Annotated in this window: 51 protein-coding genes (2 of these 51 running past the window's edge); 32 read left to right on the top strand and 19 right to left on the bottom strand. The window is 56.6% G+C overall.

Going from position 1 to position 57,671, the window contains the following annotated elements; genetic code table 11:
• From soxR to NR195_RS09160, 4 genes are all read left to right on the top strand, one after another.
• A protein-coding gene (soxR, locus tag NR195_RS09175; protein ID WP_256844436.1) for a redox-sensitive transcriptional activator SoxR crosses the window boundary here: on the top strand, window positions 1–410 show its 3' portion. It extends 76 nt beyond the left edge of the window; only the last 410 of its 486 coding nucleotides appear in the window; the start codon falls outside the window, past its left edge; the stop codon is at window positions 408–410.
• 39 nt (window positions 411–449) lie between these two features.
• Entirely contained in the window at window positions 450–1,115 is a 666-nt protein-coding gene (locus NR195_RS09170; RefSeq protein ID WP_010252159.1) for a glutathione S-transferase family protein, read from the top strand.
• 358 nt (window positions 1,116–1,473) lie between these two features.
• Window positions 1,474–2,823 (top strand): NCS2 family permease, encoded by a 1,350-nt coding sequence (locus tag NR195_RS09165; protein WP_022625223.1) that lies wholly within the window; start codon window positions 1,474–1,476, stop codon window positions 2,821–2,823.
• 145 nt (window positions 2,824–2,968) lie between these two features.
• Window positions 2,969–4,618, top strand: coding sequence for a Na+/H+ antiporter (locus NR195_RS09160; RefSeq protein ID WP_256844435.1), 1,650 nt, complete (start codon window positions 2,969–2,971; stop codon window positions 4,616–4,618).
• A 44-nt stretch (window positions 4,619–4,662) separates the two neighbouring features.
• On the opposite strand, the gene NR195_RS09155 is transcribed toward NR195_RS09160, so the two are convergent.
• Window positions 4,663–5,565, bottom strand: coding sequence for a LysR family transcriptional regulator (locus NR195_RS09155; RefSeq protein WP_010252153.1), 903 nt, complete (start codon window positions 5,563–5,565; stop codon window positions 4,663–4,665).
• 103 nt (window positions 5,566–5,668) lie between these two features.
• On the opposite strand from NR195_RS09155, the gene NR195_RS09150 reads away from it, so the two are divergent.
• From NR195_RS09150 to NR195_RS09140, 3 genes are all read left to right on the top strand, one after another.
• Window positions 5,669–6,094, top strand: a complete 426-nt coding sequence (locus NR195_RS09150) for a CidA/LrgA family protein (protein WP_061901852.1) — start codon at window positions 5,669–5,671, stop codon at window positions 6,092–6,094.
• The gene (locus NR195_RS09145; RefSeq protein ID WP_010252149.1) at window positions 6,087–6,782 is read left to right on the top strand and encodes an LrgB family protein; all 696 of its coding nucleotides are present in this window, start codon (window positions 6,087–6,089) and stop codon (window positions 6,780–6,782) included. Before NR195_RS09150 ends, NR195_RS09145 begins: the two co-directional genes overlap by 8 nt.
• A 136-nt stretch (window positions 6,783–6,918) precedes the next feature.
• Complete coding sequence (locus NR195_RS09140) at window positions 6,919–7,464, top strand: YfaZ family outer membrane protein (RefSeq protein ID WP_010252147.1); 546 nt, start codon at window positions 6,919–6,921, stop codon at window positions 7,462–7,464.
• A gap of 82 nt (window positions 7,465–7,546) precedes the next feature.
• Here the strand turns inward: NR195_RS09140 and NR195_RS09135 are convergent, their stop codons facing one another.
• The 3 genes from NR195_RS09135 to acs form a co-directional block, all read right to left on the bottom strand.
• The gene (locus tag NR195_RS09135) at window positions 7,547–9,202 is read right to left on the bottom strand and encodes a cation acetate symporter (RefSeq protein WP_033769450.1); all 1,656 of its coding nucleotides are present in this window, start codon (window positions 9,200–9,202) and stop codon (window positions 7,547–7,549) included.
• Window positions 9,199–9,528: a DUF485 domain-containing protein gene (locus tag NR195_RS09130; protein ID WP_256844434.1), complete on the bottom strand. Its 330-nt coding sequence runs from the start codon at window positions 9,526–9,528 to the stop codon at window positions 9,199–9,201. The genes NR195_RS09135 and NR195_RS09130 overlap by 4 nt, the downstream gene beginning before the upstream one ends.
• Window positions 9,529–9,668: 140 nt before the next feature.
• Window positions 9,669–11,624, bottom strand: a complete 1,956-nt coding sequence (gene acs, locus NR195_RS09125) for an acetate--CoA ligase (protein ID WP_250488979.1) — start codon at window positions 11,622–11,624, stop codon at window positions 9,669–9,671.
• A 583-nt stretch (window positions 11,625–12,207) separates the two neighbouring features.
• On the opposite strand from acs, the gene gltP reads away from it, so the two are divergent.
• The 6 genes from gltP (at window position 12,208) to NR195_RS09095 (ending at window position 19,497) form a co-directional block, all read left to right on the top strand.
• A complete protein-coding gene (gene gltP / locus NR195_RS09120) occupies window positions 12,208–13,509 on the top strand; it encodes a glutamate/aspartate:proton symporter GltP (RefSeq protein WP_010252141.1) in 1,302 nt (433 codons plus the stop codon).
• A 215-nt stretch (window positions 13,510–13,724) separates the two neighbouring features.
• Window positions 13,725–14,000: a type II toxin-antitoxin system RelE/ParE family toxin gene (locus tag NR195_RS09115; protein ID WP_010252139.1), complete on the top strand. Its 276-nt coding sequence runs from the start codon at window positions 13,725–13,727 to the stop codon at window positions 13,998–14,000.
• Between the two features lie 119 nt (window positions 14,001–14,119).
• On the top strand, window positions 14,120–14,494 hold the full coding sequence (locus NR195_RS09110; protein WP_033770844.1) for a helix-turn-helix domain-containing protein: 375 nt from the start codon (window positions 14,120–14,122) through the stop codon (window positions 14,492–14,494).
• Between the two features lie 864 nt (window positions 14,495–15,358).
• Window positions 15,359–16,270, top strand: coding sequence for an N-acetylmuramic acid 6-phosphate etherase (gene murQ, locus NR195_RS09105; protein WP_010252133.1), 912 nt, complete (start codon window positions 15,359–15,361; stop codon window positions 16,268–16,270).
• On the top strand, window positions 16,270–17,724 hold the full coding sequence (gene murP, locus NR195_RS09100; RefSeq protein WP_163637655.1) for a PTS N-acetylmuramic acid transporter subunit IIBC: 1,455 nt from the start codon (window positions 16,270–16,272) through the stop codon (window positions 17,722–17,724). The genes murQ and murP overlap by 1 nt, the downstream gene beginning before the upstream one ends.
• Before the next feature lie 228 nt (window positions 17,725–17,952).
• A complete protein-coding gene (locus NR195_RS09095; protein WP_010252127.1) occupies window positions 17,953–19,497 on the top strand; it encodes a PAS domain-containing methyl-accepting chemotaxis protein in 1,545 nt (514 codons plus the stop codon).
• A gap of 22 nt (window positions 19,498–19,519) precedes the next feature.
• Here NR195_RS09095 and NR195_RS09090 read toward each other — a convergent pair whose 3' ends face one another.
• The gene (locus NR195_RS09090) at window positions 19,520–20,485 is read right to left on the bottom strand and encodes an AraC family transcriptional regulator (RefSeq protein WP_256844433.1); all 966 of its coding nucleotides are present in this window, start codon (window positions 20,483–20,485) and stop codon (window positions 19,520–19,522) included.
• Between the two features lie 105 nt (window positions 20,486–20,590).
• On the opposite strand from NR195_RS09090, the gene NR195_RS09085 reads away from it, so the two are divergent.
• The 5 genes from NR195_RS09085 (at window position 20,591) to NR195_RS09065 (ending at window position 24,311) form a co-directional block, all read left to right on the top strand.
• Window positions 20,591–21,778: an MFS transporter gene (locus NR195_RS09085; RefSeq protein ID WP_010252123.1), complete on the top strand. Its 1,188-nt coding sequence runs from the start codon at window positions 20,591–20,593 to the stop codon at window positions 21,776–21,778.
• A 212-nt stretch (window positions 21,779–21,990) separates the two neighbouring features.
• Window positions 21,991–22,200, top strand: a complete 210-nt coding sequence (locus tag NR195_RS09080; protein WP_009092571.1) for a DUF1471 domain-containing protein — start codon at window positions 21,991–21,993, stop codon at window positions 22,198–22,200.
• A gap of 202 nt (window positions 22,201–22,402) precedes the next feature.
• Window positions 22,403–23,455, top strand: a complete 1,053-nt coding sequence (locus NR195_RS09075) for a YncE family protein (RefSeq protein WP_061901847.1) — start codon at window positions 22,403–22,405, stop codon at window positions 23,453–23,455.
• Window positions 23,456–23,665: 210 nt separating this feature from the next.
• Window positions 23,666–24,019 carry a type II toxin-antitoxin system RelE/ParE family toxin gene (locus tag NR195_RS09070; protein ID WP_022625232.1) on the top strand — a complete coding sequence of 118 codons (354 nt, stop codon included), beginning with the start codon at window positions 23,666–23,668 and terminating at the stop codon, window positions 24,017–24,019.
• Window positions 24,012–24,311, top strand: coding sequence for a helix-turn-helix domain-containing protein (locus tag NR195_RS09065; RefSeq protein ID WP_022625233.1), 300 nt, complete (start codon window positions 24,012–24,014; stop codon window positions 24,309–24,311). Before NR195_RS09070 ends, NR195_RS09065 begins: the two co-directional genes overlap by 8 nt.
• Window positions 24,312–24,358: 47 nt before the next feature.
• Here the strand turns inward: NR195_RS09065 and sbmA are convergent, their stop codons facing one another.
• Window positions 24,359–25,600: a peptide antibiotic transporter SbmA gene (gene sbmA / locus NR195_RS09060; RefSeq protein WP_010672044.1), complete on the bottom strand. Its 1,242-nt coding sequence runs from the start codon at window positions 25,598–25,600 to the stop codon at window positions 24,359–24,361.
• Window positions 25,601–25,876: 276 nt separating this feature from the next.
• On the opposite strand from sbmA, the gene NR195_RS09055 reads away from it, so the two are divergent.
• The 3 genes from NR195_RS09055 to NR195_RS09045 are packed head-to-tail and all read left to right on the top strand — an operon-like array spanning window position 25,877 to window position 29,719.
• The gene (locus NR195_RS09055) at window positions 25,877–26,611 is read left to right on the top strand and encodes a gluconate 2-dehydrogenase subunit 3 family protein (protein WP_010672043.1); all 735 of its coding nucleotides are present in this window, start codon (window positions 25,877–25,879) and stop codon (window positions 26,609–26,611) included.
• Window positions 26,612–26,613: 2 nt separating this feature from the next.
• Window positions 26,614–28,398, top strand: coding sequence for a GMC family oxidoreductase (locus NR195_RS09050; protein ID WP_010252112.1), 1,785 nt, complete (start codon window positions 26,614–26,616; stop codon window positions 28,396–28,398).
• Between the two features lie 10 nt (window positions 28,399–28,408).
• Window positions 28,409–29,719 (top strand): cytochrome c, encoded by a 1,311-nt coding sequence (locus tag NR195_RS09045; RefSeq protein ID WP_033780611.1) that lies wholly within the window; start codon window positions 28,409–28,411, stop codon window positions 29,717–29,719.
• Between the two features lie 46 nt (window positions 29,720–29,765).
• Here the strand turns inward: NR195_RS09045 and NR195_RS09040 are convergent, their stop codons facing one another.
• The 4 genes from NR195_RS09040 to NR195_RS09025 form a co-directional block, all read right to left on the bottom strand.
• Window positions 29,766–31,175, bottom strand: coding sequence for an MFS transporter (locus tag NR195_RS09040; protein WP_256844432.1), 1,410 nt, complete (start codon window positions 31,173–31,175; stop codon window positions 29,766–29,768).
• A gap of 182 nt (window positions 31,176–31,357) precedes the next feature.
• On the bottom strand, window positions 31,358–32,875 hold the full coding sequence (gene abgT, locus NR195_RS09035) for a p-aminobenzoyl-glutamate transporter (protein ID WP_256844431.1): 1,518 nt from the start codon (window positions 32,873–32,875) through the stop codon (window positions 31,358–31,360).
• Between the two features lie 161 nt (window positions 32,876–33,036).
• Window positions 33,037–34,479, bottom strand: coding sequence for a M20 family metallopeptidase (locus NR195_RS09030; protein WP_256844430.1), 1,443 nt, complete (start codon window positions 34,477–34,479; stop codon window positions 33,037–33,039).
• Window positions 34,476–35,789: a M20 family metallo-hydrolase gene (locus tag NR195_RS09025; protein WP_187495797.1), complete on the bottom strand. Its 1,314-nt coding sequence runs from the start codon at window positions 35,787–35,789 to the stop codon at window positions 34,476–34,478. Before NR195_RS09025 ends, NR195_RS09030 begins: the two co-directional genes overlap by 4 nt.
• A gap of 114 nt (window positions 35,790–35,903) precedes the next feature.
• Here NR195_RS09025 and NR195_RS09020 point away from each other — a divergent pair, with 114 nt between their 5' ends.
• The gene (locus NR195_RS09020; RefSeq protein ID WP_010252093.1) at window positions 35,904–36,800 is read left to right on the top strand and encodes a LysR family transcriptional regulator; all 897 of its coding nucleotides are present in this window, start codon (window positions 35,904–35,906) and stop codon (window positions 36,798–36,800) included.
• A 75-nt stretch (window positions 36,801–36,875) separates the two neighbouring features.
• The gene (gene yjdN, locus NR195_RS09015; RefSeq protein WP_010252091.1) at window positions 36,876–37,313 is read left to right on the top strand and encodes a VOC family metalloprotein YjdN; all 438 of its coding nucleotides are present in this window, start codon (window positions 36,876–36,878) and stop codon (window positions 37,311–37,313) included.
• Window positions 37,314–37,409: 96 nt separating this feature from the next.
• Here yjdN and NR195_RS09010 read toward each other — a convergent pair whose 3' ends face one another.
• The 3 genes from NR195_RS09010 to NR195_RS09000 all read right to left on the bottom strand — a co-directional run bounded on the left by NR195_RS09010 (window position 37,410) and on the right by NR195_RS09000 (window position 40,567).
• The gene (locus NR195_RS09010) at window positions 37,410–38,276 is read right to left on the bottom strand and encodes a nucleoside-specific channel-forming protein Tsx (protein ID WP_256844429.1); all 867 of its coding nucleotides are present in this window, start codon (window positions 38,274–38,276) and stop codon (window positions 37,410–37,412) included.
• Between the two features lie 279 nt (window positions 38,277–38,555).
• Window positions 38,556–39,911, bottom strand: coding sequence for a HAMP domain-containing sensor histidine kinase (locus NR195_RS09005; protein WP_022625242.1), 1,356 nt, complete (start codon window positions 39,909–39,911; stop codon window positions 38,556–38,558).
• Window positions 39,908–40,567, bottom strand: a complete 660-nt coding sequence (locus NR195_RS09000; RefSeq protein WP_010252086.1) for a response regulator — start codon at window positions 40,565–40,567, stop codon at window positions 39,908–39,910. Before NR195_RS09000 ends, NR195_RS09005 begins: the two co-directional genes overlap by 4 nt.
• 544 nt (window positions 40,568–41,111) lie before the next feature.
• Here NR195_RS09000 and NR195_RS08995 point away from each other — a divergent pair.
• The 4 genes from NR195_RS08995 (at window position 41,112) to NR195_RS08980 (ending at window position 44,371) form a co-directional block, all read left to right on the top strand.
• Entirely contained in the window at window positions 41,112–41,378 is a 267-nt protein-coding gene (locus NR195_RS08995) for a hypothetical protein (RefSeq protein ID WP_010252074.1), read from the top strand.
• A gap of 241 nt (window positions 41,379–41,619) precedes the next feature.
• Window positions 41,620–41,988 (top strand): helix-turn-helix domain-containing protein, encoded by a 369-nt coding sequence (locus NR195_RS08990; RefSeq protein WP_009092546.1) that lies wholly within the window; start codon window positions 41,620–41,622, stop codon window positions 41,986–41,988.
• 170 nt (window positions 41,989–42,158) lie between these two features.
• Window positions 42,159–43,055, top strand: coding sequence for a LysR family transcriptional regulator (locus NR195_RS08985; protein WP_256844428.1), 897 nt, complete (start codon window positions 42,159–42,161; stop codon window positions 43,053–43,055).
• Between the two features lie 110 nt (window positions 43,056–43,165).
• Window positions 43,166–44,371, top strand: coding sequence for an MFS transporter (locus NR195_RS08980; RefSeq protein WP_010252067.1), 1,206 nt, complete (start codon window positions 43,166–43,168; stop codon window positions 44,369–44,371).
• A 55-nt stretch (window positions 44,372–44,426) separates the two neighbouring features.
• Here NR195_RS08980 and NR195_RS08975 read toward each other — a convergent pair whose 3' ends face one another.
• Together NR195_RS08975 and NR195_RS08970 are read right to left on the bottom strand one after the other, a co-directional pair.
• The gene (locus tag NR195_RS08975) at window positions 44,427–46,817 is read right to left on the bottom strand and encodes a glucose/quinate/shikimate family membrane-bound PQQ-dependent dehydrogenase (RefSeq protein ID WP_010252065.1); all 2,391 of its coding nucleotides are present in this window, start codon (window positions 46,815–46,817) and stop codon (window positions 44,427–44,429) included.
• A gap of 275 nt (window positions 46,818–47,092) precedes the next feature.
• On the bottom strand, window positions 47,093–47,692 hold the full coding sequence (locus NR195_RS08970; protein WP_029519503.1) for a hypothetical protein: 600 nt from the start codon (window positions 47,690–47,692) through the stop codon (window positions 47,093–47,095).
• 400 nt (window positions 47,693–48,092) lie between these two features.
• On the opposite strand from NR195_RS08970, the gene NR195_RS08965 reads away from it, so the two are divergent.
• Complete coding sequence (locus NR195_RS08965) at window positions 48,093–49,334, top strand: MFS transporter (RefSeq protein ID WP_010252060.1); 1,242 nt, start codon at window positions 48,093–48,095, stop codon at window positions 49,332–49,334.
• A 512-nt stretch (window positions 49,335–49,846) separates the two neighbouring features.
• On the top strand, window positions 49,847–50,488 hold the full coding sequence (locus NR195_RS08960) for a hypothetical protein (protein WP_052271188.1): 642 nt from the start codon (window positions 49,847–49,849) through the stop codon (window positions 50,486–50,488).
• A gap of 623 nt (window positions 50,489–51,111) precedes the next feature.
• On the opposite strand, the gene NR195_RS08955 is transcribed toward NR195_RS08960, so the two are convergent.
• A complete protein-coding gene (locus tag NR195_RS08955; RefSeq protein ID WP_124889615.1) occupies window positions 51,112–51,321 on the bottom strand; it encodes a hypothetical protein in 210 nt (69 codons plus the stop codon).
• A 205-nt stretch (window positions 51,322–51,526) separates the two neighbouring features.
• Window positions 51,527–52,684 (bottom strand): Gfo/Idh/MocA family protein, encoded by a 1,158-nt coding sequence (locus NR195_RS08950; protein ID WP_256844427.1) that lies wholly within the window; start codon window positions 52,682–52,684, stop codon window positions 51,527–51,529.
• Window positions 52,685–52,954: 270 nt separating this feature from the next.
• Between NR195_RS08950 and NR195_RS08945 the strand changes: the two genes are divergently transcribed.
• Window positions 52,955–53,839 (top strand): BadF/BadG/BcrA/BcrD ATPase family protein, encoded by an 885-nt coding sequence (locus NR195_RS08945; protein ID WP_256844426.1) that lies wholly within the window; start codon window positions 52,955–52,957, stop codon window positions 53,837–53,839.
• A gap of 40 nt (window positions 53,840–53,879) precedes the next feature.
• Window positions 53,880–54,998 (top strand): ROK family transcriptional regulator, encoded by a 1,119-nt coding sequence (locus tag NR195_RS08940; RefSeq protein WP_010252050.1) that lies wholly within the window; start codon window positions 53,880–53,882, stop codon window positions 54,996–54,998.
• Window positions 54,999–55,054: 56 nt separating this feature from the next.
• Here NR195_RS08940 and NR195_RS08935 read toward each other — a convergent pair whose 3' ends face one another.
• Both NR195_RS08935 and NR195_RS08930 read right to left on the bottom strand, forming a co-directional pair.
• Window positions 55,055–56,146: an ABC transporter ATP-binding protein gene (locus tag NR195_RS08935; RefSeq protein ID WP_010252048.1), complete on the bottom strand. Its 1,092-nt coding sequence runs from the start codon at window positions 56,144–56,146 to the stop codon at window positions 55,055–55,057.
• Between the two features lie 12 nt (window positions 56,147–56,158).
• A complete protein-coding gene (locus tag NR195_RS08930; protein ID WP_033759591.1) occupies window positions 56,159–56,758 on the bottom strand; it encodes a GNAT family N-acetyltransferase in 600 nt (199 codons plus the stop codon).
• Between the two features lie 550 nt (window positions 56,759–57,308).
• On the opposite strand from NR195_RS08930, the gene NR195_RS08925 reads away from it, so the two are divergent.
• Window positions 57,309–57,671: the 5' end (the start) of an extracellular solute-binding protein gene (locus NR195_RS08925; protein ID WP_010252044.1), read on the top strand. It continues 969 nt past the right edge of the window; 363 of the gene's 1,332 nt are visible here — the first part of the coding sequence; the start codon lies at window positions 57,309–57,311; its stop codon lies off the right edge, out of view.

Genomic DNA, 57,671 nt, shown 5'->3' with positions numbered 1-57,671 from the left:
CGGCGCTGCACTTTTATGAGACAAAAGGACTTATTTTCAGCACCCGCAACAGCGGCAATCAGCGGCGATACAGCCGTGACGTGCTGCGACGCGTCGCGATTATCAAGATTGCGCAGCGTATCGGCATTCCGCTGGCAACAGTCAGTGACAGCCTGGATGACATTCCGCCTGACAAGCGCATGTCGACACCGGAGTGGGATGCGCTGACGCAGCACTGGCGCGAAGAGCTGGATAAGCGCATTGAAACCCTGACCCGCCTGCGTAATGACCTGGATGGCTGTATCGGCTGCGGCTGTTTGTCGATGCGCGACTGCCCGCTGCGCAATCCCGGCGACCGGCTGGGTCAGCAGGGCTCGGGTGCGGTGCTGCTTGACCCGGAACAGGATGATAAACATCCGGATGTGGAGTGACGTCTATACTTGGTGAAGGTCAAAACACAGGGAATCATGATGATCACCGTTCACCATCTTGAGAAATCGCGCTCGCATCGGGTGCTGTGGCTGCTGGAAGAGCTGGAAGTGCCGTACCAGATTAAACGCTATCAACGCGAACCGACCATGCTGGCCCCGGAGGCGCTGAAAAAAGTGCATCCACTGGGAAAATCACCGGTGATTACCGACGGGAACCAGGTAGTGGCAGAGTCAGGTGCCATTCTCGAATACCTTGAAGAGAAATATGATCACGAGTTCCGGCTCAAAGTGAGTGATGAGGCATCACGACTGCAGTGCCGCTACTGGCTGCACTATGCCGAAGGCTCGCTGATGCCGCTGCTGGTGATGAAGCTGATCTTCGGTCAAATGGGTAAAGCACCGGTGCCGTGGCTGCTGCGTCCGGTCGGGGCGGCATTCGGTAAAGGCGTGCAGAAGGCGTTCCTGGATAAACAGCTTAAGCCACACATGCAGATGATCGAACAGCATCTGGCTGCAAATCCCTGGTTCGCCGGTCAGCGCTTCAGTATCGCTGATATCCAGATGAGCTTTCCGCTGCTGGCGCTTGCGCGACGTGCCGGACTGGAGCAGATGCCCGCCAGCCAGAAATGGCTGCAGACTGTGCAACAGCGTGCCGCCTGGCAGCGCGCGATCGATCAGGGCGGCGAGCTTTCGCTGCCAGGTTAATTCCCCTCTTCCACTGGCGGGTCGTGTCTCATCACTGCTGCGCCGGTGCGCATCCCCCTGAAAATCGCGTTAACTTCAGGGCGTCAGCGTTTGACGTCGGCCTGGGCCACGTGGCTGCTGGCCACTTAAGCCTGATCTTTATGCTGAAGAATCTCCCTCTGACAGTTGAAAATGTGCCGCTAAACGCCGGATAATCGCATGCCTTTTTATCTGGCCGCTTCTGGCGGCCAACTATCTGCGGCAAGGTAAACGTTTGCCTGTCGGATAAAACCCGACAGTGACACCGTCTACCCGCTTATTCCAGGGACAGCGATGGTCGCAGAGCGATCCACACAACAAAAATTTTTGAGGCTCAACTATGTCAACTGAATCACGCCCGGCCAGTGGAAAACTGGACGCCTGGTTCTCGATCTCGGCGCGCGGCAGCAGCGTGCGCCAGGAAATTCTGGCCGGACTTACCACCTTCCTGGCGATGGTCTACTCCGTCATCGTGGTGCCGGGGATGCTGGGCAAGGCCGGTTTTCCCCCCACTGCCGTGTTTGTCGCCACCTGCCTGGTTGCCAGCTTTGGTTCCATCATCATGGGACTGTGGGCCAATCTGCCGATGGCAATTGGCTGTGCAATCTCCTTAACCGCCTTTACCGCTTTCAGCCTCGTGCTGGGCCAGCACATCAGCGTGCCGGTTGCGCTGGGCGCGGTGTTCCTGATGGGCCTGCTGTTTACCCTGATCTCAGTGACCGGCATTCGTGCCTGGATCCTGCGTAATCTGCCGATGGGCGTGGCGCACGGCACTGGCGTCGGAATTGGCCTGTTTTTGCTGCTGATTGCGGCTGACGGTGTAGGCCTGGTAGTGAAAAACCCGGCACCGGGCCTGCCGGTGGCGCTGGGGCACTTCACCACTTTTCCGGTAATGATGACGCTGCTGGGACTGGCAGCAATTATTGGACTGGAGAAGCGCCGGATGCCCGGCGGTATTCTCATGACAATTATCGCCATTTCGCTGTTGGGGCTGATTTTCGATCCGGCGGTGAGCTACAAAGGATTGTTTGCGCTGCCGAGCCTGCGTGATGCCAGCGGTGAGTCGCTGCTGTTCAGCCTCGACATTATGGGCGCGATGCAGCCGGTCGTGCTGCCAAGCGTGCTGGCACTGGTGATGACGGCGGTCTTTGACGCGACCGGCACCATTCGCGCGGTCGCGGGTCAGGCAAATCTGCTGGATAAACAGGGCCAGATTATCAATGGTGGCCGTGCGCTGACTAGCGACTCCGTCAGCAGCCTGTTCGCGGGTCTGGTGGGCGCGTCACCGGCTGCGGTTTATATCGAATCGGCGGCAGGAACGGCGGCGGGGGGTAAAACCGGTCTTACCGCGATTGTGGTCGGCCTGCTGTTCCTTGCCATTCTGTTTATGTCACCGCTGGCGTATCTGGTGCCGGCTTACGCCACCGCGCCTGCATTAATGTATGTGGGTCTGCTGATGCTCAGTAATGTGGCGAAAGTCGACTTTAATGATTTTGTCGATGCGATGTCGGGCCTGTTAACGGCGGTGATTATCGTGCTCACCTGTAACATCGTCACGGGCATTATGATCGGTTTCGCCAGCCTGGTCGTGGGGCGTCTCTTCGCGGGGGAATGGCGCAAGCTCAACGTCGGCACCGTCATTATTGCTATCGCGCTGGTGGCGTTTTACGCCGGTGGCTGGGCGATCTGACTGTACAACCGGGCGTGCGGCTGCACGTCCGGAATTTTCCACTATTTTCCCGCCCGGCGCACGCGTAGCTGACAATCTTCACCGCAGTTTGTTTTACACTTTAGCGCTTAACCAATGATTGAAAGAAACGACGCCTAAGGAAAGCATGGAAATCTTTTTTACAATTCTCATCATGACGCTGGTCGTGTCGCTCTCTGGCGTTGCGGCTCGTATCCTCCCTTTTCAGATCCCGTTGCCGCTGGTTCAGATCGCCGTGGGTGCGATGCTGGCCTGGCCAACTTTTGGTCTGCATGTCGACTTTGACCCGGAGCTGTTTCTGGTGCTCTTTATTCCGCCGCTGCTGTTCGCGGATGGCTGGAAGACGCCGATCAGTGAGTTCCTGCATCATGGTCGCGAGATAATTGGCTTAGCACTGGCGCTGGTCCTGATTACCGTGATCGGCATCGGCTATCTGATCTACTGGCTGGTACCAGGTATCCCGCTGATCCCTGCCTTTGCGCTGGCGGCGGTGCTGTCACCGACCGATGCCGTGGCGCTCTCAGGCATTGTCGGTGAAGGCCGTATTCCCAAGAAGATTATGTCGATCGTGCAGGGCGAAGCCCTGATGAATGACGCTTCGGGCCTGGTATCGCTGAAATTTGCCGTGGCAGTCGCCATGGGTACCATGGTGTTTACCTGGGGTGGTGCCAGCGTTGAGTTCCTGAAAGTGGCGGTGGGTGGTCTGATTGCGGGTGTCGCGATCTGCTGGCTCTACGGTAAGTCACTGCGCCTGCTCAGCCGCTGGAGCGGTGACGATCCGGCTACCCAGACCGTACTGCTGCTGCTGCTGCCGTTCGCTTCTTACCTGATTGCTGAACATCTGGGTGTCTCAGGCATCCTGGCGGCCGTGGCGGCCGGTATGACCATCACCCGTTCCGGTATTATTCGTCAGGCACCGCTGGCGATGCGCCTGCGTGCCAACAGCGTCTGGCAGATGCTGGAATTCGTCTTTAACGGCATGGTCTTCCTGATGCTGGGCCTGCAGTTGCCGGATATTCTGCAGACCTCTGTCGATCAGGCGCAGGCCGATCCGAACGTCGAGCTCTGGATGCTGTTTGCCGATATCGGGCTGGTCTATGCCGCGCTGATGATCGTGCGTTTTGGCTGGCTGTGGATTATGCAGCGCTTCAGCAAACGCCTGCTGAAGAAGAAGCCGCTGGAGTTCTCCAACTACTCGTTGCGTGAACTGCTGATCGCCTCCTTTGCGGGTGTGCGCGGCGCGATTACCCTGGCCGGTGTCCTGTCGATTCCGCTGTTCCTGACCAGCGGCGAGCCTTTCCCGGCGCGTTATGAACTGGTCTTTATCGCCACCGGCGTGATTCTCTTCTCGCTGTTGGTAGGGGTAGTGATTCTGCCGATTCTGCTGCGCGGCATTGATACTATTGATAAAGGCGCACACCGTCGCGAGTTGCAGAATGCGCGTGCGGTAATGGCAGGTGCAGCCATTGAGAGCCTGCACAAGATGGAAGAGCGGCTGGAGAATGAGTCGGAAGAGAACATCGATCCGGAGCTGCTTAAAGAGGTGAGTCTGCGGGTGATTGGCAACTTACGTCGTCGCGCTGAAGGGAAGAATGACCTTGAACACGCGCTGTTCGCCGAGAACCTGGAGCGTCGCTTCCGCCTGACCGGACTGCGTGCCGAACGTGCTGAGGTCTATCATCTGCGCGCCACCCAGCAAATCTCCAATGAGACGATGCAGAAGTTACTGCACGACCTGGATCTGCTGGAAGCGCTGCTGATCGAAAAAGAGGAGTAAGTCCTGACTGGCACGCCTGCGCGTTAATGCGGCGTGCCAGCCTTTCACACCGACAGGCGCGGCGGCTCATCCGGCCAATGCTCGCGACAACAGGCTATCCACGCCTGCGCACTGCGCGACAGATAACTCCCTTCCCGCCAGATCAATCCCAGACTCCACTTCAGCTCCGATTCCAGCGGCAGCCACAGCAGCGACTGCTTATCCAGCCGCTGACAGATCGGCTCCGGCAGAATCGCCAGCCCCATCTCCGCCTGCACCATCGCCGCCAGAAAATCCCACTGTCCGCTGCGAACCGCCACCGTTGGCGTCAGGTTGAGCCGCTGAAATGCCTGCATCAGCTGACGATTCAGCGAGAACTCCTCATTAAAAATCAGTAGTGGATGCTCTGCCAGTTCTGCCAGTCCAATCTGCTGGCGGCTGAGCCACTCCGGGCGACGCGGCAGCAGTACGCAGAGCGGATGATGCATCAGGGGCAGGGTGTTCAGCGGCAGCTCGGCATCGACCGGTAGCGCGGTCAGGGCGATATCCAGACTGCCCGCCAGCACCGCCTGCTGGACGGTCAGACCGCCGAATTCAGAGATTTTCAGCTTCACACCGGGATAGCGGCGGCGAAACGCGGAAATCGAACCGGCGATCTGCATACCGACCATCGGCGGAATACCCAGTCGCAGCTCACCGGTTTTGAGCTGGTTGATGTCACCAATCTCCGCTTCCAGCTGATGAAACTCCTGCAGGATCGCCAGGCCGCGCTGATAGACCGCCTGGCCGCTGTCGGTGAGGTGCAGACGACGACCATCGCGCAGGATCAGCGTGCAGCCCAGCTCCTCCTCCAGCTGGCGCAGCATTTTGCTGATGGTCGGTTGTGTCACAAACAGCTTCTGCGCCGCACGGGTAAAGCTTTGCTGGCGTACGACTTCAGTAAAGTAACGCAGGGCGCGGACATCCATAACTATTCCTTTCAGGCATGATTTCGATAATTTTAATTCATTTTTTTCACCTTCTGTTGACGATTTATACTGGTGACATCAATTTAATCGGGGAGACAAGGTGATGGCGTTAGCGCTCACTTTACGCAGCAACCGCGCAGTGCAATGGCTCAGCCTGCCGCTCCAGCTGGGTTTCTATATCGTCCTGTTTATCGCCTGCGACCGGCTGGTAAGCTGGCTGCATCTGCCGCTGCCCGCCAATATCGTCGGGATGCTGCTGCTGCTGGCGTTAATCGTGACGCGGATTGTGCCGCTGAACTGGGTGAAAGCCGGATCACGCTGGCTGCTGGCCGAGATGCTGCTGTTCTTTATTCCGGCGGTGGTGGCGGTGGTGAACTATGGCGATCTGCTGCGGGTTGATGGCTGGCGCATCTGTGTGGTGATCGGCGTCAGTACGCTGCTGGTGCTGGCCTCGACTGCCTGGGTGGTGGACCGGCTTTATCAGTATGAAGTCGCGCGTGCCGCGCGTAAGCAGGATCCGCATGCGTGATTTTCTGCTCAGCCTGCTGTGTGTAGCCGTTACGCTGCTGGTTTATGCACTGAATAAACGGCTTTACCGCCGCTGGCGGACGCTGCTGCTGATGCCACTGGTGATGACGCCGCTGGTGCTGGTGGCATTGCTGCTGTTGACGCATATCAGCTGGCAGGATTACATCGCCGAAAACCACTGGCTGCTCTGGCTGCTGGGGCCAGCGACGCTGGCGTTTGCGGTGCCGGTCTATGAGAACGTGGAGATTATTAAGCGCCACTGGCTGTCGCTGAGCGCGGGCGTAGTGACCGCGACGCTGGTCGCCGTCTGCAGTTCCGTCTGGCTGGCGCGACTGTTAACCCTGCCAGAGTCGATTCAGCGCAGCCTGGCCGTGCGCTCTATCACCACGCCGTTTGCGCTGGCTGCGGCGGGTCCGATTGGCGGGCAGCCCGATCTGGTGGCGCTGTTCGTGGTAATTACAGGCGTGTTTGGCATGGCAATCGGCGACGTGCTGTTTCTGCGGCTCGCCATTAAGCAGGGCGTGGCGAAAGGCGCGGGATTCGGTGCGGCGTCACACGGTGCCGGCACGGCACGCGCCTATCAGATTGGCGAGCAGGAGGGCGTGGTCGCCAGCCTGGTGATGATGCTCTCTGGCGTGGTGACCGTGGTGCTGGCCCCGCTGATTGGGCACCTGATGTGGACAATATAGGCTACACTCCGTCGCACAGACGCTGGTCTGCGCTGAGACACGTATTTTTACGTAAAGTTTTCCAGATTTTGTTGTCTCCCCATTTCAGGCTGTTAACCTTGCGGCCGAATTAATTGTCCTTTCACGGAGTGGAATCATGTTTAAGCAACTTGTTGCCGGGAGCGCCCTCGGGCTGGTTTTAATGAGCGGTGCCGCTCAGGCGATTGAAGGCAGTGTTGATGTCAGCGAACACAACACCAACCTGAATGTGGGTCTGGGCACCACAACACCCGGTCTGTTTCTGAAAGGTAACTGGCTGCGTAGCGATCATGACGGCAGCACCTACGGTGCCGGTCTGGGTTACAACGTTGATTTCGGGCCGCTGCGTCTGGCGCCGACCGCAAAAGCGATCTTCACCCATCCTGAAGATGGAAAAGATGGATTTGCGGTGGCGCTGGGTGGTGCAGCACACTACAGCTTCAACAGCATGTGGGGCCTGTATGGCGAATATTATTACGCGCCAGAGTCTTTCACCGATCAGCTCGACAGCTATCAGGAAGCCGGTGGCGGCCTGAGCTTCACGCCGGTTTCACTGCTTAACCTGCGTGTGGGTTATCAGTACATCGAACTGAACAACAAAGATGGACGCAAAGATAACGTGCTGGTCGATGGCCCGTACGTGGGTGCATCGCTGCGCTTCTGATTCTGCTGCGCAAAAGAAGAGGGCGACTACTTCGGTAGCCGCCCTTTTTTATTGCCTGCTCGTTATGAACGAAAAGCCACGATCAGTGCGCTTTGCCCTGTTCGATGCCGGTGCCGGTCTGCGAGCGGATAAACTGTGCACGGAAGCGTGAACGTTCTTCTGCGCCCTGCTGCGAATGGTCGGTAATGGAGAAGAGCCAGATGCCCACGAAGGCCACCGCCATGGAGAACAGCGCCGGATACTCATAGGGGAAAATCGCCTTCGCGTTGCCCAGCACCTGTACCCACACCGTCGGGCCGAGGATCATCAGGATGACGGCGGTCAGCAGACCGAGCCAGCCGCCTACCATCGCGCCGCGCGTTGTGAGTTTTGACCAGTACATCGACAGCAGGATGATCGGGAAGTTACAGCTGGCCGCAATCGAGAAGGCCAGCCCGACCATAAAGGCGATGTTCTGTTTCTCAAACAGAATACCCAGCGCAATCGCCACCACGCCCAGCGCCAGCACGGTAATTTTTGAAACCCGCAGCTCATCTCTCTCGCTCGCCTGACCTTTACGATACACGCTGGCGTAGAGGTCGTGAGACACCGCCGACGCACCTGCCAGGGTTAAGCCTGCGACAACGGCCAGAATCGTGGCGAAGGCAACCGCAGAGATAAAGCCCAGGAAGGTGCTGCCGCCCACGGCGTTCGCCAGATGCACCGCCGCCATATTGGTGCCGCCAATCAGCGCGCCGCTGGCATCTTTAAAGGCCGGATTAGCGCCCACCAGCAGGATGGCACCGAAGCCGATAATAAAGGTCAGGAAGTAGAAGTAACCCATAAAGCCGGTGGCCCAGAAGACGCTTTTACGTGCCTCTTTAGCATCCGCTACGGTGAAGAAGCGCATCAGGATATGCGGTAATCCGGCTGTACCAAACATCAGCCCCAGCCCCAGCGACAGCGCCGAGATAGGATCTTTAACCAGTCCGCCAGGCTGCATAATCGCGATGCCTTTTGGATGGACCGCCATCGCTTCGGTGAACAGCGTATTAAAACTGAAACCGGTCGCCTTCATTACCATGACCGCCATGAAGGTGGCACCAAACAGCAGCAGCACGGCTTTGATGATCTGCACCCAGGTGGTGGCCAGCATGCCGCCAAACAGCACATACATCACCATCAGAATGCCGACCAGGACTACCGCAACATGGTAGTTAAGGCCAAACAGCAGCTGGATCAGTTTACCGGCCCCGACCATCTGCGCGATCAGGTAGAGCGCCACGACCACCAGCGAGCCGCAGGCTGACAGCGTGCGGATCGGCATCTGCTTCAGACGATATGAGGCGACATCGGCAAACGTGTAGCGACCCAGGTTGCGCAGTCGCTCGGCGATTAAAAACAGAATCATCGGCCAGCCAACCAGGAAGCCGAGCGAGTAGATCAGCCCGTCATAACCGGAGGTGTAAACCAGCGCCGAAATGCCCAGGAACGAGGCGGCCGACATGAAGTCACCCGCCATCGCCAGGCCATTCTGGAAGCCAGTGATATTGCCGCCCGCGGTGTAGTAGTCATTACGTGATCGGGTGCGCTTTGAGGCCCAGTAAGTAATTCCCAGCGTGGCCCCGACGAAAATCGTAAACATGATGATCGCCTGGTAGTTGGTCGCCTGGCGCTGCACGGCACCGGTTATCGCATCGGCAGCCAGCGCTGAAAACGGCAGCATTAAGGCCAGCAGCCATAAGGTGAGACGAGTCATGATTTCACCTCGCTGAGGATCGCTTTCGTTAAACGGTCAAACTCACCGTTGGCACGCCAGACATAGACGCCGGTCAGCACAAACGACATCACAATCAGCCCGACCCCAATCGGGATACCGCGCGTGACGTTGGTGCCGGCATGCAGCGGCGTACCGAGCCAGCCGGGGGCAAACGCGATCAGCAGGATAAAGCCGACATAGAGCACCAGCATGATCAGCGACAGCAGCATCGCGAACGCCTGGCGCTTACGGATTAATTCATGAAAAAGGGGATTACGCTCAATCTGTTGATTGATGGCATCCTGATTCGAAAGGGCGTCATTCATCACATTTTCTCCAGAGGGCTTGCAGGCGAGAACCTCGCGACAGGGCGCGGATTCAGCTGGTTATAATATTTGTGACTACCGAAACAGACTGCGTAGGGCGGGTGTGGCGGGAAGCGATCTTCCCGCCGGACAGCGTGCGCTTAAGGCATTTTGATCGACTGTTTCTCCTCAAGCAGTTTTTCTACTACGCCAGGATCGGCGAGCGTAGAAGTATCACCAAGATTACTGGTATCCCCGGTGGCAATTTTGCGCAGAATACGCCGCATGATTTTGCCGGAGCGGGTTTTCGGCAGTGAGTCGGTCCAGTGCAGTACATCCGGTGTGGCTATCGGGCCAATCTCTTTACGGACCCACTGGCGCACTTCGGTGTACAACTCCGGCGACGGCTCTTCGCCATGATTCAGCGTGATATAGGCATAAATCGCCTGGCCTTTGATGCTGTGCGGAATCCCCACTACCGCCGCTTCGGCAATTTTAGGGTGCGAGACCAGCGCCGATTCAATTTCGGCGGTGCCGAGTCGGTGACCGGAAACATTGAGTACGTCATCGACGCGTCCGGTGATCCAGTAGTAGCCATCTTCATCACGACGGGCACCATCACCACTGAAGTAGACATTTTTAAAGGTAGAGAAGTAAGTCTGCTCGAAACGGTCGTGATCGCCATAGAGGGTACGTGCCTGACCCGGCCACGACTCGGTGATCACCAGATTGCCTTCACAGGCGCCTTCCTGTGGCTGGCCTTCGTTATCCACCAGCGCGGGCTGCACGCCAAAGAACGGTCGGGTGGCGGAACCCGCTTTCAGCTCGGTCGCACCCGGCAGCGGCGTGATCATGAAGCCGCCGGTTTCGGTCTGCCACCAGGTATCAACAATCGGGCAGCGGCTGTTGCCGATTTTCTTGTAGTACCACTCCCAGGCTTCCGGGTTAATTGGCTCACCGACCGATCCCATAATGCGCAGGCTGCTGCGGTCGGTGCCGGCAATCGCCTTATCACCTTCCGCCATCAGCGCACGGATGGCAGTGGGCGCGGTGTAGAGCAGCGTGACTTTATGTTTATCGACCACTTCCGCCATACGGCTCGGCGTTGGCCAGTTTGGCACCCCTTCAAACATCAGTGTGGTGGCGCCACAGGCCAGCGGGCCATAAACCAGATAGCTGTGGCCCGTCACCCAGCCAACATCGGCGGTGCACCAGTAGATATCATCCTGATGGTAATCAAAGACGAACTTAAAGGTGGTCGCGGCATAGACCAGATACCCGCCGGTGGAGTGCAACACGCCTTTGGGTTTGCCGGTTGAACCGGAGGTATAAAGGATAAACAGCGGATCTTCCGCGCCGACTTCTGCGGCAGCATGGTTGGTGCTCGCGTTCAGCATCAGGTCGTGCCACCACTGATCGCGGCCTTCAACCCAGCCCACATCTTTACCAGTGCGCTGGAACACCACCACGTTTTTCACGCTGGTGACATTAGGATTTTTTAACGCGTCATCGACATTTTTCTTCAGCGGAATGCTGCGACCGGCGCGGATCCCTTCATCGGCCGTGATTACCAGCGAGGCGCTGGAATCGACGATGCGGCCCGCGACCGCCTCCGGTGAGAAACCGCCAAAGATCACCGAGTGAACGGCACCGATACGCGCACAGGCCAGCATCGCTACTGCGGCTTCCGGCACCATCGGCATATAGATCGCCACCACGTCGCCTTTTTTCACTTCCAGCAGTTCCAGCACGTTGGCGAAGCGACAGACTTCTGCATGCAGCTGGCGGAAAGTCAGGGTTTTGCTTTCGCTGGCGTCGTCGCCCTCCCAGATAATCGCCGGGTGATCGCCGCGCGTGGCTAAATGACGGTCAAGGCAGTTTGACGCCAGGTTGAGCGTGCCATCTTCGTACCAGCGAATGTTAATGTTACCTGGTGCAAACGAGCAATTTTTCACTTTGCTGTAAGGCTTGATCCAGTCAAGGATTTTGCCCTGTTCGCCCCAGAAACTGTCTGGATCGTCGACAGATTGCTGATACATCGCCTGATACTGTTCTGCAGTAATCAGGGTGTTTGCTGCAATATTCTCTGGAACGGGATGTTTGTGTATTTGGCTCATGGCGGATCTCCTTGAAGATGTTAATGATATGTCAATCAATGGTTAATTAAAGCCTGCGCCAAAGCTTTGTTTCTTTTTTGCGCCACAGATCACGTGATACACATCCCCCAAGAAGCGTTAAGCCATTATGATCTATCAGGTTAACGCTCTGGCGGCGCTGGAGAAGTCAGGCATCGCTTTTACGCTTTCATCCTGAATAAAAAGCGAGCAAACGCGCCGGATCAGTTTTTAATCGTTTCTGCATAGCTATGCGTAAATTCATCGAAGTAATACTTTTCATAACAGCAGGTTAGGGTTTTTCATCTCCGGCAGCACTTTATGCTGCTTAGATGGTGAACTTTTAATCGGATCCGCCAGGGGTTGCATTTACCACAGTGAAAATGGTACTTATCTCGCCCCTGTTCTGCAGGTATCAACTCAGACCGCGTCTGAAAATGGGTATGGGAATCATCAGATTTTCATACGAGGCGCTGTTTCAAGACACCCTCTAATTTACCGGGCTTTTTGCTCACTCCCTGTGTGTATTGTCTTCTGCACCTTCGCAGTAGAGAGAAACGGGTTTTGACTGAGGAAATTACACGTTATGAAAGGTTTTAAAATCAGCCTGGCCTGGCAGATTCTGACAGCCCTGGTGCTTGGCATCGTTGTGGGTGCTGTGTTGCATAATCAGCCAGACAATCGTGAATGGTTAGTCACCAACATTCTCAGCCCGGCAGGCGATATCTTTATTCATCTTATCAAGATGATTGTGGTACCGATTGTGATTTCATCCCTGATTGTCGGCATCGCTGGCGTGGGTGATGCAAAGAAGCTGGGACGCATCGGCGTCAAAACGATTCTCTACTTTGAAGTGATCACCACCATTGCCATTGTGGTCGGTATTACGCTGGCCAACGTATTTCAACCCGGCACCGGCATTGATATGTCAACGCTGGCAACGGTGGACATCTCTAAATATGAAGCGACAACGGCAGAGGTACAGGGCGGTCCGCACAGCCTGGTGACCACCATTCTGTCGCTGATCCCGCAGAATATTTTCGCCTCAATGGCGAAGGGCGACATGCTGCCGATTATCTTTTTCTCGGTGCTGTTTGGCTTAGGCCTGTCGTCACTGCCGTCAGAACAGCGCGATCCGCTGGTGAACCTGTTCCGTGGCATTTCTGAAGCGATGTTTAAAGTGACGCACATGATCATGCGCTATGCCCCGGTGGGTGTGTTTGCGCTGATTGCGGTGACGATTGCTAACTTCGGCTTTGCCTCGCTCTGGCCGCTGGCTAAGCTGGTGCTGCTGGTTTATGCGGCGATTCTGTTCTTCGCCTTTGTGGTGCTGGGCGGGGTGGCGCGCTTCTGTAAGCTGCGGATTACCACGCTGATGCGTATCCTGAAGGATGAGCTGATTCTCTCTTACTCTACTTCCAGCTCGGAAACGGTGCTGCCGCGCATCATGGAGAAGATGGAAGCCTACGGTGCGCCGAAAGCGATCACCAGCTTCGTGGTGCCGACCGGTTACTCGTTTAATCTGGATGGTTCAACGCTTTATCAGAGTATCGCGGCGATCTTTATTGCGCAGCTGTATGGCATTGATCTGTCGCTGACCGACGAGATTGTGCTGGTAATAACGCTGATGGTGACCTCGAAAGGTATCGCTGGCGTGCCAGGCGTCTCCTTCGTGGTGCTGCTGGCCACACTGGGCAGCGTCGGCATTCCTCTGGAAGGTCTGGCGTTTATCGCCGGTGTTGACCGCATCATGGATATGGCGCGTACCGCGCTGAACGTGGTTGGTAATGCGCTGGCGGTGCTGGTGATTGCCCGCTGGGAAAACCAGTTCGACGTCGAAAAGGCGAAAGAGTATGAGCTGGAGCTGCGGACACAGACCGCAAGCTGAACAGGCATTAACGTAAGAATGGGCTCAACGAAAGTTGGGCCTTTTTTTATGAGATTTTTCATGGCAGATATACAGGTTGACCGAAAATTAAATAGTTATAATTTTATAACTAAAACCATGTTTATACGACAGGGATATTGTGATTATGATTGATTATGGTTATATTTCGTTGCGGTGAGTTGACTGTGTTCTTTGACAACATGGAGTGTTGACGGATGCCAGAAATTAACTGGACGAAGAAGGCATTAAAACAGCTTTATGGGCTGCCTCAGAAAGAGGGCAACGCTATTGAAGATGCTGTAGAGGCGCTGGCTAAATGGCCGGATATTCCCCATCTGAAAGTCGAAAAGCTGACTGATGATAAACAGAAGCGAATGAAGCTGGTAGTAGGTCACTACCGCGTACTCTGGAAGATAGAGAAAGGTCAGCCAGTAGTGATAGATATACTTGAAGTCGTAAGAAGAACATCGACCACGTACAAAAAGCGCTAGCAGTGTGGCAGGAGCAATGTGCGTCATCAATAAGTTCTGTGCAGCCGGGTTTAGCGTTCCGCTGCACAGGCAGACGATCAGACAGTGTTGCCTGCCGTACCAGTAAGGAGTGATTACCCATGAATGCTATACAGTTTCTGACGGACGAGCGCGGGAACCGCACTGGTGCTGTCATCCCTATAGAGCTGTTTAATAAGCTCATGGCTGAACGTCATTTAGATGATGTGTTTGAGTCTGTCCCTTATGAAGTGGGTCCAGACGATGATGAAACGATTCCTCACGATGTAATGAAAATCAGCCGACGGCAATCTGTTCCTTTGCATGTTGCCTGGCGTTTGCATCGTCACCTGTCACAGGAAGAGGTGGCGAATAAACTGGGCATCACGCAGGCTGGCGTGTCGAAGTTAGAGTCGAGAAAAAAACCTCAAAAACAAACGCTTGAGAAGCTGGCTGCTTTATATGACTGCAGAACGTCACAACTTTATATTGATTAAATGGATGCGCGTTTAACCTGCGATTGGTGGGTTTTAATTGTCTTTTGGATGAGTGACATAGGATGGGAGGCGAGGTCTTTGCAGGGAAAACAGTGCTCCGTTCAGTCGGATACCAGCAGTGACTGCGTAAAGTCGTCGAAAACCCATCCCTGGGGCCTCGGCCGCCGGTTCACTCACCTCATCCATGAGGCTCGCCCGCAAGCGGGCCAACGCTTTGCATTGTTCAAAAACGCTCCCGACGTTTTTGAGCAATGCGGCGGACGCTTAACTCCGTCAATGCTGGTATCCGCCTTCTCATCCACCTCGGGTACAGATTGTCAGAAGGACAAAAACCAGGAAAGGACATCTTACTCCAGCAGGCCTTTTTCAACGTTTATGTCCGACTCAAGCCTCTTTTCAAGCAGCCATAAAAAAGCCTGAGGGAAGAAAAGGTTCACCTGAAGAGTAAAGCGTCCCACGCAAGGGACGGCGTGGGCCGAGCGTCATGGATGACGAATGCGTCTTTACGATCAGGTGAACCTTTTCTGACCGGCACCGGTCTCCCAGCGATTGTACTCACATGCACCGCACCCAAGCCGGAATGCGCATCGATTAAGCATGTCTCAATACTCGATTGCGCTTCCTCGCCGAGCAGGCGAATCTTTTCTGACCGGCACCGGTCTCCCAGCGATTGCGCTCACATGCACCGCACCCAAGCCGGAATGCGGAGCGATTAAGCTCCCAATGCCCAATATCACTCACCCAACCTGATCCCCCGCAACATGACTCACCCCACATCCATCGAAAAAAGATCTCACCCAATGAATTAATCATTCGTTATGATAGTTAGTAATTTGAATAATTTATTCCTTTGCGGAGCCCGCCATGAAACTCGACCTCAGCCAGATGATCACCGAAGGCCGCAACCCGGCCAGCCAGAATATTGACGAACTCTCCACCGAAGCGATGCTTCGCGTCATCAATGATGAAGATAAAAAGGTAGCGCTGGCGGTTGAGGCCATCGTGCCGCAGATTGCCGCCGCCGTTGACGCCATCTGCGCCGCCTTCCAGGCCGGTGGACGACTGATCTATTGCGGCGCAGGCACCTCCGGTCGGCTGGGCATACTGGATGCCAGCGAATGCCCACCTACCTTTGGCACACCCCGCGAGCAGGTTATCGGCCTGATTGCAGGAGGCCATACCGCCATACTCCAGGCGGTAGAAAACGCGGAAGACAACCGGGAGCAGGGCGCGCAGGATCTGAAAGATATCCACTTCAGCCGCCACGATGTGCTGGTTGGCATTGCCGCCAGCGGTCGGACACCCTACGTACTGGGTGCGCTGGCATACGCGAACGAACTTGGCGCGACCACTGTATCGCTCACCTGTAATCCAGGCAGCGCCATGTCGCAGGTTGCCGCGATTGCGCTCACGCCGGTGGTCGGCCCCGAAGTGGTCACCGGGTCTTCCCGTATGAAAGCGGGCACGGCACAAAAACTGGTGCTCAACATGCTCACTACCGGGTCGATGATCCGCAGCGGAAAAGTGTACGGCAACCTGATGGTCGATGTGGAAGCCACCAATCAGAAACTGGTACAGCGTCAGGTTAACATCGTCATGCAGGCCACTGACTGTGATGAGGCGACGGCCAGCGCCGCGCTCACCGCCTGTGGCGGACACTGCAAAACCGCCATTCTGATGGTGCTGGCTGACCTGGCTGCCGATGAGGCGAAAGCGCTGCTCAGTCAGCATCAGGGCTTTATCCGTCAGGCTTTACAGGCAGCGGGAGCACGCTAATGGCCAGAATCACCGAGGCACTGTTGCGCGACATCCTGCAGGCGGTCGGTGGCGCGCAAAATATCGCGGCCTGTGGTCACTGCATGACGCGGCTCCGCCTGACGCTCAATCAGCCGGGAGAGAGTGATCTGGCACGGTTAAAAAGCCTGCCGGGTGTCTTAGGCGTTATCGACAGCGAGGCACAGTTGCAGATTGTGCTGGGGCCTGGCAAGGCGCAAACCGCCGCCGAGGGGATGCAGAACCTGCTGGCTCAGGGTGATACCGCGCTGGCACCGCAGGGCGAAACAGCGGAACTAAGCCTGCTTGCGGCGCAGCAGAAGCAGCAGCTAAAGGCGAAACAGACCAGCGGCGTGCATCAGTTCCTGTCGCGCTTCGCCACCATCTTCACTCCGCTGATTCCGGGCTTTATCGGCGCGGGGCTGCTGCTGGGATTTGCCACGCTGATTGAACAGAGTCTCCACCTCAATGCACCCGGTGACCACGCGCCCTGGCTGCTGCATACCGTGGCGTACATGAAAGTCTTCGGTAAAGGGTTGTTCACCTTTCTCAGCATCCTGATTGGCTACAACGCGCAAAAAGCGTTTGGCGGCAGCGGCGTCAATGGTGCAATTATCGCCTCGCTGTTTGTGCTCGGCTATGTGCCCACGGCCACCACCGGCTACTACAGCGGCATGGAAAACTTCTTTGGCCTGGCGATCGACCCGCGCGGCAACATTATTGGCGTGCTGATGGCGGCGATTATCGGGGCGTGGATTGAAAAACAGCTGCGCAAAATCATTCCCGATAATCTCGATATGATCCTCACCTCGCTGTTTACGCTGGTGATCACCGGCGCCATCACCTATCTGTTGATCATGCCGCTGGGCGGCGAACTGTTTAAAGGGATGTCGTGGCTGTTTATCCATCTCAATAACAATCCCTTTGGCTGTGCGCTGCTGGCCGGGCTGTTCCTGATCGCGGTGATGTTCGGCATCCATCAGGGCTTTATTCCGGTCTACTTTGCGCTGATGGAAACCCAAGGTTTTAACTCGCTCTTCCCGATTCTGGCGATGGCGGGAGCAGGCCAGGTCGGCGCATCACTGGCATTGTGGTGCAAAGCAGAAAAAGGGGCGCTGCTGCGGGCGCAGATCAAAGGCGCTATCGTACCGGGGCTGCTTGGCGTCGGTGAACCACTGATCTACGGCGTCACCTTGCCGCGCCTCAAGCCCTTTATCACCGCCTGTGGCGGCGGTGCGCTGGGCGGGTTCTTTATCGGGCTGGTGGCGTGGCTGGGTTTACCGGTCGGGATGAACACGGTATTCGGACCCTCCGGCCTGGTCACGCTGCCACTGATGACCTCCAGCCAGGGGATCTTCGCTGGCATGGCGGTCTATCTGGCTGGGCTGATGGTGGCCTGGATCGGCGGATTCCTGCTCACCTGGTGGTTTGGCACCCGTAATGTCGACCTCAGCTGACCCGCTGCCGGAATTCTCCAGTCCGGCTAACGGATGGATAATCAACCAAAAATGTGAAAGCCGCTACAAAGCGGCTTTATTATTGCCACTAATTTAACTTAAACGCTAAAGAGTAGGCAGAAGCATGCCGAAAACATAAAAAAAGGTAATCGTTATCTCTCAGCCCACAGTTTTCATGCCGACACTCAGACCGTCGCGTGCAGGACGTCGGGTCTCCAAGGACTTTTGATGCGTAACAACCAGCCTGTCTCTCAGCGTGAATATCTGTTCGACGATAATGCGACACTGATGTCGACCACCGATCTTAACAGCCACATCACCTACGCTAACGACGCGTTTATCGAGGCGAGCGGATTCACCGCCGACGAGATCAACGGCCAGCCGCATAACATGGTACGTCACCCCGATATGCCATCAGAAGCGTTTGCCGACATGTGGGCGACGCTGAAACAGGGTGAACCCTGGACGGCACTGGTCAAGAACCGCCGTAAAAATGGCGATCACTACTGGGTGCGGGCCAACGCCATTCCGGTAGTCCGCGACGGTAAAGTGCAGGGCTACATGTCGGTGCGCACCAAACCCACGGCAGAGGAAGTGCGTCAGACTGAGGTGCTCTATCAGGATTTTCGTGAAGGCCGCGCCAGAGGGCGACGTTTTCACAAAGGCCTGCTGGTTCGCAGCGGCTGGCGTCGTCCCGCCTCAATCCTGAAGACGCTGCCCCTTCGCTGGCGGATCCGCACAACGCTGCTGACGTTACTGCCCCTCTCGGTGGCGGGCGTCTGGGCGCTGGGCATGACGCCCGCGGCACTGGCAGGCTTTACCGCGGGAATGGCTGCGCTGCTTCTGCTCTGCAGCCTGTGGCTGGAGCAGCAGATTTCACGCCCTATTGAGCGGATGTGCAAACAGGCGCTGAGCGTGGCAACCGGTGCCAGCCATAAAGTGGAGCAGATGGACCGCGTTGATGAAGTGGGTGTGACGCTGCGCGCCATCGGTCAGCTCGGATTGATGTTCCGCTGGCTGGTGGATGATGTCAGCGGCCAGGCAATCAATGTGCTGAGCGCCAGCGACGCCATCGCCCGCAGCAACAACGAACTCAGCCGCCGTACCGAGCAGGCGGCTGCCAATGTGCAGCAGACTGCGGCCACCATGAACGAAATGACCGCCACGGTGAAGAGCAACACTGAAACTGCGCATGAGGCGAATACCCTCTCAGCCGGCACCAGCCACGCTGCCAGCAAAGGCGGCGAGGTGATGACCGAAATGATGGGCATGATGGGCGAAATTGCGGACAGTTCAAAGCGGATTGCCAATATTACCAGCGTTATCGACGGGATTGCGTTCCAGACCAATATCCTGGCACTGAACGCCGCCGTGGAAGCGGCGCGGGCCGGTGAGCAGGGCAAAGGCTTTGCGGTGGTCGCCGGAGAAGTGCGCAGCCTGGCGCAGCGCAGCGCCAAAGCCGCGAGCGAAATCAAAATGCTGGTTGAAACCAGCGCCAGCCGGGTCAACTCGGGCAATGAGCACGCCAGCGCGGCAGGCCGCACGATGCAGGATATCGTGTCGCAGGTGCAGAATGTCACCGCACTGATCGCCCAGATCAGCGCCGCCACGGCCGAACAGGCGACCGCGCTCAGCGAAGTCAGTTCAGCGGTGGAAGATCTTGATGATATCACCCACCAGAACGCCGCCCGCGTGACAGAAAGCGCCGAGGCTTCAGGTCGCATGACTCATCAGGCTAACCGTCTGGTCGAAGCGATCAGCGTCTTTCGTTAAGAGAAGAGATTAAGCGGCCCGGTTAAGAGGCCAGCACCTGCGTGCCGTCGCGTCCGGCACGCAGTGCGCCTGGTGACTGACCGACAATCCGTTTAAAGGCGCGACTGAATGCCGCAATCGAGCCGTAGCCAAGATGATAAGCCACGGCTTCCACCGCTTCACCGTTGTTCACAATCCGCTGCACCGCCAGCCGCATCCGCAACTCCGTCAGATAGCGCAGCGGCGTCATGCCGGTGGCATTGAGAAACCGTCCGGCAAACACTGAGCGCGAACAGCCTGCCACGCTGGCCAGCCGCGCCACCGTCCAGTTTTCTCCTGGCTCCCGATGCATCGCAGCAATCGCCTGACTCAGACGTGGATCGCGCATCGCCTGCACCAGCCCACTGCGCTCGCCGCAGCCGTTCTCTACCCAGCCGCGCACAATCAGCGCGGCAACCACGTCTGCCAGACGCGACAGAATACCGGCGAATCCCGCCTGGCGGGTGAGCGACTCCCGCTCCATCGCCGCCAGAATGGGCTGAATCTCCGGGTATTGCGACAGCAGAGTACTCACCAGCATCACATCGGGCATGGTATTGATCAGCGGCTGCATGCCGCCGAGCTCAAACGCCATGCAGGCGCTGAACAACAGCACACTGTGCTCGTCATCACAGGCATCTTCCGGTGCTGCAATGGCGCAGACGCTGTCGCAGAGCGGCTTGCTCGCCATGTTCTTAATACACTGGCAGCTCGCCTCCTCACTGGAGATCAGGCTGTGGGGTTTGCCGTGCGGCACCAGCAGCGCATCGCCGCTGTTGAGCTGAAACACCTCGCCGGAGGCGCTGCGCACCATCAGTGAGCCGCGTCCGACAAAGTGGAACTGCGCCCGGCCCGGCGCGTGATCATAACGCAGCCCAAACGGCGCGCTCACTGCGATACGCTGATAGTTCACGCCATAGAGGCGCATCCCCATCAGCAGTTCACTGGTCAGATCTCCATAATGGCTCATGTGATTCCAGACGAATTATCAAAAATGAAGGTGTAAGCATCATAGATCGTCCTGACGCGTCGCTCTATGCTCACACTCACTTTTTTTATCTTCCGGAGAAGCAGCATGAGTCTGACAACCGAAGTGGCTGATGAGGTTTCCTCGCCGACCCGTCCCGCGTGGGGCGCGGTATTTGCTATGGCATTTGGGGTGTTCAGCCTCATCACCGCCGAATTTTTACCCGTGAGTCTGCTGACGCCGATGGCCCACAGCCTCGGCGTATCCGAAGGCCAGGCGGGACAGACCGTCACCATCACCGCGCTGGTGGCGCTGTTTACCAGTCTGGTCACCGGCAGCGTCACGCGGCGCATCGACCGCCGCATCGTCATGCTGGTGTTTTCGCTGTTGCTGATCGCTTCGGCACTGATGGTGGCGTTTGCGGCTGACCTGACGGTGATCCTGCTGGCGCGGGTGCTGCTGGGTATGGCCATTGGCGGCTTCTGGACACTCTCAACCGCCATCACCATGCGCCTGGTTCCCACCGATCAGGTGCCGCGTGCGCTCTCTATCGTCTTCAGCGGTATCTCGCTGGCGACGATTATCGCTACGCCACTGGGCAGCTATCTCGGCGGACTGGTGGGCTGGCGCAACATCTTTATGCTGACTGCCGGACTGGGTGCGGTGGCGCTGCTGTGGCAGTTCTTTACCCTGCCCGCCATGCCGGCAGAGAACAAAGCCCGCAACGGCGGGGTGCTGGCGCTGCTGCGTATTGGTGTGATGCGCTGGGGAATGCTGGCGGTAATCATGATGTTTACCGGTCACTTCGCCTTCTTTACCTATCTGCGTCCATTTCTGGAAAGCGTTGCGCAGCTCAACCTCAATCAGCTGTCGCTGGTGCTGCTGGCCTTTGGTGTGGCGAACTTCTTTGGCACCTCGCTGGCCGGTTTCCTGGTCACCCGCAGCGTATCACTGACCCTGAGTGGCATGGCGCTGTTGATGAGTGTCACCGCGCTGCTGCTGGTGAGCTTTGGCGATGTCAGCTGGATGGTAGGCGCAGGCGTGGCGATCTGGGGTATGGCGTTTGGTTCGATGCCAACCGGCTGGTCAACCTGGATTTCGCGCGCGGTGCCGGATGATGCGGAGTCGGGCGGCGGTTTACTGGTTGCCACCATCCAGCTGGCGATTACTGTCGGCGCGGCGGCGGGCGGCTGGATGTTTGACCTGCGCGGCGCAGGCGGTGTGTTCGTTGCCAGCGGAGTGCTGATGCTGCTGGCCGCGCTGACCATCTTCACCCGGGTACGGCATCACGGTTAAATTCTCAAGGGCAGCAATATATGCTGCCTTTTTTAATGGGCGTAGATTATTAACCTTTTGAGTGATAACTGTGCGAAATGTGCTTTTTATCATCAATTTTACTGAACGAGTTAAGCAAAACCCTCCGCTTTTTACTGATCAACTTCCGGACTAATATATCTATCAACAAGGCAGCAAGCCTTACCTGATAAAAATTAACCGAGGAATTGACCATGAAATCTATCAAAACTTTTGCAGCTGTTATCGCGCTTTCTGTTCTGCCATTCGCCAGCTTCGCCCAATCTGTGACCGCCATCGACTCTACGCTGGATGGTGCTGAAGCGAAAATCGCTGCGCAGGCTCAGGAAGCTGGTGCTTCATATAAAATCACTGAAGCTTACACCAACAACGGCGTTCACATGACCGCTGAGCTGCTGAAATAAGTTAAGTTTTACCCTCTTGTGCTGACAGGACGCCTTTGGGCGTCCTGGCGGCGTTTATCCGCTAATAATCCTGTTCCTTTCCCCCCGAAATAATTATTATTCTCAAAAACAATTCTGCATCTGACTGCTGGTCAGCTGTTTCTGGTTGCAATGTCGGGCTTTCTTTTCACTGCGTCTGCAGTGGATTAACTATGGAGAAGTTATGAAAGCGATTACCAATACGTGCCGGACCCTGCGTCCGCTGTTACTGGCTACGGCCCTGTTCTCTGCCTCAGGATGGCTGGCGGTGCAGGCTGAAGATCTCAATCAGGCTGTGGGTAAAGGCGTCTATGAACTGGCAGTCAGCCCGAAAGATAACGCGCTGTTCGTGGCGACAGCGCAGAACAGCAGCGGTGACGGCGGCACAGTTTTCCGTCTCGACCCGGCTACGCTGGCGGTACAGCAGTCGATCAACACGGAGCTGAAATCGTTCGGCGCGGCGATCAACCCGCAAACCAACGTGCTCTACATCGGCAACACCGTAAACGGCTCGGTTACGGCCATTGACGCCAGCAGCGGCAAAGTGCTCAACACGCTGGTGCTGGATAGCCGTAAGCGCAGTGAGACCGTGCGCCCATTGCAGCCGCGTCAGGTGGCGGTTGATGCTAAAACTAACCGGGTTTATATCACCGGCCTGGGACCGCAAAGCGTGGTCTGGGTGGTGGATGGCAGCACGCTGAAACTTGTCAGTACCATCCCGAATACCGGTAAAATGGGCACCGGCCTGGCGGTAGATTCAGACGCGCAAAAGGTCTACGTCACCAACGGTGATGGTGAACTGGTGACGATCAATGCGCGCACCAATGCCATTGAGAAAAAGCAGAAGATTGACGGAGATAAAGAGCACTTCTTCCTGAACATCGCGCTGGATACGCGCGGTCAGCGCGCCTTCCTGACAGATTCAAAGCAGGCGCAGGTGCTGGTGGTTGATCTGCGTAATCAGCAGGTGATTCAGCGGATTGATGTGCCGGAATCGCTGGCGGTGCTGTTTAATGGTGAGCGCGATGAGCTTTATGTCACGCATCGTAAAGCGGGTGAAGTCAGCATCATCGATGCAAGCAGCTATAAGGTGAAGCGCACGGTAAAAACCCCGGCGTTGCCTAACAGTCTGGCACTCTCGGCAGACGGCAAGGTGCTTTATGTCAGCGTGAAACAGCCTGGCTCGCGTAAGGCGCCGCCAAAAAATCCTGACAGCGTGATGCGTATTGCACTGTAAGGCGTGACGTCCCGGACACTACTGTGTTGAAGCTGTTTTACATCCGGTCTTTGTAAACGAGAAAGCCACTCTGACGAGTGGCTTTTTTTATTTTCAAAGCCGGTTTGAGGTCTGGGATATCCTTTTGCCCTGGCGGCCTGCGAGACACTTGCCTTTATAGCGAACAGGCTATAGCATCATTTATAGCTTATTCGCTATAAGGATGTTGCGATGTGGGATGTGGATACAACCAAAAGATTTGATGAGTGGTTTAAGGCTCAGAGTGAGGAACTGAAGGAGGATATGCTCGCTGCGATAGTTATCCTGTCTGAGTATGGGCCGCATTTAGCGAGGCCGTTTGCTGATACCGTAGACGGCTCTGATTTTCCAAATATGAAAGAATTAAGAGTGCAGCATCAAGGCAAACCGATACGGGCCTTCTTTGCTTTTGATCCTTCTCGCCGCGGCATTGTGTTGTGTGCAGGCGATAAAACCGGGGTTAAGGAAAAGAAATTCTATAAAGACATGATCAAATTGGCAGATGCTGAATTCCGCAAATATTTGAATGGAGGGGATAATGGCTAATTTAAAAGAGCTGATGGCAAATCAAAGTCCGGAGAGTCGCGAACGCATTGCCAAAAAAGTCGATGCAATGCGGCAGGTTATCGCGCTACACATGTTGCGCGAAGAACTTAACCTGTCACAGACAGAGATGGCGCACGCAATGGGTGTGAAACAGCCAACTATCGCCAGAATGGAACAGGCTGATAATGATCCTCGCCTTTCTACGCTGAAGCGTTACGTTACGGCTCTGGGAGGCGAGATAAGTATCGATGTCAAATTGCCGACAGGCAAAAGAATAGCTTTTGATCTGTGATTAGAAGAGAGAAGCCACATTATCGTGGCTTCTCTCTTTCCAACCCGTTACACCTCTTCCGACGCTTCGCGCATCATCTCATCGTGCGGAACATCATCCAGAATCTGTTCAAAGCTGCGCAGACGCTTATAGATCGACATCAGTTCGATCAGCGTCGACCAGGAGGCGATCAGATACTGGAACGAGCCGCGCACCTGATCAAACACGTTGGTGATCTGGTTGAGTAAGCCCAGCGTGATGGTGCCCGCCACAATGGATGGAAACAGCAGGAACAGACCAAACACGTTATCAACCTGCAGATAGAGAATGCGGGTGATGTTGAAGTAGAGATAGTGAAAGTAGAGACGGAAGTAGTTAACCCGCACCCGACTGAACAACTCCTGAACCGTCTGCGGTGTGGCACGATCGGCATTGTCTTCGCCGTAGACCAGCTCTTTACGGTAGGCGGCTTCAACCCGCTGATTGCGGAACTCCAGTCCCGGCAGCTTAATCCCTACCAGCGCCAGCAAGCCAGTACCAAACACTGACCAGAGCACAGCGGCAATCACTAGTGCGTAAGGAATATTGCCGAGGATGGGAATATCTTTCACGTGATGGGAGAGCGCGACCAGCACCGGTAAAAACGCCACCAGCGTCATAATCGCCTGAATAAAACTGACACCCCAGTTTTCCAGCGTGGTCGCAAACCGCATGGTGTCTTCCTGCACACGCTGTGCGGCACCTTCGACATGACGCAGACGCTGCCAGTTGTGCATGTAGTAGTTATTCATGGCGCTACGCCAGCGGAAAACCCAGTGGCTGATAAAGAAGGAGTTGAGTACGCCAATCACCACCGCGATTAATGCGATGCCGAGAAAAGAGAAAACCTCATGGTAAAACTCCGCAATCTGCACCGACCCCGCTTTGGTTAACGCTTTCTGAATCAGATCATAAAACGGTCCATACCAGGCGTTAATGGCCACTCCGACCTGCACGCCAAACCAGGTAACAAAGATGATCAGCGCGGAGCCCCAGACTGACCAGCGTTGCCATGGATGCGCATCAATTAACCGCCAGGCCCCGGCAAAAATGGCTACCATGATCCAGTAATAGAGGTAGAACCAGAGCTGACTCACGGCGATAAAACGCGCTGCCGTCGTCGGCAGGGGCTGTTTCATTGCTGTTTCAAAGGTGGGCCAGATGCCGGGCAGATGCGCGGCAAAGCCGAACCAGGCAAAAATCGCTACTAAGCTCCAGACAGCCGCAGAGCTGAAAAACAGCGCTGGCCGCGGAAAAAAAGACTTAAACATAGGCACTCCGCTGTTGTGTGTTGCCTGTTATAACGTTTTTGACGGGTCGCTGTCTGTAGTCTGTTGTTTCTGCTAATGACAGGAGGGGGATAGATGTTAATGAAATTGTGCGGTTTTGTTTCCTGGAACTAAATCTTTGTGAATGGCAGTGTTACAATAGGTTGTTTGTTACCGGTAACAAACAGGCTCCTGGCCTGTATCTGCTGATAAAAACCATTACAACGCAACCACCTATTTTTTTCATACCGCCGGTCAGCGCGGGAATGAGGCAATGTCATGTCAGAACAAAAAAAGGGTCATTCACGCAGGGATTTTTTGCTGAAGACAATCACCCTGGCGCCTGCAATGGCGGTAGGTTCCACAGCGATGGGTGCTCTCTCCCTGCCGCTGGCCACACAGGCGGCTGAAACCCCGGCCACGCCACAGCAGGCGCGCGACTACCAGCCGAACTGGTTCACCGCCGAAGAGTTTGCTTTTATTACCGCCGCCGTGGCACGGCTTATCCCCAGCGATGAACGCGGGCCTGGTGCGCTGGAAGCGGGCGTGCCTGAGTTTATCGATCGTCAGATGAATACGCCGTATGCCACGGGGTCGAACTGGTATATGCAGGGGCCGTTTAACCCCGACCTGCCGAAAGAGCTGGGCTATCAGCTGCCGCTGGTGCCACAGCAGATCTACCGCCTCGGTCTGGCCGATGCCGATAATTACAGCAAAAAGCAGCACGGCAAGGTGTTCGCCCAGCTCAGTGGCGAGCAGCAGGATGCCTTACTGCAGGCGATGGAAAATGGCAGTGCTGAATTCAGCCAGCTGCCGGCAAAAGTCTTCTTTAGCTTCCTGTTGCAGAATACCCGTGAAGGCTTCTTCAGCGATCCTATACACGGCGGGAATCAGGGCATGGTCGGCTGGAAGCTGATTAACTTCCCTGGCGCACGCGCCGACTTTATGGACTGGGTAGAGCGCGGCGAACGTTATCCGTTCCCGTCAGTGTCGATTCGCGGGGAGAGAAGCTAAGCATGGCAAACGAAATGAAAAAAGTGGATGCGGTGATTGTCGGCTTCGGCTGGGCGGGTGCCATTATGGCGAAAGAGCTGACCGAAGCGGGCCTGAACGTGCTGGCGCTGGAGCGCGGACCGCATCGTGATACCTATCCTGATGGCTCCTATCCGCAGTCCATTGATGAGCTGACCTATAACGTCCGCAAAAAGCTTTTCCAGGATCTCTCCAAAAGCACCGTGACCATTCGTCATGATGCGTCGCAGACCGCAGTGCCCTATCGTCAGCTGGCGGCATTTCTGCCCGGCACCGGTACCGGTGGCGCGGGTCTTCACTGGTCCGGCGTCCATTTCCGTGTCGATCCGGTTGAGTTGCGGATGCGCAGCCATTACGAAGAGCGCTACGGCAAGAACTTCATTCCGGAAGGCATGACGATTCAGGATTTTGGCGTCAGCTACGATGAGCTGGAGCCGTTCTTCGACAAAGCGGAAAAAGTTTTTGGCACCTCAGGCAGCGCCTGGAGTATCAAAGGCAAAGTGGTCGGCAAAGATACAGGCGGCAACCCGTTTGCACCCGATCGCTCAGATAACTTTCCGCTGCCCGCGCAGAAGCGCACTTACTCGGCGCAGCTGTTTGCTCAGGCGGCAGAGTCGGTCGGCTATCACCCTTACGATCTGCCGTCCGCCAATACCTCGGGTCCGTATACCAACACCTACGGCGCACAGATGGGGCCGTGCAACTTCTGCGGTTACTGCAGCGGCTACGCCTGCTACATGTATTCCAAGGCGTCGCCTAACGTCAATATCCTGCCTGCGCTGCGTCAGGAGCCGAAGTTTGAGCTGCGCAATAACTCTTATGTGCTGCGGGTCAATCTCAGCGATGACAAAACGCGTGCGACCGGCGTGACCTATGTGGATGGGCAGGGCCGCGAGCAGATTCAGCCCGCTGACCTGGTGATCCTCTCCGCCTTCCAGTTCCACAATGTTCACCTGATGCTGCTGTCGGGCATCGGCAAACCCTACAACCCGATTACCAACGAAGGGACCGTAGGCCGCAACTTCGCCTATCAGAACCTCTCTACGCTGAAGGCGCTGTTTGATAAGAACACCACCACTAATCCGTTTATCGGTGCGGGTGGCGCAGGTGTTGCAGTTGATGATTTCAACGCGGATAACTTCGACCATGGGCCGCTGGGCTTTGTTGGTGGTTCGCCATTCTGGGTTAACCAGGCGGGCACCAAACCGATCTCCGGCCTGCCGGTGCCGGCGGGTACGCCCAACTGGGGCAGCAAATGGAAAGCGGCGGTGGCGGATACCTACACCCATCATCTGTCGATGGATGCGCACGGCGCCCACCAGTCTTATCGCGCCAACTACCTTGATCTCGATCCCAACTACAAAGATGCCTATGGACAGCCGCTGCTGCGCATGACCTTTGACTGGCAGGAGAACGACATCAAAATGGCGCAGTTCATGGTCGGCAAGATGCGCAATATCGCGGAAGCGATGAATCCGAAGATGATCATCGGCGGCGCGAAAAAGCCTGGCACCCATTTCGACTCCACGGTTTATCAGACTACCCACATCAGTGGCGGGGCGATCATGGGCGACGATCCAAAAACCAGTGCGGTTAACCGTTATCTGCAAAGCTGGGATGTACCGAATGTGTTTGTACCGGGCGCATCAGCTTTCCCGCAGGGGCTGGGCTACAACCCGACCGGCATGGTGGCGGCGCTGACCTACTGGTCAGCTAAAGCGATTCGCGAACACTACCTGAAAAACCCAGGCCCACTGGTGCAGGCATAAGGACATGGCGATGAAAAATGGCATTCTGGCTCTGATTCTTGGCTCCCTGACGTTCGCCGCCCTGGCGGAGAGCAGCCAGGACGATCTGGTTAAACGGGGTGAGTATCTGGCGCGAGCCGGTGACTGTGTGGCCTGCCACACCAGCAAAGGCGGCGCGGCCTTTGCCGGTGGTCTGCCGATGGCAACACCGATTGGCACCATCTATTCCACCAACATTACGCCCGATCCCGCGACTGGCATTGGCGAATACAGCTACGACGACTTCCAGAAAGCGGTGCGTCAGGGCGTGGCGAAAAATGGCGATACGCTCTATCCGGCGATGCCATATCCCTCTTATGCCGTGGTCAGCGATGAAGACATGAAGGCGCTTTACGCCTACTTCATGCATGGCGTCGCGCCGGTCGGGCAGCCAAACCGGGAGAGCGACATTCCCTGGCCGCTGTCGATGCGCTGGCCGCTGGCGATCTGGCGCGGGATTTTTGCGCCCGACGTGAAAGCGTTCCAGCCTGCAGCCCAGGAAGATCCGGTGCTGGCACGTGGTCGCTATCTGGTAGAAGGACTGGGTCACTGCGGGGCCTGTCACACGCCGCGCAGCATCACGATGCAGGAGAAGGCGCTGACCAACAATGAGGGCAGCGACTATCTGGCGGGCAGCAGCGCACCGATTGATGGCTGGACCGCCAGCAATCTGCGTGGTGACAACCGCGATGGACTGGGTCGCTGGAGCGAAGAGGACCTGCGTCAGTTCCTGCGCTATGGCCGCAACGATCAGACCGCTGCTTTTGGTGGCATGACCGACGTGGTGGAACACAGCCTGCAGCACCTGAGCGAGTCCGATATCACGGCGATTGCGCGCTATCTGAAGTCGCTGGGCGCGAAAGATCCGCATCAGGCAGCCTTCAGCGTCGATGACGCTACCGCCAAAGCGTTGTGGAAAGGTGACGACAGTGCGACGGGGGCAGCCACCTACGTCGACAGCTGTGCGGCGTGCCATAAAACCGATGGCAGCGGCTATAAACGTTTCTATCCGGCGCTGCGCGGTAATCCGGTGGTGCTGGCGGACGATCCGACCTCACTGATCCATATCGTGCTGGTGGGCGGACAGTTGCCTGGCGTTAATGGCGCGCCGTCGACCATTACCATGCCAGCATTTGGCTGGCGTCTTGACGATCAGCAGGTGGCGGACGTGGTGAACTTCGTGCGTAACAGCTGGGGCAACAAGGCGTCGGAGCCGGTCAGCGCGAAACAGGTCGCTGAGCTGCGTAAAGATGAGAAAGATCGGCTGGGCAGTGCAGATATCCGGGTACTGGAAGGCAAATAATCGGCAGTAAAAAAGGCCGTCATCATCAGGATGACGGCCTTTTCTTTTAGATATTCTCCAGATCGATACCGCGCGTTTTCGGCCCGTAAATCCCTACCGACAGCATCACCATCACCATGCTCAGCACGATAAAGGTAATCACACCTGGCGTACCGGCATACTGCAGGATCACCCCAATCAAAATACTGCTGAATACCGTAGAGAGACGGCTGAAGGAGTAGCAGAAGCCGACCGCCCGTGCCCGAATATGGGTCGGGAAAATCTCGGTCTGATAGGCGTGAAAACTGAAAGTCAGCCAGGCGTTGGACCAGGTGATCAGGAAGCCGCAGAGAATCAGCAACACCGGCTGCGTCTGGAAGGCGAACAGCGTGCCGAACACCACCGTCATCAGCGACGACAGGACGATCTGCCACTTATTTTCCAGCTTATCGGCGTAGCGGCTACAGATCAGCGATCCCAGCGGATAGGCGAGCGTGATGAAGAAGGCATAAAGCAAACTGTGCGTCACCGTGGCACCGCGGCCTGACAGCAGCGCAGGCAGCCAGTTACCAAAGCCGAAAAAGCCGATCGCCTGGAAAAAATTCATCACCACCAGCATCAGGGTGCGCTTGCGGTAAGCGGGTGACCAGATCTCGCTGAAGCGCCCCCGTTTTGGCAGCTGCGCCGCGGCGTCATCGGCTGAAAAAGCGGGGCCGGCCGCGATGCCGCAGCGTTGCTCCATCGTGGACAGCACCTGATGCGCCTCCTGATGACGACCCTGCTGCGCCAGCCAGCGCGCCGACTCCGGCAGGTTCCTGCGCACCAGCCAGATCACCAGCGAGCAGACCGCGCCCGCAATGACCACCCAGCGCCAGCCTTCAAGGCTGAACAGCGTTTGCGGAATCAGCCACCACGACATCAGTGCCACGACCGGCACCGATAAAAACTGCACGAAAAAGGAGAAGGCAAAGGCGCGGCTGCGCAGATGGGTCGGCACCCATTCCGACAGATAGGTGTCGATGGTCACCAGCTCGACGCCCAGCCCGATCCCTACCAGAAAGCGGAACAGAATAATCATCTCCGCGCTCTGCTGGAACGCCATCAGCAGCGAAAACAGTCCGTACCACAGCAGCGCGCACATAAAGGTGAGACGGCGACCAAAGCGGTCAGCGTAGGGCGCCAGCAGGCTGGCACCAAAAAACAGACCGAGAAAAGTGGCTGAGGCGAAGGCCGCCTGATCGGAGAAGCCCAGCACGCCTGCCGCACCCGTGTGAAATACGCCCGCTGACAGCAGGCCGGTACTGATGTAGCCGGTTTCAAACAGGTCATAAAGCTCAAAAAAGCCGCCCAGCGCCAGCAGCGTAATAAAGCGCCACAATCCGGCGGAGGAGGGCAGCGCATCAACACGAGCGGCTAAGCTGTTACGGGCCACCGATGAAGCGTTCATCGGTGGCAGGCTGGTGGAGGAGGTGGTCATGTCAGCGTGAACCTCAGGCAGTGTGGAGACGACTCGCAGCCGGTCGGAGGCTTATTAAAATAGTTAACCGTTAGCAAGCGAAGAAATAGCAGAATAGTCAATTCATCCGCCGTTGCCGAGAGGGTCGTTGCTGACTATTTAGCAACGTACGTTGCAGGTTTTGCCATCCGTGGCACTCAGCTTTACGGCAGCTTCGGCCAGACGCCTGGCCCGATCGGCAGACCCAGCAGATACCACACCAGCAGCAGCGCTATCCAGCTGATAAAGAACACCAGCGGATAGGGGAAGATCAGCACGTAATAGGTGCCGAGCTGCGCATCTTTCTGGTAACGCTGCAAAAAGGCGAGAAACAGCGGCAGAAACGGCGACATCGGTGCCAGCGGCAGCACGGCGGAGTCGGCGATGCGGAAAATCATCTGGGCAAAGGCGGGATGGAAGCCGAGCAGCATAAACATCGGCACAAAGACCGGCGCCAGAATCGACCAGATGGCTGAGCCGCTGGCGATAAACATGCAGAGAAACGCCGACAGGAACATCAGGCCGAGAAAAGCGGGCGCGCCGCTGACGCCTGCGCTCTCCAGCACATCGGTCAGCCCGATCGCCATGAATTTTCCCATGTTGCTCCAGTTGAAGAACGCCACGAACTGCGACAGCGGAAACACCATCACGATAAAACCCGCCATGCCCTTCATCGGATCGACCAGCAGCTGCGGGATATCATCCGGACGGCGGATCTGTCGGGTGACCACGCCATAAGCAATCGCCACCACAAAGAAGAACAGAATGATGATCGGCACAATGCCCTGAATAAAAGGCGAGGGAATAATGGCGCCGGTGGCGGGATTGCGCAGCGGTGCATTTTCCGGCACCACCAGCAGCGCCATCAGGGCGATAAACAGCAGCGCGGCGATCCCGGCAGCCCGCAGACCGCGGTTTTCAAGCGGCGTCAGCGCCGCCAGCTTCTCGCCGTTGCCCTGCCACTTTGGCAGTCGCGGCTCGACAAATTTATCGGTCAGCAGCGCGCCCACAATCGTCAGCACAATCACCGACGTGGCCATAAAGAACCAGTTATCGATGACGCTGACATGCACCGTGTCGCTGACCGCTTTAGCCGCTTCAGTGCTGATGCCCGAGAGCAGCACATCGGTGGTGACAATCAGCAGGTTGGCGGTAAAGCCGGAGGCCACACCGGCAATGGCGGCCAGCAGGCCCGCCACCGGATGACGGCCCACCGCCAGAAAGATCAGTGCGCCCAGCGGCGGCATCACTACCAGCGCGGCATCCGAGGAGATATGGCTGAAAAAGGCGATAAACAGCACCATGTAGCTGGCATAACGGCGGCTGACGCGTGACGCCATCTTCACCATCAGCGACTGGAGCAGGCCGACCTTTTCCGCCAGTCCGGCACCAATCACCAGCGCCAGAATCGATCCCAGCGGGGTAAAGCTGCTGAAATTTTTGATGATATTTGGCAGGATCCACTGAATGCCTGCGACGCTCAGCAGGTTATTCACCCGCACGATTTCGCCGTTGCTCGGGTTCTTCACCGCCAGATCCAGCGCGCTGATAATGGCGGTCGCCACCATCAGCACCACGATCAGATAGACAAACAGTAAAAACGGGTTGGGGACTTTATTCCCCGCGCGCTCGATCCAGCTGAAGAGCCGGCCAGGACTGCGGTTCTCGGATGTTGCTTCCATGGTATTGGTTCTCGTCTTGTGTCCCTTTTATCGGCGGTAGCAAGGCCTGACGCCGGTCGCGTTGTGCGACAGGCGGTGAGTTCAGTTCCGGCACCGCTGAATCGGGGAAGTGTTTGCAATATTTTTTTATAGTGGTCCGCGTCAGAGACACGGCCGTTGGCTCATTCGGCCAGTTTTGTTGGTGTGATCCCCGCCGGGATCGGGCAGTGATAGGGCTGTGCGGCGCGTACCCGATCAAACTCGGCCCGGCAGCCAGCCAGCGCCTGCCGATCCGTTAACAGCGTTAGCACCGTGGCCGCCATCACTTTGCCCGCCAGAAACATCCCCTTATGCCCGATACTGGTGCGGCCCTGCGCCACCAGTTGCCAGGTGTGCAGCGGCGTGCCGAAGGTAAAACAGGGCGCAAAACACTGTGCAGTCGGCGTCACCCAGCTGACATCGCCGACGTCGGTGGAGCCATAAAGCAGATCACGTGTGACCGCATAGGGCGCGACCTCATCCATAAACAGCTTGTCGCCCAGTTGTTCAGCCCAGGCGTGACCGGCTTCACTACCGGTTCGGGCGGCATTGAGCCGGGCATTGCGCAGATCGTCATCAGTGAGCGTGGCACGCAGTTCAGCCGCAAACGCGCGTTCTTCGTCGCTGTAGTCGGGCAAACCAAACTGATGCAAATAACGCTCCATGACCGCTTCCAGCGCGCGATTCGGGACGTAATCCGAGCAGGCTTTGTCAAAACGTACGGTCAGCGTGGTGTCGGTCATCAGCGCTGCACCCCTGGCGATATTGATCACCCGTTCATAAATCGCCTGCGCCTGTGGCAGTTCCGGGGCGCGGATCAGGTAGAGCACCTCCGCATCCGCCTGCACCACGTTTGGCGATACACCGCCGCTGTTGGTGATGGCGTAGTGCAGACGTGCCTCCTGAACAATATGCTCGCGCAGAAAATTGGCCCCGGTATTCATCAGCGTGACGGCATCCAGGGCGCTTCGGCCCAGATGGGGAGAATTGGCCGCGTGCGCCGCAACCCCTTTGAAGCTGAACGCCGCCTGAATATTGGCGAGGGTGCGCAGATTGAACATGCCGCTGAACCCCTCCGGATGCCAGGTCACGGCGGCATCAACGTCGTCAAACAGCCCTTCGCGCACCATAAAAGTCTTGCCCGAACCGCCTTCTTCGCCAGGGCAGCCGTAAAAGCGAACCGTGCCACCCGTGTGATGCTGTTCCATCCAGGCTTTCACGGCGCAGGCCGCCGCAACACCTGCCGTGCCGAGCAGGTTGTGACCGCAGCCGTGTCCGTTGCCGTTGGCTTCCAGAGGTTGTGGCCGGGCGCAGCCCGCCTGCTGACTCAGGCCCGCCAGCGCATCGAACTCGCCAAGGATGGCAATCACCGGCTTGCCGCTGCCCGCACTGGCGATAAACGCTGTATCGATGCCACCCACGCCGCGTTCCACTCTGAATCCCTCTTCTGCCAGCGCATCAGAAAGCAGGGCTGACGAGCGGGTTTCAGCAAAGCGGGTCTCCGGTGTGTCCCAGATGGCGTCACTGAGCGTGCTGAAACGAAGCTGATGACGAGCGATATAGTCGGCAATAAAGTCTTCCATCATCGTGAGCCCCCATACTGCGCCTGGTTCAGCGCCAGCGTCGCCAGCAGCGTGATGGCGTCCGGCATCACCCGCTCATCAAAGTCGAATTTCGCATTGTGGTGACCCGCCGCCAGCTCACAGCCAAAAATGACGTAAGAGGCCTGACCGCCGCGCTGCTTTACCCGTTCCATCATGTAGGTCGCATCTTCCGAACCTGCCGCCTGCGCTTTACGATCGACCACGGAGTTGAAGATACCGAGCGCGTCCGCCTGCTGATGGATGAAATCAACCCATGGCTGCGTCGGTGTACAGCTGCGTGCGGCCCCCATCAGCGAGACCTGCTGCTCAACGCCATACATCGCCGCCGCACCGGCAATCACCCGCAGCGCCTGCTGATAGATGTCGTCGTTGACCTGATTGGTCACGCCACGGGTTTCGACTTTCAGCAGGGCGCAGTCGGCTACCACGTTGCGGCCGGTTCCCGCCTGCAGCACGCCCACGTTGACCCGTGCCACGCCGCCGCTGTGCTGGGTTAAACCATGCAGCGCCAGCGTTGCCTGTGCGGCGGCCAGCAGGGCATTACGCCCCTCTTCAGGACGACCGCCCGCATGGGCACCGACGCCGGTAAAGTGAACATCCAGCTTGGTAGTGGCGAGGAAGCTGTCGCTGCCGCACACCACTTCGCCTGCCGGCACGCCGGTGCCGATATGAATGGCGGTGAAGCGATCAACGTCATCGACCACGCCCGCCGCCACCATCGCTTTTGCGCCGCGCACACCCTCTTCGGCGGGCTGGAAGATCAGTTTAATCGTGCCGCTGAGCTGATCTTTCATCGCCATCAGCACCGAGGCGAGACCCAGCCCGATGGTGGTGTGGCCGTCATGTCCGCAGGCGTGCATCATGCCTGCGTTGCAGGAGGCGAACCCTTCACGCTGCGGCAGATGATCGTCAGCCTGGCTCTCGTTGAGATCCAGGGCATCCATATCGACGCGGAAGCCCATCACCGGGCCAGGACGGCCGGTCTCAAGCGTTGCCACGATGCCGCAGAATCCGCCGGAGAAGTGGCTGATCCACTGCGGCAGCGCGCCCTGTTGCAGCGCGCGCGCTTCCTGCTGCTTCAGCACTGCCTCGTCGGGCAAGCCCATCCGCGCGTCGGCGTCGATGACCTCACGGCCCAGCTTCAGTTGATAACCGAGCTTATGCAGCTCTTCAGCGACGAAGGTGGCGGTGCGGAACTCCAGCCAGCCCGATTCGGCATAGTGATGGAAGTCGCGACGCCACTGTTGCAGCTGTGGCAGCCGGGCGCTGACGTGGTCTGAAAGGGGGTTCATCGGCTCTCTCCTCGGTGTTGATTTTTTATGCACTGTTCCGAATCTACACAATGGTATTGACCGGCATAAGATGCGAATATCTTGTGACTGATAAACAACGGTTATCGCAAAATTATGTCTGCCAATCTCAAGCTCCATCAGCTGCGCGCCTTCGTTGACGTGGCGCGACAGGGCAGTATCCGGGCGGCAAGCCGTCTTTCCGGGCTGTCACAACCGGCGTTAACCAAAGCGATTCAGGAACTGGAGCGCGAGCTGGGGGCAAAGCTGTTTATCCGCCGTCAGCAGGGCGTGGTGTTAACCGATATCGGTGATAACTTTTTTCGGCATGCCAGCCTGGTGCTGGCAGAGCTGCGGGTCGCCGAAGAGGATATTCAGCAGCGGCTGGGACTGGGTGGCGGTCAGGTGAATATCGGCGTCGGTGGTAGCGTGGCGCGCACCATTATGCCGCAGGTGATTAACCAGTTTCATCGTGAATACCCGCTGGTGAAGGTGCGCATCGTCGAAGGCCAGCTGGTGTCGATGGTGCATGAACTGCGCCAGGGCGCGCTCGATTTCACCATTAATACCTACGATCAGAGCCATCTCGATCAGGAGCTGATGTATGAGCGGATGATGGAGCGCGAGTACAAGGTGGTGGTGCGCAAAGGCCATCCGCTGGAAAAGGCGCGTTCTCTGGCGGAGTTACAGCAGGCGGACTGGACGATGCCAACGCCTAAAGGCAGTTACTACCGCTTGTTGCACGATCTGTTTGGCGAACGCGGCATGGCCCCGAAAATTGTGGTGACCTGTGAAACCTTTATGGCCTGCACCAGCCTGGTCGCGCAAAGCGATTTCATCAGTATTCTGTCGGTCGACGTCATTGACGACCCGATTCTGGGCCGGTCGCTGGTGGCGCTGACGCTCGACGAACCCCTGCCGAAAGCGATCTTCTATCTGATCCAGCGCAAAGACACGACGCTGACCCCAATGAGCAGTTATATGGCACAACTCTTTCGCCGTTATTGCCAGTAAAATCAGCGAGTAAAGTCGATCGTCTACACTGTTAAGGTACTGAAAAAAATCCACCCGACAAATATAGAGGTTACGATGCAAGTCAGTCCTTATCTGTTTCTCTATGGCCGTTGCGAAGAGGCTATCGACTTTTACCTGCAGGCGACCGGGGGAGAGTTGCTCTCTAAAATGAAATTCGGTGATATGCCGGATCAGGGTGAGCAGGTCGGCGATCAGTCTGCCGCGCCGCAGCCGCCAGAAAAGATCATGCATGCCCAGCTGCGTATTGGTGATGGTGAGCTGATGCTGAGCGATGGCAACACCGATCAGCCGCCAGCGTCTGAGCATGCCGGTTACGCGGTCAGTCTCTCAACTACCGATGTCGAAAAGGGTAAAGCCTGGTTTGAGAAACTGTCGGCAGGCGGCAAGGTGACAACTGAGTGGCAGGAGACGTTCTGGTCGAACGGATTCGCGATGTTCATTGATAAGTTCAACATTCCATGGCGCATCAACGTCGAGAAGCCGCAGGAATAATCGGGCCAGCCGGCGTCGTAATTTGCGGCGCCGTATTAATTAATGGCAACTGCCCGGATTAATGCGCGGCGGCGCTATTCAGGCCGCCGCACGTAATCAGAAGTTATAACCCGCCACCAGGTAGTAACCCCAGCCAGTCGATTTCACTTCAAACGGCGCGTTGCCGAAATTCAGCTCCTGACCATCCGCCCACTGTCCGCCGTTGTGGAAGTAACGCGCCACCGCAGAGAAGTGCCAGTGATCGTAACCCAGTGACAGAATATGGCTGGAGGCGATGGAGTTGCTGGTGCGTGATGAACCGCCTTTATCGCGGAGATCGGAACCCCAGTCGAAGTTGGTGAAGCCCACATAGCCCAGATTACCGCCCCACAGCGTGGTGATTGGCACAAAGTATTTCACTTTGAAGCGATAGCCATCCCAGCTGTTTTCATTCGCCGCACCGTAGTTTTCCCACTGATATTTTGCGTAGACGTTCAGCGACAGGCCGACATCGCTGTGCGTATCGATATCGGTGCCCAGACCCATATACCAGGTGTTCTGGCGGCTATCGCTGTTGCGGCCCATGTCGTAGATGTAGTTGTTAGCGAAATACCACTCTTTGAACGGACCAAACGCCAGGCTGGTGCCGGTCAGTTTGTCGATAGAGAAGCGCGGCTCAATCTCCATAAACATCGGTGAACCGTGATCAAAAATGCCGTTGGCGTTGCTGTTGCCTGCGCCGAAGAAGTTGGTCAGATCGAGGTAGCCATAAAAATCGAACCAGTCCTTCTTCGCAAACGCTTCATATTCCAGATAAACGTCGTTGTTAAACTGCGGTCCGAAACGGGTGTGGTAGCTGCCTACCACGTTAACGCTCTGATGCCACCAGTCGGAGACATACTGCGGATCGCTTTCAGCGGCCTGCGCAGCGCCACTCAATGAACATGCCAGCACGGCACCTGCTATCAACGTTTTAAATTTCATTATTATCAGCCACATGCTTTTGACCGCCGCACAGCAGACGCAGTCAGAGAGAAATCGGTCCCTTGATGGGAATGAGGGTTTCACAGCAAATAACAGCCAGTTCTTCAGCCCGCGTAGCGTGCCTGTAACAGATCGATAGAAAATAGATTTTGCTCACGTTTGTCAAAAAGTGTTGCATTACAATTCAGCTAAAATGTGATGCGCTTCACAATAATGACCAGGATCGAACGGAACCAGGCAACCGTTTACGTTGTCTGGTTCGTGATCAAACGGGCGGGATCAGGGAAGGGTGACGCGAACCTGCAAACCACAAATGGCACCCTGTGGCGTCATGCAATTGGAAAGGGCGACGTGAATCTGATGCTTCTGTGCGACGTTGCGCACAATGGATAATCCCAGCCCGCTGCCCTGGGCTTTAACGTCAGGTGAACGGGTAAAACGGTCAAAGGCGCGTTCGATAAAGGATTCCGGCATGCCTGGCCCGTTATCGACAATATCGACCACTGTTTTACCTGCGACCCGATGCAGCAGCACATCGACCAGGCTGCCCTCCGGCGTGTGCAACATGGCGTTACCAATCAGATTGTCGAACAGGCTGCGCAGCTCGGAACGGCTGGCCTGCAGACGATACTGCGTGGAGCCATTAAAGCCGATATCGATGCCGCGTTTATCTGCCACTACCATCAGCTGCTCAATGCTCTCTTTCAGCAGATCGTCCAGTTCGATATGCTCGACGCTGGCGACCACGCTCTGGTCATCCTGACGCGAGACATTGAGTAACTGCGTGACCAGATGACGGGTGCGTGTGACGCCCGCTTCCAGCTGGCTGAACTGTCGGCTCGCTTCGCCTGGCTGGATGTGCTGACGCAGATTTTCCAGCTGCAAGGTCACCGCCGTTACCGGCGTGCGCAGCTCATGCGCCGCATCTTCCAGGAACTGACGCTGCGACGACCAGGCCTCACGCAGCTTACTCAGCAGCGAGTTGTAGGCGGCCACCAGCGGCAGGATCTCATCCGGCAAGCCTTCGGGTGAGACATTGTGCGGATGATGCGTCTCCTGCGCGGCAATCTGACGCGAAGCGACCTGCAGATCCCGGGTGATCTTGCGCACCACCAGCCAGATCACCAGCAGTGAAAGCGGCATCATCAGGATCAACGGAATGATCGCTGACAGCGCCCGCTTGACCATCAATGCCTTCATGTAGCTGAGGTTGTGCATCACCTGGATGGTTTTGATCTCGCTGCCAGGTAAGCCGGGCCGGGTATAGATGCGCCATTCGCAGTCGTCGCACTGACCCACATGCACGTCGCGATAGCCCCGTTGATTTTGCAGCGGAGCCTGCAGCTCCGGCCATGAGCTGGCCCGTAACTGACCCCGATCGTCCCACAGTTGCACCACAAAGGCGCTCTTCGCCTTGTCAGGCGCAATAAGCATCGGCATCAGGGCGGGCATCTGTTTATTAGTGGACCAGGCATCAGCGATTTTTGCCAGCTGATCGTCCTTCATGGTGCCGACCATATCGCCGTAGCAGCTGAAGAAATACCAGGTGACGCCGCCGATCATCAGCAGATGAATAATCAGCAGCGTAGAGAGTAATTTGTTGCGTAATGAACGCATAAAGGTGAAGGGTTTCATATTGCCGGTACCCGCCAGCCCAGCCCGCGCACGTTGCGGATCACGTCGTTATCCAGCTTGCGGCGCATCCCGTGGATCAGGACATCCACCGCGTTGCTGCTGACTTCATCGCCCCAGCCATAGATGCGATTTTCCAGCTGCTCGCGCGACAGAATAGCGCCTGGCCGCTCCAGCAGGGCGTAGAGCAGGGCATATTCGCGCGCCGTAAGCTGCTCGCGCTGTCCTTTGTAGAGCACTTCGCGGGTCATCATATCCAGCTGCACATCGCCGCTGCCCAGCACCGAGTCTGCTGCGCCGTGACTACGTCGGGTAATCGCGCGCATCCGGGCCATAACTTCCTGTAAATCGAACGGTTTAAGCAGGTAGTCGTCAGCGCCGCTGTCGAGTCCCTGAATCCGCTGCGCCACCGTGTCGCGCGCGGTAAGAATCAGCACCGGCGTGGCGTCGCCGCGCCCGCGCGCCCGGCGCAGTACCTGCAGGCCATCATCGCGCGGTAAGCCGAGATCGAGCAGCACGCAGCTGTAGCCGCCTTCGCTCCAGGCATTCTGGGCATAGATGCCATCACGCACCCAGTCCACCGACCAGCCCGCGCCCTCCAGTGCCTGCTGCAGGTTCGCGCCGATCATTTCATCATCTTCAACCAGTAACACGCGCATGGCTGATCTCCTTCAGAAAGATGAGGGGAGTTTACTCACCAATTGTTAGGCCAGAATTATCCGCCGTCATACTTCGCACTGTGGCGGCGTTGGCTGCTTTTGCTCACCCCAGTCACTGACTTATGTCAGCTCCTGGGGACTCGCGCAGTTGCCGCCTTGCCACAGCATGAATTATTTCGCGGACCGCCGTCACCGGTATTTTATGAAGGAGTCAGGTGGCCTGATGTCCCCATCCATATCCATTGAGATGCCAGCGATTGCAAGCGTAAATGCGGTGACGTATATTTGAGCAACAGATTAATGCCAGACATTTCAGCGGTGAATAGTATGTCAGCCCAGGAAGCAAAAATCAGACATCAGCGCGAGTATCAGGAGCGTGTTGAAGCCGTCCGAAATGGTCAGGCTCCAGGCCGCGTGCTTGAAAAACGTCCTCAGGGTATTGTGCCTGCAAAAAGTGGACGCAGCCTCGCATTTTTCTGATGTCACGCCGTGCTGAAATCAGCCAGGTAGTAAAATAAGCTCATCATACAGGTGGGCTTTTTTTATGACATTGCACGCTATTCCTCCAGAAGAACAGATCCTTAAACTTAACCGTTATCTTATTGATAACGCCGGACAACTTCCGTCACCGGTTATTACTGTAGGCGGTCAGGCTGTTATGTACTGGTATCTGACCTACCTGCATCTTTATCCTGATCAGCCTGATGTAACATCCATAACCTCAATTGATGTTGATTATGTCACCCGAAAGGAAGGCGTTGATTTTCTGGCTCAGGAATATCAGCGATATCTCAAACATGTTGACGCCTGACAGGGCTGAATGCCCCCGTCACTTATGATGCAGAAATAAATTTGTCTGACTCAGCGTTTTTATCTTCTGCCTTTTTTCAGCAGCAATCTCTTCACGAACTTTCACACTAAAGCCCCGCTGGCCGCGCGATCCCGCCTCCGTTTCAGCCGTTGCTAATTCTGCGCTAATTTTCTGCTAATTAAGGGATAAATTTTAGCGGGTAGAGTGGCTCCACTGCACATCAGCATCAACAGGAGGAACCATGAATCAGCGCGAGTTTATTCGGAGTTTGCTGGACTGGATTGAGAACAACTTAGGACACGATCTGCATCTGGATGAGGTGGCGCGCCGCTCGGGCTATTCGCGTTGGCATCTGCAACGGCTGTTTCGCCAGCATACCGGCTTTTCACTGGCAGAGTATATCCGTCAGCGCCGTTTAACCGAGTCTGCGCTCACGTTGCTGAGCAGCAACGAAGCGATACTGCAGGTGGCGATGAACTATGGCTTTGATACCCAGCAGGCCTATACCCGCACGTTTAAAAACTACTTTATGGTGACGCCTGGCCAGTTGCGCCGTCAGCGTCGCGTCGAGCCGGATCGGCTGCTATTCCCTCTGGCGATGGCCAGCTGATGCCTGATAAGACCTTCCCGTCACAGCCTGCGGACGGGAAGGTCGGCCCGCGCTTTGCGTCTCTCTCCACCTGCTCTTCGCCTCGATTTTTTTTGCCCATCAGCCACAGTGACCCCGTCCGGACGTGTTAGTTTGTTGCCAGCATCCCTTTACTGTCGGAGTCGGGAAACATGGAAAACGGCGCGAATTTAACCGCCATGTTGTTATTTGCACGGGTTGTGGAATTACAGAGTTTCAGTGAGGCGGCACGCGCACTCGGCTTGTCCAAATCCCATGTCAGCCGGGAGATCGCCCGTCTGGAGCTGCGGCTCGGTATCCGGCTGCTGCAACGTACCACCCGGCGGCTGGCGCTGACCGAGCTGGGCCAGGCGTACTATCCCTACTGTGTGCGGATGCTGGCCGAAGTGCAGCGCGCCGAAGCCTTTGTGCAGCAGGTGCATCAGCAGCCCGCCGGCCATGTCAGGCTGCAGGCACCCGTCACGTTCGGCTGCCAGTGCGTAGTCCCTGTTCTTAATCGCTTTCTGCGTCGGCATCTGCATATCAATGTCGATCTTGATCTGACCGATCGCAGTCACGATCGGCTGGATGATCAGGCGGATCTGGCGATTGTGATCCGATCCCGATCGCCACAGCAGGGCAATTTTCGGGTACTGAGCGAAATCGAGTGGGGGCTCTATGCCGCGCCCGCCTACCTGGCGCAGCGACCCGCTATCACACATCCTGAGATGCTGCCACGCCACGACCTGCTGCTGTTTCATGGTCCGGCGCACACCGCCGCACTGCCGTTCCGCCGTGATAAACAGCGGCTGGCACTGGATGTACGTAGCCGTTTTCGCGCCAATAACAGCATGGCGCTGCTCAATGCGGCACTGGCAGGGAGCGGCATCGCCTATCTGCCCTCCTACATGGCCCAGGAGGCGATGGCGCGCGGGGATATTCAGCAACTGCTGCCGGAGTGGCAGATGGATCGTCTGCAAAGTTATCTGCTGCTGCACGACACGCCTGAACCGGCCTCGCCCGTGACGCTGCTGTGTGATGCCCTGGTTGCGGCGCTGAACACAGGCTGATTGTTGCCTGCTGACAACAATCAGCGCCACAGAGTAACTATCCCGCCGCGACTGTTGTTACTCCGCTACGCCGGTTAGCCTGTATCCCTGATTACTCACCGGATATCATCATGCAACAGTCACCCGAAACTGCAGAGTTTCAGCACTGGCGACGTAACTTAGGGGTCTGCGTCGTCGGCTCTTTTACCACTATCGTGGCGATGACGCTGCTGCTGCCGTTCCTGCCGCTCTATGTGCAGCAACTCGGCGTTGAGCAGCCTGCCGCTATTGCCCGCTGGTCCGGCCTTGCCTACGGCGCGACCTTTTTCAGCGCCGCACTGACGGCGCCATTGTGGGGCAGGCTGGCTGACCGCTATGGTCGTAAGCTGATGCTGATTCGGGCCAGTCTCGGGATGGCGATTGCGATGTCGCTGATTGGCATGGCGACCGCGCCCTGGCAACTGGTGGCGCTGCGCCTGCTGGCGGGGCTGCTGGGCGGCTACGCATCGGGATCGACCATTCTGGTGGCGGCACAAACGCCGAAAGCGCAGACCGGCTGGGCGCTGGGGGTATTGTCTTCCGGTATTATGGCCGGTAACGTGGTCGGACCGCTGCTGGGCGGTGTATTACCGCCACTGATCGGGATTCGTCAGACTTTCTGGCTGACCGGTGCCGTGATTTTTCTCGCCTTCCTCGCCACCACCTTTTTACTCAAAGAGCAGCCACGTGCTCCCGCTACATCGCGCGCCAGCCAGCAACCGCATCCTGAAGCCGGGCCGGTTAATCACAGCCTGATACGGCTGATGTGGCTCTCTGGCATGTTGCTGATCTTCGCCAGCATGTCGATTGAGCCGATTATTACGCTTTACGTGGGCGAGTTTGTGCAGGGCGACCACCAGATCACCCTGATAGCCGGACTGGTGATGTCCGCGGCGGCGCTGGGCACGGTCCTGGCGGCACCACGACTGGGTCGGCTGGCCGATCGGGTAGGGCACTGGCGGGTGCTGACCGGCGGTTTAGTCGTTAGCGGGCTGCTGCTGATACCCCAGGCATTTATCACGGCGGCCTGGCAACTGGTGCTGCTGCGTTTTCTGATGGGGATGGCGCTGGGCGGGTTGATGCCGTGCATCACGGCGATTATTCGTCATAACGTGCCAGGCTCACAGGTTGGGCGGATGCTGGGATATTCGACATCGGCACAATATATCGGCCAGGTCAGCGGCCCGCTGTTCGGTGGACTGGTGGGCGGTGCATTCGGGATGCGGCCGGTGTTTCTGGCAACCTGCGTGGTGATGCTGTTTTGCGCCTGGCTCAACTGGCGTGGCATGAAAAAGTAGTGCGATCAAAAAAGGCGGACCGGAGTCCGCCTTAGTTTATTCACAGCTGCGTGAATTACTTCTGGTCAGGCAGCGCGTAGGCAATCACATAATCGCCCAGCCTGGTACCAAACGAGCCGTGACCCCCTGCCGCGATGACAACGTACTGCTTGCCATCCACTTCATAGGTCATTGGTGTCGCCTGGCCGCCTGCTGGCAGACGTGCCTGCCATAACAGTTCGCCGGTATCAGTGCTGAAAGCACGCAGGTAGTTATCTGCGGTCGCACCAATGAAGAACACCTTACCTGCGGTGGTGATAGGACCACCCAGCATCGGCATACCCATTTTGAACGGTAGCGGAACCGGTGCGCTATCGCGAACGGTACCGATACGCTGTTTCCACACCACGTTGTTGGTCTTCAGATCCACCGCGGAGATGTAACCCCAGGCAGGCTGTTTGCATGGCAGACCAAACGGTGACAGGAACGGGTTCAGCTCGACGCCATACGGCACGCCATACTGAGGCTGAATACCGGTTTCAGTACCTGAACCACCTTCAGCGCCTTTCGGCGGCTCAATCGGGTTGCCTGGGCCACGTGGAATCAGCTTAGAGACAAACGGCAGCGCCATTGGGTTAGCAATCGCGATCTGACGATGAGGATCGACTGCGATGCCGCCCCATTCGAACATACCGAGGTTACCCGGGAACACCAGCGTACCCTGCTCAGATGGCGGGGTGAACGGACCTTCATAGCGCAGGCGCTTGAAGATCACGCGGCACACCAGCTGGTCAAACATCGTTGCGCCCCACATATCCTTGTCCGTGAGATTCTGTTTCGGACGGAAGGTCAGCTCAGAGTAGGGCTGAGTGGCGGCAACGTGATCGCCTTTAGCAGCACCCTGTGGCACTGGCGTTTCTGGCGCAGGCACGACTGGCTTGCCGGTACGGCGATCCAGTACAAAGATGTTGCCGGTTTTCGCTGGCGCGTAGACAACCGGTACGGTGTTGCCATCTTTGTCGGTGATGTCAGCCAGCGTAGGCTGCGACGGCAGATCCATATCCCACAGATCGTGATGCACAGTCTGATAAGACCAGACCAGCTTACCGGTGGTGGCGTTCAGGGCCAGCACGCTGCTTGCATAACGCTCCTGCTCTGGTGTGCGGTTACCGCCCCAGATATCCGGTGTGCTCACGCCCATTGGCAGATAAACGGTATCCAGTTTCGGATCGTAAACTGCCGGTGCCCATGAGTTCGGAGAGTTCATGGTGAAGGTGTGTTCATCAGCCGGAATGGCATTAGGATCTTTTGCGCCTGGATCAAATACCCACAGCAGTTTGCCGGTATTCACATCAAAGCCACGAATCACGCCTGACGGCTCGCGGGTTGAGTAGTTATCGGTAACCGCACCCGCCATCACGATGGTGGTGTTAGTAATCACCGGCGGTGAGGTCGGCTCATACTGACCCGCAGTGGTGACAGGCTGTTTGTGTTGCAGATCCAGCTCGCCGTTAACGCCAAATGCCGGGCAGCGTTCGCCGGTCTCTGCGTCCAGTGCAAACAGACGACCATCGTTGACCGGCAGATAGATACGACGTGAACACAGCGCAGGCTGAGTGTTCGCTGCATCGGCTGCTGCTGGCACTTCATGGTAAGAAACACCGCGACAGGTCACGTGCTGGAAGGTCGGGTTGACCTTCATGCCCGGATCAAATTTCCACTTCTGCTTACCGGTGGCCGCATCCAGTGCAAACAGGATCTGGTGTGGCGAACAGAGGTAAAGCGTGTCGCGGATTTTAATCGGCGTGACTTCGTCGGTAATTTCACCCGGATCGTTAGGGGTTTTCATGTCGCCAGTCTGGAACTGCCAGGCAACCTGCAACTCTTTCACGTTCTGATGATTAATCTGCTTCAGCGGAGAGAAACGGGTTCCCTGCTGATCACGCGCATAAGCGGGCCAGTCAGCGTCCGGGATGTTGCTCAGCGGCGCAGCCTGCGGGGCGTTGTCAGCGGTTTCTGGTACTGACCCGTTGATGACCTGCGGATCGTTGAATACCGCATAGGCCAGCACAATGGCACTGGCAATCAGCGCCACAGCCATGGTACCCAGCGCGGCTTTGCTGCCCGCATTGAAGCTGCGATAGACAAACGGCAGGATCAGCCAGACACCGAAGATCACCAGCACATCGGTGCGTGGTGCCAGTGCCCAGAAGTCGGTGCCCACTTCCCATACACCCCAGATAAGGGTGCCGATCAGCAGCAGCGCATAGAGAACCAGCGCAGTGCTTTTACGACGGGAAAGCAGATAAGCGGTGATAAGCATCACCACACCGCCAAAAACGTAATACCAGGAACCACCAATGGCGGCTAACCAGCCACCGCCAATCAGCATAAACGCGCCCGTCAGCACTGCGAACAGCACCGTCAGGAAACGAATTACGCCAAAAGATGAGGAGTTTTTCCCCATAATATCGACCTCGTTTCGTTGCCATAAAACACACGAAAACAACCAGATAGGCTGTTTCCAGTTATCAAGTACAAATGATTAGGGTGTTCTGAAGTATCTCTTCCGTTAAGACAGACGATCCCTTTGTGTTAAATGTTATAGCAAAATCAGATCGAGGTTTGATTTTTTTGGCTTAAACCGCTTAACAACTGGAATAAAACGACATTTTATGGGGGATTAAAGGACGTTAAGCGCACCGCCGTGTGCCCTTAACGCCGGAAGGCAGGATTTGTGAATCAGCAGCTAATAAGATCGCCGTCCGAGCGTTGCTGTTGCCAGCCGCTGATATTTATCTCAGCAAACTGCTCAGCGGTTAAGGGCGGCGTATGACTTCGTACGATTACCTCTGCCCCTTTTTCACGAAACGTCGCCATAAAAAAGGGAAAGGTAAACTTCTCATAATTATCATTAAAGAAAGATTCGGTTAAAACAATTCCTGAAAAAGGAAAAGATTCCAGCAGTCGCCAGTCTGCACCCGGCGGCGCAAAATCATAAAGCCAGAAATCAAATTTCTTTGTTAATTCAAGCAGTGACGTACTGTGTGCTGCCAGACTGGAATAATTAATTCCAATCCGGACACGCGCATTTTGTAAATGCGTATAGGCATCCGGAACCGCGATCATTCCCCGTAATCGAATATCTTCCACCGGCACAACCATTAATGCTGCTTCAGTAGCAATTTGATTGTGTAATGAAATAATGTTGTTTGTATTAAGTATATTGCCGCTATCCTGGTTTTGCTGAAGATAAGGCACGCTATAGCAAATGCCAGTGACATTACGCTTAACGTGATGGATTGGTTCAGTAACATAGGGGTTATATAAACTGTTTTTCATTATCTCTATGAAATTCAATAGAAAGGATTTGTTGTTAATTAAGCATATAAAAAGTCGCATTTTTCTAAACGCGTGAATAAATATAGATCACATGCTTAATCCAAATCATCCTTTTGTTGCCTGAGAAAGTAAATAAACCTGTTAGCAAAGAAACGATAATTCCTTTGGCGTCTGATGATGTGCTGGAATATATTCAATAGTCGGGACCAATAGGCTGGTAATAATCATGAGGGGTCTGACGCGCCTCGGCCGGACAGGGACGCTGCTTATCGCGCAGGGAGGCTGCGCTGGAGCCGCAGGCCTTCTGCTCGCATCCGGTCTGCTATCGTGAAGCCGACAATCACCACACCAATAACACCGCGCAACGACGCGGGTTTCCTCACCTGATTTGGGATAAGACATGGGATTTATGGCATCGGCGGCGGAAGAGTCGCTGTGGCGACATCGGACATTTGTCGCCTTCTGGGTAGCGCGTACCTGCTCATCATTTGGTTTTCAGATGTTCTCGGTCGCAATCAGCTGGCAGATCTATGCGCTGACCAACAGCGCGATGGCGTTAGGGATGATTGGCTTAATGCAGTTTCTGCCGTCGGTGTTGCTGGCGCTGCCAGCGGGTCATCTGGCGGATCAATATGACCGGCGGCGGATCGTGCTGTTAGGTCAGCTGGTGGAATTTGCCGCACTGCTGGCATTAGTGGTGCTTACCTTATTCCATACCCCCGATAAGACCGCGTTGTGGGGGCTGGTGTTTATGATTGCGGTGGCGAAAGCGCTGGAGTGGCCTGCGATGTCTTCGATGCTGCCGTCGCTGGTGCCGCCTTCAATTCTGGCGCGTGCGATGGCGATGAACTCCGTGGGCGGTCAGGCAGCGGTTATCGTCGGGCCGACGATTGGCGGGCTGCTTTATGTCGCCGGGCCGCATGTGGTGTATGGCGTTTCCGGGCTATTTTATCTGGTTTCGCTGACGCTGGTGAGTCTGCTGCGTTATGAACGCCCGGTGCAGGCTCGTCTGCCGATGAATATGAAGAATCTGTTTGCCGGGATTCACTTTATTCGTGAGCGCAAAGATGTGCTTGGGGTAATTTCGCTCGATCTGTTTGCGGTGCTTTTGGGCGGGGCAACGGCGCTGCTGCCGATTTTTGCCAAAGATATTCTGCATACCGGACCGTGGGGGTTGGGGATGTTGCGCGGCGCACCGTCGGTGGGAGCATTGCTGGTGGGCATCTGGCTGAGCCGTCACAAGCTGGAGAAGCATGTCGGGATGATTATGTTTGGCTCGGTGGCGGGCTTTGGCGTTGCGACGCTGGTGTTCGCGCTTTCCACGCAGTTATGGCTGTCGCTGGTGGCGCTCTGTGCATTGGGTGGCTTTGATATGGTGAGTATGGTGATCCGGGGTGCGCTGGTGCAGCTGGATACGCCGGATACCATGCGCGGGCGGGTGAATGCGGTTAACGCGATTTTCATTAATACGTCGAATCAGCTGGGCGAGTTTGAGTCGGGGTTGCTGGCGGCCTGGATGGGTGCGGCACCGGCGGCGGCGATTGGCGGCATCGGTACGCTGGTGGTGGTGGCGCTGTGGATGAAGTTGTTTCCGCATCTGCGACGGCGTCAGAAGCTGGAGAATGAGGTGGATCCGGTTTGATGACTGGCGTTGGGGTTAGGTGAGGGGGGTTGTGAGGTGGTTAACCACGGCGCAGGCGCAGGGAACAAACACCTTTCGCAAAGACGCAAAAGCGCCATCCATTCGCTCATTCGCTTTGAGTTTGTTCGTTGCCTAAGGCTGCGGAGAGATGGATTGAGGCTGGCTGGGTTATTGCGGTTGTAGAATTGTGTGCAGGCATATGCTGCCATCGCTTTAAGTTTGTTTGTGACCAAAGCCTGTCTGCGGCCCTTGAGAGTCCTTTAATGCTTTTCTGATACGAACGGCTCGTTTCCGGCACCTTTAACTGTTCCGCCATTTAGTGATGCTGCGCAACGGCAATGATTAAAAAATGCCCTTTTCTAATCCCAGTTCTTGATCCTGGCATAGGAGTGAATGACAAATCAGTGCCAATTAAAACCATATTAATGGCACTCAAGAGATCAGTTTTCGTTTACGGAAGGCAGCGTGGGCTGATATTTTTCAGGCTGGTATCTAAAACGGTAGAAGAATGAATGGACGCAAAGACGCTCGCCGTATCAGTTGCTCATGGTATTGCTTCACTTCCGATGGATTTTTATTTGGGTATTGAAAGAACCTTTCAGGATCTCAACCTGGCAGATGGCGGCAAAAACATTCAGCGCCGTAACTTCGGTGAGGATGAGAGGATGTATCGGGCTTTGAACAAGCTCTTCCGTAACAGAGCCATTCTGGGGCAGATTGCAGAGATGATAATCAAAGACTCTCTTTCCTACCTTCCGGATCCAGCCCTTAAAAAAATCACAGATAAACTCATCGGAGCAGCGTCTTCACTGGGTTCAAGACAGTCCATGCAGCTGGCCATTACAGGTTATCTTGGTTCAAAAGTTGTTGGAGGAATGATGGCCAGCGTGATAACGAAGTTATCACTGCGATTATGGACAGGCACCCTTGCGGGCGGCATAGTTCTGCAGGGGGTGCTTTCGCGTGCTTCTGCAGCTTCACGGCGTTTGAGGCATCAAAATCCTGAATTATGGTCAAGGCTTTATATACTTGATTTTGAAATGCTTTACTTCCTCTTTGAAGAACCTTTAGCCAATTACATCGAGCTCGGTGAGACTCTACGTAAAAATCCTTCGAAAACGGAGCAATTTCTGGGTGCAATCGAAAATCTTTAGACTAATCAGAAAAGTCATTTCTGAGTTATCAGGGGCGGTTGTTGTCAGCGCTGTAGTGATTGGAATTTTCATCGCAATATTTGCGAATGAAGGAATTATGCGCGTTATCGCCCCCTTACTCGTCTTTATCGCTGGCCTGGTTCTTTACTGGTTAGCCTGGAAGATTTCATCCAAAGAAGATTGAAACCAGGTCACTAATAAACACATTACCATCAGGGATGAAAGACTGTCGCGTATCAGCACAAGATCACCCGGTGCAGGCTCAGCGCGGGCGATTACGCACCTCATCCCTGAGGTGCGCCCGAAGCCGGGCCAACGCTTTGCGTTGTTCAAAAACGCTCCCGGCGTTTTTGTCCGTGGCCCGCGATGCTTTGCTACAGGCATATGTTCCCATCGCTTTAAGTGTTTAAGTTGCCTCTGACTGAAACGCAAACCGGACGAACGCAAAGCTCCGTGACGCCTTTCAAAACGTTCCTGATTTACACGAAAACGCGTTCCTTGCTATAACTTATCTCTCATCGGCAGGCCTGTGGCCTCCTCAGTCAGCTTAAGCGCTTATAGAGGGTACCGTTATGAATCAGACTCACTCCATTCCGGAAATTTATAATCCTGATGTGCCGTATTCAGTAAAGTGCGAGATCGTGGCGCAGCTGTGCCGGGCGCTGGCTTCCCATAAAAACATCCCGGTTAGCGCCCTGAGAAAATATCTTCTGGAAAAAACTCACGTTGATTTCGAAAATCTGGAGGATAACCCGGTAGGAATGCTGCTGCTGTATGAGTATCTTCACTGCCAGCGCCCCTCGGTCTGCGCCCGGAATGAAAAAAACCTTCATTAAGCGCTGCCTTCAGCTTAATCAAATACGCCTTCGGAGAAGAGGGCTGGAGAGGGGGCGGTTGAGTTGTCGCTGGCAACGGTTTCCCGAGCCAGCCCAACCTCAATATTGTCACTGGCCCGAAGGCCAGTACAGGAAGTTACCAGTCATACTGCCATTAAAATCCTGGGGTCAGAGGGGGAGGCCGACCCGCAGGCTGGGGCCATCAGGCCCCGGTTTTTCCCAGGTTGGCGTCAAATGTTAGCCAGCTTTCACGCATGTCCATTACGCTGCGGGTTTTACGAGCCTCATCGATTTTAATTGCCGTGAGGCCCGCTTCCAGCGCGTCCACTACTGAAACTTTCAGCGGTGTTCCCTGTTTAATATGTTTAACGATCTCTTCAGCCATCAACGCATCTGCGCCGTAATGGCCATCATACGCATTGCCGCTGTAGGCGGTATCGACCTCTTTCTCGCCGCTGCGCGCGTTGTGTACGCGGAAGTAGTTGCGCACGAAGTCGCCTTCCGCCATGCCGTCGGTGCCCATGACACAGAAACGGCGGAACTCATCCGGCACATTCAGATTGGCGTGGAAGGCCAGCGTCGCGCCGCCTTCGTACTCAATCAGGGCAGTCTGGTAGTCGACAATATCGGCATCGCTGTCGAACACCGCATCGGTGCTCGACCAGCCGCTGGGCTTCACGTGATAAAGTTCTGAGTCAGCGGTGATAGCTCCCTGCGGCGCATGAGCGGGAGTAAAGGATTTCCGGCCACCAAAGCTGGCGACGCGGATCGGGCGCTCCTGCAACAGGCCCTGATAGAGATCGATGTCGTGACAGCATTTTTCCAGAATGTACGGGCCGGCATATTTCTCCAGACGTCGCCAGTCGCGCTGAAAGAATGCGCCGTGATAAGGCTTGATATGTTCTGTCGCCTCAATCGAGGTGATCTCACCCAACTGACCCGCATCGCGTGCCGCCAGCAGATCGTGATAGAGCGGGGAATAGCGCAGTACCAGGCCGACCAGAATGCGCGCTTCGCCATACTGACGCACCAGCTTCGCCATCTCCATGGTCTGCTCTTCATTGATCACCACCGGCTTTTCGGTAAACACCGTGTAACCCGCTGCCAGCGCCTGACCCACATGCTCCAGATGCAGAAAGTTGGGAGAGCCAACCAGCACGACATCCATTCCGCCATGTTCCAGCAGAGCATCGATTGACGCAAAGGCCTGGCCGGGCGCGATACCAAAGCTGTGCAGATTAGGCAGTCCGGCGGGTGCCGGATCGTAATAACCCACTACCGAGAAGGCGTCGTCGGCTTTGCTGAACTCTTTGATCACGTGGGACAGTCGAAAGCCGAGACCGATAATGCCTACTTTCATGTTAAACCCCTGCTCCTGAAATCGCATGATGCATAGCCCGCCTGTGATCGGGCGCGCCTGTTGATAATCTGACCACCAACTTATTACGACAGAAAAACTAATGTCAATAACGCACTGCGCGTTTTGCGAGGGGGTTTTTGTTATGACGATGTAAAATAACAAGAAAATTCAGATATGATTTTGCTATATTTATTTGTTATTGCGATTTAAGTTTTTTTATCCTATCGTTCGCTCATTATGGCTATAACCCTTAATCAGGGAAGGAAGCGCGTGCAACCACACTATCTTCTGGGCATTGATGGCGGCGGTACACAGTGTCGCGCGCGGTTAACCGACCTGCAGGGTCGCATCCTGGCGGAAGCCACCGGCGGGCCTGCCAACGTCTGGTCAGACTATGACGCGGCACTGACCTGCGTCGGGCAGCTGATCGAACGGGTATTGTCACAGGCGGGATTAGCCCCGGAGGCGCTGACGCAAACCGCGCTGGTGGCCGGATTAGCCGGTGCGAACGTCACCTCGGTACAGGCGCGGCTCGCCAGCTGGCAACCTGCCTGCGCGGCGTTACAGGTGGTCAGCGATGTGGAGATCGCCTGTGCGGGCGCCCATGGCGGCGCACCTGGCGCCGTCTTTATCATTGGCACCGGCAGTCAGGGCGCCGCCTGGGATGGCGAACAGTTTACGCTGCTTGGCGGCTGGGGCTTTGCCTTGTCTGACCAGGGATCGGGCGCTGAGCTGGGCCGTCGTGCGCTGCGGCTGGCGCTGCTGGCCCATGAAGCGATTATTACCCCGAGCGCTCTTACCCGGCAGCTGATGGCGCAGTTCGACCACGGTCCGGAAACCATGCTGATCTGGACGCGCTCAGCGACGCCTGCAGACTGGGCTCGCGTGGTGCCACAGATTTTTGCGGCCGCCGACGCGGGCGATGGTCATGCACAGGATCTGCTGCATCAGACCGCAGCCGATATCGGCCTGATGGTCCGCCGTCTGACTGCCCTGAGCAGCGGACCCGTGGCGCTGATGGGGGGACTGGCCACGCCGATTCAGCGCTGGCTGGATGACGATATTCAGGCCCGGCTGGTGACGCCGCAGGGCGATGCCCTGAGCGGGGCGCTGATACTGGCGCAGCAGCTGACGCCTGCCCGATTACCGATCTGAAGCTGGCTGAGCATCCTCAGCCAGATAACCCGAGGAATTTATGACCGCTCCCAACGTAACCGCGCGCATTCTGCGGTTGATTGTTGAAAATGCGCCGATCAGCCAGTCAGACCTGAAAGTTCGTAGCGGACTGAGCATGTCGACCGTGTCGCAGGCGACTAATCGCCTGCTGGCGCAGGAAATCGTGCAGGAGCTGGGGCTGCGTCGCGTGTCGATGGGGCGGCCAAAAACGCTGCTTGGGCTCAATCCCGATCGCGCCAGCGTGATTGGCATTCAGCTCAATGCAGAACGCAACCTGATCGTCATGACCGATCTCAGCGGCAATCTGCTGGGTGAACAGCAGATGCCGAAAGGCACGCTTACACCGCGCCAGCTCGGCGATGCACTGGCGAAATTCCTGCGCGGCGTTGAGGAGAAGCGGGTGGGCGCCATTGGCCTGGCCCTGTCGGGACTGGTCGATGCCGAAAACGGCTACTGTATCCGCTCCAAAGTGCTCGACTGGGACAACGTCCCGATTGCGCGCCTGCTGGAAGAGCGTTTCTCGCTGCCGGTGTTTATCGAGAATGACGCCAACGCCATGGCAATGGCGGCGCTGGTATTTGGTCAGCTCGGCAACGCGCAGTCGGCGGTGATCGCCACCTACGGCAAAGGGATCGGGGCAGGCATCATCCTGAATCGTCAGCTCTACCGCGGTCGTCACGGCAAGGCGGGAGAGATTGGCAACGGGCTGGTAGGCGACGGCTCACTGCGTCTGCTGGAAGATGTCGCCTCATCGCGCGCCATTCTGCAACGGCTTGCTGAGCAGGAACCGGTGGAAGGCCTCACGTTGCAGGCGCTGGATCAGCGGCCAACGCCCGAGGTGCTGGCGGTGCTGGAAGAGGCAGGACGCGAGCTGGGAATTTCACTGGCGAACCTGTCGGTGGCTTACGATCCGGATGTGGTTTATCTGGCGATGGAGCCGCACATGGCGTCACGCATTCTGCTCGATCACATCACCCAAAGCTTCCAGGCCTACCGGCTTAAACTGACGCCGCACATGACGCCGCTGCAGTTCCTGACTGAGTCGAACCGCATGTGGGCGCTGGGCGCGGCGGGTTTTGCTGTCAACCGGCTGCTTGATCTGCTGGCGGCGCAGGCCGATGAAGAGCCGGTTACCTGAGCTATCCCTCGAATAAAAACGGGCGCCGCGGCGCCCGTTTTTGTTTCCGCGCTTCCTTAGCGCAGGCGCATTCCCTGCTCATCAAACAGCAGGCAGTGTGCGGCAGAAAAGCCCAGTTCAACCTGGGTTCCCAGATCGCGCGTGGTTGCTTCGCGCTCTTCCACCACCAGCATCTCTTCACGCCCGATGTCCAGGTAGAGGTAGTTGGTGTGGCCCAGCATCTCGCCATAGGCCAGCTCGCCGTGAAAGCGCAATGCCTCCGGCGTCTGCGCGGCAGGCTGGAAATGCTCGGGACGAATTCCCAGCGTCACGGTTTGCCCCTCGCGGCAGTCGGCGGCGATTTTCAGCACCAGCCCCTCAATCTTCAGTTCCGGCACCCGCAGCTGCACTTCACCCTCGCCCGTGGCGCTGATTTCCGCCCGCAGGAAGTTCATTTTTGGCGAGCCGATAAAGCCGGCGACAAACAGGTTATCCGGGTCGTGATAGAGCGTCAGCGGTGCGCCGACCTGCTCAATGCGGCCCTGACGCAGCACGACGATGCGGTCAGCCAGCGTCATCGCCTCCAGTTGATCGTGGGTGACATAAATCATGGTGTTGCCGAGCGAGGCGTGCAGCCGCGCAATCTCAATCCGCATCTGCAAACGCAGCTCGGCATCGAGGTTAGAGAGCGGCTCATCGAACAGGAAAATACGCGGATGACGGATAATTGCCCGGCCAATCGCCACGCGCTGCCGTTGTCCGCCAGAGAGCGCGCGCGGCAGGCGGTCGAGCAGTTCGGTGAGATGCAGGCGGGCGGCCGTCCGGGCAATCGCCTCATTGATCTCCGCCTTAGACTTCTTCATTACCTCAAGCGGATAGGCCAGGTTGCCGCGCACCGTCATGTTGGGGTAGAGCGCATAAGACTGAAACACCATAGCAATGCCGCGCTCGGTGGCGGGCTGCTGCGTCATGTCCTGCTCCTCAATCAGCAACTGACCGCTGCTGATCTCCTCCAGCCCGGCGATCATCCGCAGCAGCGTCGATTTGCCGCAGCCGGATGGCCCGACAAACACCACAAATTCGCCGCTGTTGATCGTCAGATCGATGCCATGAATGACATTAACGTGTTCATAAGACTTCTTCACATTCTGCAAGCGCAGGCTGGTCATCGGCTACCTCACTCAGAGTAACTGGCCCATGTAGATGGCATTGCTGCGCAGGATTGGGGTGAACCCCATGCGCTGATAAAAGGCACAGACCTGCTCATTCTGCAGGCTGACGCCAAGATGGACACCGCTGACACCGGCAGCGCGCAGCGCCGCCAGCTCATGCTCAATCATCCGGCGACCCCAGCCGCCTTTCTGTGCCGCCGGCAGCAGGTTGATATGCAGATGAGCGGGCCACTGCGTCACCAGCGTGTCAGCGGCCTGGTCAGGATGGCGTATTGCGTCGAGCACTTTGCTGTCGAGCGGCGCGCTGGCGCTGCGATCACGATATTTCTCCTGCAGCTGCGGCCACCATGCGGCCTGTAGCTGCGCTTCAAACGCGCGGGTATCGGGCGCGGCGACCACATAACCCTGCACCTCACCGTCCCGCTCCAGCACAAAAGCAAAGTCAGGCGCGAAACGCGCATAAGGCACAGCAAAACGCTGGCCGGGATAGTCAGGATCGGAATAGAGCGCGCGGGCATCGCCACCTGCATCGGCTGTTTCCAGGCAGATGCGGTAGAGCGCCGGGTAGTCCGCCGGGGTGGCCGGACGAATGACACCTTGATTCGCCATGGTGAATTCTCGTGAGTGAGTGAATCGGTCAGGGATTGAACAGATCCGCAGATAAAAGTTACGTTAATGAAAGTGGACTTAGTTTTCAAGATAGAATAATTACCTTATCTCACTAACACGGGCGCTTCGGCAATGTTTACCGGCATCGGGATGCACAACTGTGATCGCCAACACGCCCGGATCATGGCGGCTGGCAGCAGATTCACGGCCAGTGAAAGGGGAAAAGTGTGAGCGTGATAGGATTTTCGTATGTTTTATCAGGAGGTTATTTTGCGATGATTGCACTGGCATCTCCTGCTGCAGAAAAAGTAGCTGGCGACGCACCGCCACGGTTAATCGCGTAAATGCCAGCGCAGTGTGCTGTATTTCACGCCATGCCGCTGTTTATTTGCGCGTGCTCACAGCGTTGCAATTCCCCGCGCAGGCTGTTTGACTTTATTTTTTTATTAAAGTAAGTATGAGTGAGTGCGTTTGTGTGCGGCTGCAGCCTGCAGGATGTCAGGCGGTGAGATGAAAGGATGCCGATCCTGGTCTGAAGAAGGTGAGCATAATGTCTGTTTCCTCCGTTCGTTCGTTCCGAATTCGCAATGTGGGTCGGCTGCTGGCAGCGGGCCTGCTGGCGGGCAGCGTCTCGCATGCCGCCCACGCCGCCGTTACCCTGAATGAGTGGGATATCTACAACTACCCGGAGCAGACTGCCGCGGTGGATGAAGGGATTAAAGAGTTTTCCCAGCAGAATCCCGGCATTGTGATTAACCGCTCGGTTCACTCCTTTGAAGATACCCGTATTCCCCTGAAGCTGGCGCTGACCGCCGGTGATGGCCCGCAGATCGCTCAGGTCAACCAGGGCGGCGGCGATATGGGCTCGCTGGTTAAAGATAAGCTGCTGCTGCCGCTCGACAGCTACGCCGCC

This window comes from Pantoea sp. Ft-CA_14, assembly GCF_024520875.1.
GTDB classification, from domain to species: Bacteria; Pseudomonadota; Gammaproteobacteria; order Enterobacterales; family Enterobacteriaceae; genus Pantoea; species Pantoea agglomerans.
This window is presented reverse-complemented; position numbering and strand designations above follow the sequence as displayed.

Coding starts and splice junctions, on each gene's coding strand:
- NR195_RS09170 (WP_010252159.1), top strand. CDS start 450: ATGATCACCGTTCACCATCTTGAGAAATCGCGCTCGCATCGGGTGCTG.
- NR195_RS09165 (WP_022625223.1), top strand. CDS start 1,474: ATGTCAACTGAATCACGCCCGGCCAGTGGAAAACTGGACGCCTGGTTC.
- NR195_RS09160 (WP_256844435.1), top strand. CDS start 2,969: ATGGAAATCTTTTTTACAATTCTCATCATGACGCTGGTCGTGTCGCTC.
- NR195_RS09155 (WP_010252153.1), bottom strand. CDS start 5,565: ATGGATGTCCGCGCCCTGCGTTACTTTACTGAAGTCGTACGCCAGCAA.
- NR195_RS09150 (WP_061901852.1), top strand. CDS start 5,669: ATGGCGTTAGCGCTCACTTTACGCAGCAACCGCGCAGTGCAATGGCTC.
- NR195_RS09145 (WP_010252149.1), top strand. CDS start 6,087: ATGCGTGATTTTCTGCTCAGCCTGCTGTGTGTAGCCGTTACGCTGCTG.
- NR195_RS09140 (WP_010252147.1), top strand. CDS start 6,919: ATGTTTAAGCAACTTGTTGCCGGGAGCGCCCTCGGGCTGGTTTTAATG.
- NR195_RS09135 (WP_033769450.1), bottom strand. CDS start 9,202: ATGACTCGTCTCACCTTATGGCTGCTGGCCTTAATGCTGCCGTTTTCA.
- NR195_RS09130 (WP_256844434.1), bottom strand. CDS start 9,528: ATGAATGACGCCCTTTCGAATCAGGATGCCATCAATCAACAGATTGAG.
- acs (WP_250488979.1), bottom strand. CDS start 11,624: ATGAGCCAAATACACAAACATCCCGTTCCAGAGAATATTGCAGCAAAC.
- gltP (WP_010252141.1), top strand. CDS start 12,208: ATGAAAGGTTTTAAAATCAGCCTGGCCTGGCAGATTCTGACAGCCCTG.
- NR195_RS09115 (WP_010252139.1), top strand. CDS start 13,725: ATGCCAGAAATTAACTGGACGAAGAAGGCATTAAAACAGCTTTATGGG.
- NR195_RS09110 (WP_033770844.1), top strand. CDS start 14,120: ATGAATGCTATACAGTTTCTGACGGACGAGCGCGGGAACCGCACTGGT.
- murQ (WP_010252133.1), top strand. CDS start 15,359: ATGAAACTCGACCTCAGCCAGATGATCACCGAAGGCCGCAACCCGGCC.
- murP (WP_163637655.1), top strand. CDS start 16,270: ATGGCCAGAATCACCGAGGCACTGTTGCGCGACATCCTGCAGGCGGTC.
- NR195_RS09095 (WP_010252127.1), top strand. CDS start 17,953: ATGCGTAACAACCAGCCTGTCTCTCAGCGTGAATATCTGTTCGACGAT.
- NR195_RS09090 (WP_256844433.1), bottom strand. CDS start 20,485: ATGAGCCATTATGGAGATCTGACCAGTGAACTGCTGATGGGGATGCGC.
- NR195_RS09085 (WP_010252123.1), top strand. CDS start 20,591: ATGAGTCTGACAACCGAAGTGGCTGATGAGGTTTCCTCGCCGACCCGT.
- NR195_RS09080 (WP_009092571.1), top strand. CDS start 21,991: ATGAAATCTATCAAAACTTTTGCAGCTGTTATCGCGCTTTCTGTTCTG.
- NR195_RS09075 (WP_061901847.1), top strand. CDS start 22,403: ATGAAAGCGATTACCAATACGTGCCGGACCCTGCGTCCGCTGTTACTG.
- NR195_RS09070 (WP_022625232.1), top strand. CDS start 23,666: ATGTGGGATGTGGATACAACCAAAAGATTTGATGAGTGGTTTAAGGCT.
- NR195_RS09065 (WP_022625233.1), top strand. CDS start 24,012: ATGGCTAATTTAAAAGAGCTGATGGCAAATCAAAGTCCGGAGAGTCGC.
- sbmA (WP_010672044.1), bottom strand. CDS start 25,600: ATGTTTAAGTCTTTTTTTCCGCGGCCAGCGCTGTTTTTCAGCTCTGCG.
- NR195_RS09055 (WP_010672043.1), top strand. CDS start 25,877: ATGTCAGAACAAAAAAAGGGTCATTCACGCAGGGATTTTTTGCTGAAG.
- NR195_RS09050 (WP_010252112.1), top strand. CDS start 26,614: ATGGCAAACGAAATGAAAAAAGTGGATGCGGTGATTGTCGGCTTCGGC.
- NR195_RS09045 (WP_033780611.1), top strand. CDS start 28,409: ATGAAAAATGGCATTCTGGCTCTGATTCTTGGCTCCCTGACGTTCGCC.
- NR195_RS09040 (WP_256844432.1), bottom strand. CDS start 31,175: ATGACCACCTCCTCCACCAGCCTGCCACCGATGAACGCTTCATCGGTG.
- abgT (WP_256844431.1), bottom strand. CDS start 32,875: ATGGAAGCAACATCCGAGAACCGCAGTCCTGGCCGGCTCTTCAGCTGG.
- NR195_RS09030 (WP_256844430.1), bottom strand. CDS start 34,479: ATGATGGAAGACTTTATTGCCGACTATATCGCTCGTCATCAGCTTCGT.
- NR195_RS09025 (WP_187495797.1), bottom strand. CDS start 35,789: ATGAACCCCCTTTCAGACCACGTCAGCGCCCGGCTGCCACAGCTGCAA.
- NR195_RS09020 (WP_010252093.1), top strand. CDS start 35,904: ATGTCTGCCAATCTCAAGCTCCATCAGCTGCGCGCCTTCGTTGACGTG.
- yjdN (WP_010252091.1), top strand. CDS start 36,876: ATGCAAGTCAGTCCTTATCTGTTTCTCTATGGCCGTTGCGAAGAGGCT.
- NR195_RS09010 (WP_256844429.1), bottom strand. CDS start 38,276: ATGAAATTTAAAACGTTGATAGCAGGTGCCGTGCTGGCATGTTCATTG.
- NR195_RS09005 (WP_022625242.1), bottom strand. CDS start 39,911: ATGAAACCCTTCACCTTTATGCGTTCATTACGCAACAAATTACTCTCT.
- NR195_RS09000 (WP_010252086.1), bottom strand. CDS start 40,567: ATGCGCGTGTTACTGGTTGAAGATGATGAAATGATCGGCGCGAACCTG.
- NR195_RS08995 (WP_010252074.1), top strand. CDS start 41,112: ATGACATTGCACGCTATTCCTCCAGAAGAACAGATCCTTAAACTTAAC.
- NR195_RS08990 (WP_009092546.1), top strand. CDS start 41,620: ATGAATCAGCGCGAGTTTATTCGGAGTTTGCTGGACTGGATTGAGAAC.
- NR195_RS08985 (WP_256844428.1), top strand. CDS start 42,159: ATGGAAAACGGCGCGAATTTAACCGCCATGTTGTTATTTGCACGGGTT.
- NR195_RS08980 (WP_010252067.1), top strand. CDS start 43,166: ATGCAACAGTCACCCGAAACTGCAGAGTTTCAGCACTGGCGACGTAAC.
- NR195_RS08975 (WP_010252065.1), bottom strand. CDS start 46,817: ATGGGGAAAAACTCCTCATCTTTTGGCGTAATTCGTTTCCTGACGGTG.
- NR195_RS08970 (WP_029519503.1), bottom strand. CDS start 47,692: ATGAAAAACAGTTTATATAACCCCTATGTTACTGAACCAATCCATCAC.
- NR195_RS08965 (WP_010252060.1), top strand. CDS start 48,093: ATGGGATTTATGGCATCGGCGGCGGAAGAGTCGCTGTGGCGACATCGG.
- NR195_RS08960 (WP_052271188.1), top strand. CDS start 49,847: ATGGACGCAAAGACGCTCGCCGTATCAGTTGCTCATGGTATTGCTTCA.
- NR195_RS08955 (WP_124889615.1), bottom strand. CDS start 51,321: ATGAAGGTTTTTTTCATTCCGGGCGCAGACCGAGGGGCGCTGGCAGTG.
- NR195_RS08950 (WP_256844427.1), bottom strand. CDS start 52,684: ATGAAAGTAGGCATTATCGGTCTCGGCTTTCGACTGTCCCACGTGATC.
- NR195_RS08940 (WP_010252050.1), top strand. CDS start 53,880: ATGACCGCTCCCAACGTAACCGCGCGCATTCTGCGGTTGATTGTTGAA.
- NR195_RS08935 (WP_010252048.1), bottom strand. CDS start 56,146: ATGACCAGCCTGCGCTTGCAGAATGTGAAGAAGTCTTATGAACACGTT.
- NR195_RS08930 (WP_033759591.1), bottom strand. CDS start 56,758: ATGGCGAATCAAGGTGTCATTCGTCCGGCCACCCCGGCGGACTACCCG.